We start from the raw sequence: 56821 nt of genomic DNA, 5'->3' as shown, positions 1-56821 counted from the left end.
GCCTCGCGGCGGGCGCGGGCCCGGCGCTTCCCCTCGTGCATGGCCTGCACCCGGGCCACCGGGATGGTCCGGCCCTCGGCGACCAGGTCAGCGGGGAGCGGTTGCGGGGCCGGCATCAGCGCGGCCCACGGGTCGCCGTCGGCGAGCAGTGCGGGCGCGGTCCGAATGGTGAAATCGGCGGGCGTCACAGCGGTCAGGTCGGCCCAGTCGACCGGGAACGAGACCGGCATCCCCGGGCGCAGCCGGGGGCTGTACGCGGCGGCCACTGTCGCCCCGCCCGCCCGGGTGGCGTCCACGAAGACCCGGCCACCCCGGTCCTCCTTGATGTAGGCCGTGGTGGCCAGCGCCGGGTCGAGACGCTCGGCGCGGACGGCGAGCGCACGGGTGGCGGCTGCCAACTCCTCGGCAGTGGGTTCGTCGGTCACCGGGACGAAGACGTGCACGCCCTTGGCGCCGCTGGTCTTGACGGCGCCGGCCAGGCCGGCATCGGCGAGCGCCTGACGAACCAGCAGGGCGGCGTCGACCGCCGCGCGGAACCCGTCGCCGTCCGGCGGGTCCAGGTCGAGGATCAGGTGGGTCGGGCGGTGCAGGTCCGCCACGGTGGCCAGCGTCGGGTGGTACTCCACCGCCCGCTGGTTGGCGAACCAGAGCAGGGTGCGGCGGTCGTCGCAGAGGGCGTACGAGATCTCCCGGTGCGACGCCTCCGCCCAGACCGGCGCCCGGCGGACCCAGTCCGGGGTGTAGCGGGGCAGGTTCTTCTGCATGAACGGCGGTTGGCCGGGGCGGACCCTGATCACCGACAGCGGCCGGCCCCGCAACTGCGGGAGGATTCGGTCCCGGACCGCGTCGAGGTAGTCGACCAGGTCACGCTTCGTCGCGTCGTCGCGGTCGGACAGCGGCTGGTCCAGGTTGGTCAGGGCCACGCCGTCCCGGGTCTCGTCAGCCTTGCTCACCCGACCACCCTCCCGGCCTCGCTGCCGTCGGTCAACTGGACGCGGCGCTTCGGTACGGATCGGTTCCGGCGCCCACCCCCGCCGATTCCGACGGGTCGGCCGCCGACGACGCCGCGGCCGGGCGTCGGGGCACTGTGGTCAGCGCCACCAGCCACGCGGCGACCACGAGACCGGCGGCCACTGCGAACGCGGTCCGGTAGCCGCCGGCGAGCGCTGCGGTCTCGGCCCAGCCGGCGGCACGCAGCCCGTCGCTGCGGGTGGCGGCCAGGGTGGCCAGTGCGGCCAGGCCAACCGCTCCGCCGACCTGTTGGGTGGTGTTGGCCAGGCCGGAGGCGAGCCCGGCGTCGGTGTCGGTAGCGCCGGCCATCGCCAGTGTGGTGACCGCCGGCAGGGTCAGGCCGCCGGCCACCCCGAAGATCAACATCGCCGGGAGTACGTCGACGACGTAGCCGCCGTCGGCGGGCAGCCGGGCGAGCAGGAGGAAGCCGACGGTCGCCAGGCCGAGCCCGACCAGCAGGACCATCCGGGCACCGAAGCGGGCGATCAGCCGACCGGCCAGGCCGAGCGAGACCACGGCGATCACGACCGGGGTGGGCAGGAAGGCCCAGCCGGTCGCGGCGGCGTCCAACCCCAGCACCAGTTGCAGCTCCACGGCGAGCAGGAACTGGAACCCGAAGTACGCGCAGACCATGAGGAACTGCACGGCGTTCGCCGCCACCAGACCCGGGACGCGCAGCACCCGGGGCGGCACCAGCGGGGCCGCCGCCACCCGTTGGCGCAGCGCGAACCCGCCGAGCAGCAGCGCCGCGAGGGCCACCGCGCCGAGCGTCCGAGGGCTGGTCCAGCCGTGCTCTCCCGTTCCGACGATGCCCAACACGGCGGCCATCAGACCGGCGGTGGCGAGCAGCGCGCCGGGCAGGTCCAGGCCGGCGCGCAGACCGATCCCTCGTTCGGCCGGCAGCCGGCGGAGAGCCGCGATGAGGATGGCCGCCCCGATCGGCACGTTGACCAGGAAGATCGTCCGCCACCCGGCGGCCTGGGTGAGCACCCCTCCGGCGACAGTGCCGACCGAGGCACCGGCCGCGCCGGTGAAGCTGAAGACGGCGATGGCGCGGGCCCGTTCGGCCGCTTCGGGATAGAGCCGGACGATCATGCCGAGGCTGACGGCCATGGCCAGCGCGCCGCCGACGCCCTGCCCGAACCGCGCGCCCACCAGCAGGGCCGGCCCGGTGGCGACCGCGCAGGCCAGCGAGGCCACCGTGAACAGCGCGACGCCGGCCAGGAAGACCCTGCGCCGGCCCAGCAGGTCACCGAGCCGGCCGGCGAGCAGCAACAACCCGCCGAACGCGACCAGGTAGGCGTTCACCACCCAGGCCAGGCCGGCGGCACTGAAGCCCAGGTCGCGCTGGATGGCGGGCAGCGCCACCGCGACGACTGTGCCATCCAGGATGATCATCAGGCTGCCGGCGCAGAGCACCAGCAGCGCCGGCCAACGGGATGGGACGACACGCTCCACGAAAACCCCTCCTTGGTGCACGGTTTGTTACCGAGGTCATCGTCTGTGACCATGAACCGGAGCGGAAGGAGGCACTTTGATGTCCCAGAGGAACAGCGATGTGTCCATGCCGGTAGAGGCCGCACTGACCTGCACGGCCGAGAACGTGCCGTTCGCACCGGGTCAGGCCCGGGCGTGCACCGTCCGCCAGGTGCTCGACCGGGTCGGCGGCAAGTGGAGCATCGGCATCCTGGTGGCCGCCTCGCACGGCCCGGTGCGCTTCACCGAGCTGGAGCGGCACATCGAGGGGATCAGCCGCCGGATGCTCACGCTGACGCTGCGCAACCTGGAACGGGACGGCCTGCTGCACCGCACGGTCTACCCGACCGTCCCGCCCAAGGTCGAATACACCGCCACCCCGATGGCGCTGGAGCTCTACGAGTCGCTGGTCGCGCTGACCAGCTGGGCCGAGCGGCACCGCCGGGCCATCGCCGAGGCGCGGACCAGGTACGACGCCCAGCAGACCTGATAAAACCCGCCAGGGGTGTGGTGAACGCCACCGCTTCTGTCTGACCGATCGGTCAGGGTCTGACCGATCGGTCAGGCATGCTGGTCTGCGGGAGGTGGACCGGGCATGGTCAGAGCGGTACCCGACACGCACGGCGAGATCCTCGCCGCGGCGGCGCGGCAGTTCACGGTGACCGGCTACCGGGGCACCTCGTTGCAGGACATCGCCCGGGAGGTCGGCTGCTCCAAGGCCACGGTGCTCTACCACTTCGCCAACAAGGAAGCCCTGCTCGCCGAGCTGATGGCCCCCGCGATCGAGGTGCTTCGCAGCCTCGACGACCAGCTCACCGGCCTGACCGGAGCTGCCGCCCAGGAGGTCGCCGCACAGGGCTTCGTCGACCTCGCGGTCCGGTTCCGGCAGGAGATCGCCGTACTGCGCGGCGAGTTCCCGGAACTGCTGTGCCAGCCGGCCTTCGCGCACATCCAGGAGATCTCCGACCGGCTGCGGGACGCGTTGGCCGGGCACTCCGACCGGCCGGGCGCCCGGATCGCCGCGCTGGTACTGCTCGCCGGCATCTCCGAGGCGTGTGCCGAGTTCGTCGACATCCCCGACGACGAACTGCGCCCTGCCCTGCTCACCCTCGCCCGGCGGGCCGTCGAGCCCGTCGACGCACCCCTGCCCCATCCACCCACGACCGAGGACAAGGACTCCTGATGGCCACCCTGCTCTACCGGCTCGGCCGGGGCGCGTTGCGCCGGCGACGGCTCGTCGTCGCGCTCTGGCTCGTCGTACTCGTCGGCGCCGGCCTGGCCGCGGCGACCCTGCGCGGCCCGACGGCGAGCAACTTCACAATGCCCGGCACCGAGAGCCAGCGCGCTCTCGATCTGCTGGCCGACCAGTTCCCCGCGGCCAGCGGCGCCACCGGCACCATCGCGGTCAAGGCGCCCGCCGACGGCCAACTGGCCACCCCGCAGGGTCAGGCCGTCGTGCAGGAGCTCGTCCAGCAGGCGTCGACACTGCCCGGCGTGGTCGGTGCGGTCAACCCGCTCCAGGTCGGCGCGGTCTCACCCAACGGCCGGTACGCGCTGGTCCAGGTCCAGTTCGCCACCGGCGGGGACGACGTGACCGACGAGCAGCGCACCGCGTACGAGGAGGTTGGCGCAGCCGCCAAGGCGCAGGGCTGGCAGGTCGCCCCCGGCGGTGAGGTGCTCGGCGGCGAGCCGGAAATCGGCTCCACCGAAGCGCTCGGCGTGCTGGTCGCCGCGATCGTCCTGATCATCACGTTCGGTTCCCTGGTCGCCGCCGGCATGACGATGCTCAACGCGCTGATCGGCGTGGGCGCCGGCATGGCCGGACTGTTCGCGTTGAGCGGCGTCGTCCAGCTCACCAGCACCGCGCCGATCCTGGCCCTGATGCTCGGTCTCGCGGTCGGCATCGACTACTCACTCTTCATCACCTCCCGGCACCGGCAGAACCTGCTCGACGGCCTGTCCCCGGAGGAGGCGGTCGGCCGGGCCGTGGGTACCGCCGGCTCGGCAGTGGTCTTCGCCGGCGCCACAGTGGTCATCGCCCTGGCCGGGCTCGCCGTGGTGGACATCCCGTTCCTCACCGTGATGGGTCTCGCCGCCGCCGGCACTGTCACCGTCGCCGTGCTGGTCGCCATCACCCTCCAGCCGGCGTTGCTCGGCTTCGCCGGTCGCCGGGTGCTCCCCCGCCGGCTCCGCTCCGTTCCCACCGACGGCACCGCCGCCGACGAGGACGACTCGGACGTCACCGACCGGCCGGCCGGGACCACCACCGAGGAGCGCAACCGGTTCGGCTTCCGCTGGGCGCGACTGGTCACCCGGTTCCGGGTACCGGTCATCCTGGTCGGCCTGCTCGGCCTGGGGCTGCTCGCGCTGCCCACGCCGGACATGCGGCTGGCACTGCCGGGCGCCGCGACGGCCGCCGTCGGCTCACCAGCCCGGGTGGCGAACGACCTGACCGTCGAGGGCTTCGGAGCGGGCTTCACCGGCCGGCTCGCGGTGGTGGTCGCCGGTGACACGCCACAGGCCACCTCGGCCGCCGTGCCGCAGGTCACCGCCCTGCTCCAGCGCACCGAGAACGTCCTCGCGGTGGCGCCGCCCCAGCTCAGCCCGGACGGCCGGACCGCGCTGCTCGGCGTGGTGCCGAAGACCGGCCCGACCGACGAGGCCACCGAGACCCTGGTGCACGACATCCGTGGCGCGGTCAGCGGGATCCCCGACGCGGACGTGCTGCTCACCGGCGTCACCGCCATCGGCATCGACGTCTCCGAGAAGCTCTCCGACGCGCTACCGATCTACCTGCTGCTGGTGGTCGGGCTCTCGGTGCTGCTGCTGATGCTGGTGTTCCGCTCGCTGCTGGTGCCGATCAAGGCGGCGCTGGGCTTCCTGCTCACCGTCGCCGCAACGTTCGGCATCACTGTGGCCGTCTTCCAGCAGGGACACCTCGCCGACCTCGTCGGCCTGGACACGCCCGGCCCGCTGATCAGCTTCCTGCCGATCCTGCTCATCGGCATCCTGTTCGGGCTCGCCATGGACTACGAGGTGTTCCTGGTGTCCCGGATGCGGGAGGACTTCGTCCACGGTGAGACCGCCCGACAGGCCACCATCAGCGGCATGGGGCACGGCGCACGGGTGGTCACGGCCGCCGCGCTGATCATGATCTCGGTCTTCGGGGGCTTCGTCTTCCTGGAGGACCCGGTGATCAAGTCGATGGGCTTCGCGCTCGCCATCGGTGTCGCCATCGACGCGTTCGTGGTCCGGATGACCATCGTCCCGGCGGTGATGTCACTCCTCGGCGACCGCGCCTGGTGGCTGCCCCGCTGGCTCAACCGCGCCCTGCCCAACGTGGACATCGAAGGCGAGGGCCTGCGCACCCACCTCGAAGACCGCACCCCGACGCACGTCTGACCCACCCCGCCGGACCCGGTCGATCATGGAGTTGTGGTGCCCGTCGTGCCCCGATGAGGGGCCTTCGTCCAGCACCACAACTCCATGATCGACGCAATCGAGCGGCGGTCAGACACCGGCCGGGTAGGTCTCCATCTCGCCGGGGACCGCCGGCACCGGTAGCGGGTGCAGGGCCGTGGTGTCGTCGCACCAGATGAAGGCGTCATAGCGGTCGCCGAGCCGGGTGGGCACGTAGTTGCCCCAGGACTCGAACGACGGGTCGTAGACAACTCCGATCGCCCGGTGGTCAACGGTCTCGGTGACCCAGCCCGGCTGGTCGTCGCCGCCGAAGATCAGCACCGCCCGCTCCGGCATCAGCTCGTGCAACCGCCGCTCGATCGAGCCCTCCCGAGCCGGGGGCACCACCATCGCCTCGGGCGGCGAACCCCAACGGGGTGCGGCGATCACAGTGCCCCGGTAGCTGCCGAAGCCGACCAGGGCCACCGCGTCCTCGCCGTGCCGCTCCCGGGCCAACTGACCAATGTTGACCATCCCGTCCGCGGCCATGTCGGTGGCCCGCGCATCCCCGACGTGCGTGTTGTGCGCCCAGACGATGCCCCGGGCGTCGGGACCGTACCGGTCCAACAGCCGGTCCAGGGTGTCCTGCATGTGGGTGTCGCGGATGTTCCACGAGTCCGGCCCGCCGGCCACCATCGCCCGGTAGTACCGCTCGGCACCGGCCACCACCTCCGCGTTCTGCCAGGCCGAGAAGCGGTCGGGGCCGTCGGAGAGGGCGTGCTCGCGGGTGCGGGCGAGCAACCGGACGACCTCCTCCTCGCAGCGGGCGGAGACGAACCGGCTGGCCGCGCCGTACTCCTCGACCCGCTTGCCGTACGGCTCGAAACATCGGTACGCGTCCTGCGCCGCCTCCAGCGACTTCGGGTCCTCCTCCCCCAGGTAGTCGAAGATCGCCTGCATCGACTCCCAGAGGCTGTACACGTCGAGCCCGTGGAACCCGGCCCGTTGCTCCTCCGGCCGCTCCACGTTCCAGGCCCGCAGCCAGCTCGCGAACCGACCCACCTCGGCATTGGCCCACATCCAGGTCGGCCATCGCTCAAACGCCTCGAGTGCGAGCTGCGGTTCGAGTGCGCCGCCCGGCGCGGCCGTCACCGAACGGTGCACCCGATCGCAGTCGGGCCAGTCACCCTCCACGGCGACGAAGGAGAAACCGCACTCCGCTATCAACCGGCGGGTGAGTTGCTCACGCAACCGGTAGTAGTCGTAACTGCCGTGGGTGGACTCACCGATCATCACCACCCGGGCGTTTCGAACGCGCTCCAGCAACGGGTCGAAATCGCTCGGCGCGCCGAGCCGCTGAACCAGCATGCCAGCGGCTACCCGGCCGCCACTGCGGCAAACCGTGCGCGCTGCGCGGGCCGACACGCCGGCCGCCGGGCCGTCGTGGGCCCCAACCACACCGGTGTACGACCACCGCGAGCGGGTAGCCGGCCGACATGACCGTCACCGGCGTCCAGTTGCAGGAGTACCTGGCCGGGCTCGACTACCCGGTCTCCCGGGAGGACCTGATCCGCTGGGGTCAGGAGAACGGGGCCAGCACGGCAATGCTGCAGATGCTCCAGGCCCTACCACCCGACCAGTTCAACTCCCCCGACGAACTGAACGCCGCCCTCTCCACCCCCACCTAAACCCAACCCAACCCGGCCCCAACCCGGCCCCGGCCCGGCCTCGGTGATCATGAGGTTATTGCCGTCCGCCACGGCGTGTCGCGCCGCTAACTCCATGATCACCGGGTTGACGGGTGAGGGTGGGGTTTAGGGGAGCGGGACGGGGATGGTGCGGGATTCGGTTCGGGCGGTTTCGGCGGCGGCGAGGATGGCGACGACCTCGCGGCCGAAGCGGACGTCGCAGCTGTGGTCCCGGGTGCCGGCCTGCACCTGCTCGACGAGCTGGTCGATGGCGACGCCGAACGCGGTCGCGGCGTCGTTCTCGCCGAACGGGACGTCCTCAATGCCGTTCTCGCCGTAGAACACGAACTCCCTGGCCATCGACTCGGTCGGAGCATCAAGGGAGAGCGAGGCGCTGCTCGTGGCGCCGCCCTCGTGGGTGAGCAGCAGATGTACCATCCCGCTCGGTCCGTCCATCGCCGCCACCTGGGTCACCCGGCCCAGCACCGGCAGGAGGATCGAGAGGGCGTGCGGGGCGATGTCCCAGAGCGCCCCGTGCTCCCGACGCCACAACGAGCCGCCGTACGGGCTGCCGTCCTGGAAGATCGAGGCGAACGCTGTGGTCCGACCGTGCTGCCAGCCCCCGGCGGCGGCGGTGGCGGCGAGGAACGCTGTCACGTTCGGCTGGAAACGCTGGGTGAAGAAGACGACCGAGGCGACCCCGGACTCCTCGGCGGTGGCCACGACCCGGTCGGCCTCGGCCACGCTGAGCGCCAGCGGCTTGTCCAGCAGCAGGTGCCGCCCGGCGCGGGCCGCCCGGACCGCGATGTCGGCCTGGATGTCCGGCGGCAGCGCGACGGCGATCGCCTCGCACTGCTCGATCAGCGCGTCGACGTCGGCGTAGGCGGGCACCCCGTACCGCTCGGCCAGCGCGGAGGCCCGCTCCGGGTTGCGGCCCCACACCCCGACCAACTCGGCATCGGGATGCGCGTGCAGCGCCTTCCCGTGCGTCTCGATCGCCCAGTGACCGGTGCCGAACAAGCCGAACCGCAGCACGTGTACCTCCGCTGTTTCCCCGCACCGCGGCAACGCCACGGACGTGATCCACGCTAGTCGCCCCGGCGGCCATGACGGCGGCGGGTTCGACCAATCGAAGCAGCCCACCTTCGTTTCCGGGTCGTTTGTCGAGCTACCCGTCGGACTGGCGGCACCGCCTGCGCCGCTCTCGGTAGCCTCAGGTCCGATTGCCGCCAGACACACCAGGTGCGGCCAGGCAGTCTCGACGACATGCCGAGCACGGATCCAGCGATCACCAGCGGTGTCGTGACGTTTGAACACTGGTACGACTTCACCGAGGGCGGCCCCGTGCACCGCGCGCTGCTGCCGTTCCCGTCCACGGCGTCCGCCCCGTTCGAGGTCGCTCGCTGGTCGGTGGCCCCGAACACCTCCAACGACCTCGACGTCCACCGGTCTCGTGAGGTGTGGATCATCGTGGCCGGGACCGGCACCTTGACGTTTGCCGACCGGACGGGCGTCCTGCGGGCCGGCGACGTCGCGGCGTTCGACAGCAGGGTGCCGCACCAGATTCGGAACGACGGACCGGACCCGCTCCTCGCCATCTCCGTCTACTGGCTGCAAGCAGACGACTGACGCCCACCCGAGAAGCGTGGGCACCGGGGCTGCGGACCCCTCGACGGGCGCGCGTCACACGCGGAGAGGCAGGGCACCCCTTTACTACGACGGTTAGTAGGCTGTGCCGGTGACCGAGGCAACGACCGGGTGGTGCCGGTGACCAGCGTGGGCGCCGATTCGCCGGTGGACGGGATCGTCGCGACAGTGCCCATCGTGCTGTCGCTGCTCGTGGCGCTGTGGGCGCTGGTGGCGGCGGTACGCCACCGGCCACCGGACCGGGTGCAGTTCGTCGGTCTGGCCGTACTCGAAGTGGCGTTGTTGGTGTTGAGTGTGCTGGCGCTCGTCGCGGTCGGTGGCGGGGATCGGCCCGGCGAACCCGGCGCCTTCTTCGGCTACCTGGTCACGCTGGTGTGCCTGCCGCCGCTGGCCTGGGTGCTGGCCCGGATGGAACCGACCCGCTGGGGTTCGGCGATCGTGTGCGCGGTCTGCCTGGTGGCCCCGGTGGTGGTGGTCAGGTTGCAGCAGACCTGGGAGGTGCTCGGTGGTTGAGACAGGACCGGCTCGGCAGCGCACGAACTCCGGCCCGGGTCGGCTGCTGATCGCTGTCTACCTGCTCTTCGCCATCGCGGCGACGAGTCGGGCGGGTTTGCAGATCGCCACCAAGTTCGACGAGGCGCCGGTGGCGTACCTGCTGTCCGGGGTGGCCGCGCTCATCTACATCGTGGCGGCGGTGGGGTTGGCCCGCGCCGGGCACACCGGCCGTCGGGTCGCACTGGTGTGCTGCTCGGTGGAGCTGGTCGGGGTGGTAGCGGTCGGCGTCCTGAGCCTTGTCGACAAGGATCTTTTCCCGGACGAGACGGTCTGGTCGCAGTTCGGCAGCGGGTACGGCTACATCCCGCTGGTGCTGCCGGTGCTCGGCCTGATCTGGCTCTGGCGCACCCGCCGCGCACCCGCCTGACCCGGCGAGGAGACCCGGCGACGAGGGCGCCGGCTCACCTGCCGGAACGCCCTCGTCGTGAGGTACCTGTCAGTCCCGCGGGCCGCCCGCGACGTAGATGACCTGACCGGAGACGAAGCCCGCGCCCTCGCTCGCCAGGAACGAGATGGTGTGCGCGACGTCCTCCGGCCGGCCCGGGCGACGGACCGGGATCTCGGCGGCGGCGTGCTTCTGGAAGTCGTCGAAGTCGACCTTCATGCGGGCGGCGGTGGCCGCCGTCATGTCGGTGACGATGAAGCCGGGTGCGACAGCGTTCACTGTCACCCCGAACGGCCCCAGCTCGATGGCGAGCGTCTTGGTGAAGCCCTGTAGACCGGCCTTGGCCGCGGCGTAGTTCGCCTGGCCCCGGTTGCCCAGCGCGGAGGTGCTGGAGAGGTTGACGATCCGCCCCCACTTCCGGTCCACCATGTGCTTCTGGGCGGCCTGGCTGAACAGGAACGCGCCGCGCAGGTGCACCCCCATCACCGTGTCCCAGTCGGCGTTGGTCATCTTGAACAGCAGGTTGTCGCGGAGCACACCCGCGTTGTTGACCAGCACGGTGGGCGCGCCCAACTCGGCGGCGATCCTGCTCACCGCCGCCTCGACCTGGTCCCGGTCGGACACGTCGGCGCCCACCCCGAGCGCCCGGCCACCGGCCCCGGCGATGGCGTCCACCGTCTCCTTGGTGGCCGCCTCCTCGATGTCGACCACGGCGACGGCCATTCCGTCGGCGGCCAGCCGTCGGGCGGTGGCCGCGCCGATGCCGCGTGCGGCTCCGGTGACGATGGCGACGCGGGACTCCTCCGACATGATTACCTCCCGGTAACTTGGGGTCGATCGGAGGAGCTTAACCTCAACAGGCCGACCCTCGGCATAGGCGAATCCACCGGTATCCGTGGCCGGAGACCTTCACGGCGCCGAGCTTGCCCAACTCTCCGTAGCCGCGGTCGGCCAGCACGTCGATCGGCAGGTCGGCCTCCGGCTCGAGGCTGCTGAGGTCCACCTCGACGTCCTCGGTGCTGAGGTTGTGCACGAAGACCATCGTCCCCGTCGGCCCGTCGGCCCGGTGCGCGAGCACTCCGGCCGGCATCGCCACGTCGATGTGGGTCGTCGAGCCGGAGCCGATCTCCGGAGCCTCCCGCAGCGTACGGATCATGCGCTCGAACCAGGCGAGCAGCGACTTGGCGTCGCCGCGCTGGGCGGTGACGTTGACGTTCTGGTAGCCGAACTCACCCTTGTCGATCACCGGGCGGACCAGCTTCTCCGGGTCCGCCGTGGAGAAGCCGGCGTTCGGCTTGTACGACCACTGCATCGGGGTACGGATCGCGTCCCGACCCCGCAGCGACAGGTCCTCGCCCATCCCGATCTCCTCGCCGTAGCGCAGTACCGGCGTGCCGCGCATCGAGAACTGGAGGGCGTACGCCAGCTCGATGTGCCGCCGGTCGTTGCCGAGCATCGGGGCGAGCCGGCGACGGATGCCCCGGTCGTAGATGCGCATGTTCTCGTCCGGGCCGAACTTCGCGTACACCTGGTTGCGCTGTTCGGTCGTCAGCCGGGACAGGTCGATCTCGTCGTGGTTGCGCAGGAAGGTGGCCCACTGCCCCCCGACCGGCAGCTTCGGGGTGTCGCGGAGCGCCTCGATCAGCGACTCCGGGTCCTCGCGGGCCAGGGCGAGCATGAGTCGACCGTTGAGCATGAAGTCGAAGAGCATGTGGATCCGGTTGCCGGAACCGCTGGCGTCGCCGAAGAACGTCGGTAGCTGGTCCGGCTCGACGTTCGCCTCGGCCAGCAGGACGGCGTCGCCGCGGCGCCACTGGACGTGCTGGCGCATCTCGGTGAGGAACTCGAAGTCCTTCGGGGAGTTCGGGTTGCCCGGTTCGGTCAGCTCGATGATGAACGGCACAGCGTCCATCCGGAAGCCGGAGACACCGAGCTGGAGCCAGAACGACATGATCTTCTTGATCTCGTCCCGGACCTGCGGGTTGGCGAAGTTGAGGTCCGGCTGGAACTTGTAGAACCGGTGGTAGAACCACGCCTTGGCGGTCCGGTCGTAGCTCCAGGTCTCGTCCTGCTCGCCGGGGAAGACCATGCCCTGGTGCCGGTCGTCCGGCTCGGTGTCGGACCAGACGAACCAGTCCCGGTAGGGCGAGTCCGGCGAGGAGCGGGCGGACTGGAACCACGGGTGCTCGTCGGAGGTGTGGTTGACCACCAGGTCGATGATCACGCGGATGCCCCGGTTCTGCGCCTGGTGCAGCAGCTCGGCGAAGTCGCCCAGCGTGCCGAAGCGCGGGTCCACGTTGTAGAAGTCGGTGGCGTCGTAGCCGTCGTCGCGGTTGGGCGACGGGTGGATCGGGTGCAGCCACAGGCAGGTCACCCCGAGCCGGGCCAGGTAGTCCAGCCTCCCGATCAGCCCACGGATGTCACCGACCCCGTCGCCGTCCGAGTCGGCGTACGTGTCGATGTCGAGGCAGTAGACGACAGCTTCGGAATACCAACGGTCACCCATGCCGAAGGAACATCTCCGTTCGATCACCGCGGCAAACCCGTCCGGCGGGCGGCAGGCGCGGGGCGGCGTTGGTTACCGTGCCGTCATGGAGAACGACCTCGTACCGCCGAGCGAACTGTTGGACTGGTCCCGGGGCAGCTGGCTGCACCCGCCGGTACGCGTCGAGGAGGGCTCGGCCGGCGAGCTGATCGTCGAGCCGGCGGCGGACAGCGACTTCTGGCGGCGGACCAGCTACGGCTTCGTGCACGACAACGGCCCGGCCCTGCTGGCGCCGCTGCCGGTGGGCGCCGCCATGGAGGTGAGCTTCCGGCTCGACTTCTCGGCGCAGTTCGACCAGGCCGGCGCGTTCGTCCGCGTCGACGAACGCACCTGGACCAAGGCCGGTGTGGAGATCAGCGACGGCGAGGCGCAGCTCGGCGCGGTGGTGACCCGGGAGTTCTCCGACTGGTCCGTGGGGCCGGTGCCGGAATGGGCGGGCCGGGAGGTGACCGTCCGGGTCAGCCGGGCCGGCGACGCACTGACCATCCGTGCCCGGGTCGACGACGAGCCGTGGCAACTGGTCCGGCTCGCCCCGCTGGACCCGACGGCCGAGGCCGTGGCGGGGCCGTTCTGCTGCGCGCCGTCCCGCGCCGGTCTCAGCGTGGTCTTCACCGGCTGGAGGCAGGGACCGGCGGACACCGCACTGCACCCGGAGCACTGAGCGCAGGTGTAGTGCGGGCCCCGCTGGGTATGACCCTCCGATCCCCGACAGCCGACCGGAAGGACGACCCATGGCGTACGCCCAAGCTGGCGACCCGTCCGAGTTCACCGGGTTGACCGGCTGGGTGGCCTCGGTGATCGAGGCGATGGGCCCGGTCGGCGTGGCGCTGCTGGTGGCGTTGGAGAGCATCGTTCCGCCCATTCCCAGTGAGATCGTGCTGGCGCTCGCCGGCTTCCTGGCGCACGAGGGCAAGTTCAACGTCTTCGTCGTGGTGCTGGCCGCGACCGTCGGCTCGCTGGTCGGCGCGTTGGTGCTCTACTGGCTGGGCGCGGCGCTCGGCGAGGAACGGCTCAAACGCTGGCTGGACCACATTCCGCTGGTGGACCGCGACGACCTGGAGAAGGCGGACAAGTGGTTCGAGCGGCACGGTCGGTGGGCGGTGCTGATCGGCCGGGTGGTGCCGGTGGTCCGCAGCCTGGTCTCCGTGCCGGCCGGGGCCAACCGGATGCCGCTGGGTGAGTTCATCCTGCTCACCACCATCGGCAGCGGAGTGTGGAACGGTCTCATCGTCGGGGCTGGCTACGCCCTCGGCAGCCAGTGGCAGGACGTGGCCCGCTACAGCGACTGGTTCAACTACGCGATTGTCGCGATCTTCGTCGTCATGGCGGCCATCTGGGTGTTTCGTAAGGTCCGCCGGCGTCGCGAGCGCGACGACCGGCGGTCGGTGACCGCCGGTCGCTGATCCGCATTACCGCCCACCGCCGGCGTCCTGACCGGACGCCGGCGAGCGCGGTCAGGGCAGGGTGTCCAGGTGCGGGCCCACAGTGCTGGCGAAGCCGTTGCCGTTGCTGACGTCCCAGTTCACCGACCAGGTCATCGCGCCCCGGATGCCGGGGTAGGTGCGCGGCGGGCGGAAGCTGCCGCAGTTGGTGCCCCGGGCCAGGCAGTCCAGGGCGGCGTTGACCACGCTGGGCGCGACGATGCCGCCGCCGGCCGCCCCCGCTCCGGCGGGCAGGCCGAGGCCGACCTGGTCGGGGCGGAGCCCGGCCTCCAACTGGATGCAGGCCAACGCGACGATGAAGTTCACGGTGCCCTGGCCGTACGCGGCGTTCTGGTCGCAGCCGAGCATCGCGCCGGAGTTGTAGTACTGGGTGTTGACGACGGTGAGGATGTCCTTGATGTCGAGCGCCAGCTTGAAGTAGCCGCCGGCCGGGTTCTGCATGTCGATGGTCTGCGGAGCCATCGCGATGATCAGCCCCGATCCGACAGCGTTCCGCAGCGCGCGCAGCGCCTGCGCCATGTACGTCGGGTTGAGCCCGTTCTCCAGGTCGATGTCGATCCCGTCGAAGCCGTACCGGGCGATCAGCGCGGCGGCCGTGTCGGCGAACGCGGCGGCCGAGGCGGCGTTGTTCACTGTGACCCGGCCGGTCTCGCCACCCACGGAGAGGATCACCCGCTTGCCCCGGCTGTGCAGGGTGCGGACGTCGGCGGTGAAGTCCGCGTCGGTGTAGCCGCCGAGCGCGGCGGCCAGTCCGGGGTCGATGCCGAAGGTGAGCGCGCCGGGGGTCGCGGTGGCCTCGGCGAAGGCGACCGCCACCAGGTCGTACTCGGCGGGGACGTCGCGTAGCCGCAGCTCGACGGCGGGGTTGTCGAAGTTGTGCCAGTACCCGGTGAGCAGGTGTTTCGGCAGCCCTCCGGTGGGCGGGTCGGTGGGTGGCGGCGTGGTGGGGGGCGGCGTCGTGGGTGGCGGCGTCGTGGGCGGCGGCGTCGTGGGCGGCGGCGTGGTGGGCGGGGTGCCGCCGCCGCAGGACGCGCCGTTGAGCTGGCAGCCGCTCGGCGAGCCGGAGCCGCTGGCCAGGAAGCCGAAGGAGACCGATGCGCCCGGGGCGATGGTGCCGTTCCAGGACCGGTTGGTGAAGGTGTGCCGCTGGCCGGACGAGCTGAGCAACGCGTCCCAGTAGCTGCCGAGGGTGGTGCCGGACGGCAGGTCGAAGGCGAGGCTCCAGCCGTTGATGGTCGAGCTGCCGCCGTTGGTGATTGTGTACTTCCCCTCCCAGCCGGAGCCCCACTCGGCGGTCTTGACGAAGCTGGCGGTGGCCCCGGCGGCGTACGCGGGCAGCGCCACCCAGGCCGCGCCGAGTGTCGCCGCGAGGGCGGCGACGAGGGACAGGACAAGGGATCTGGACCGTTTCATGAGACCCTCCGGGCCCGGACTGGCATCTATGGACGTCAACGTTGCTGCCAATTATTAAGACAGTTAACTGTTTCTGTCCAGGGGGCGCGACGGGGCCGCCTGTGGGCGGCGCAGCACCGCCTGCTCAAGGGCCGACCACACGCTCGTGGTCACCAGATAGATCACCGCGGCGAGCGGCAGCACCAGCGCCACCAGCACTGTCGTGAACGGCAGCAGGGGCAGCAGCCGGCCGAGCGTGGCCGCCCCCGGGCCCTCGGTCGGCGTACCGGCCACAGTGCCAACCGCCGCTGACGCTCGACGGGCCCGCCGCGACGACCACCAGGCCACCGCCAGCAACACCACCAGCAGCACGCCGAACAGCGGTCCGGCCGCGCCGGCCAGCCCGTCGCTGAGATGGTGACCCAGTGGCACGCCGGCCAACCGCTCGTCCAGCAGCCCGGTGCCGCCCTCACTGGTGCTGAACAACCGGTACAGCACCAGCAGGAACGGCGCCTGGATGAGCAGCGGCAGGCAGCCGGCGATCGGGTTCGCGCCGGCCTCGCGGTACAACGTGAACACCTCGCGCTGAAGCGTCGCCGGGTCGTCCGCGTACCGCTGCTGAAGGTCACGCACCTGCGGGGCGAGCGCCGCGCGGCGCCGCTCGCCGCGGACCTGCGCGACGGTGAGCGGCGAGATCAGCAGTCGGACGGCGACGGTGAAGAGCACGATGGCGGCGGCGGTCGCTCCACCGCCGGCCAGTGGTGCGAGCAGTTCGGTGAGCCAGGACAGCGCGCTGCCGGCAGCGGCGACAGCGTCGTGCAGTGGTGCGAAGGCAAGCATGGGAACCCCTCGGTCCGATTCCGGTGAGGCCCTCCCCCTGGCGGTATCCGCTCGACAAGGGGGGCCGGTGACGGCGGGATCGGCCGCGCGGCGGCGAGGCGCTACGCGGCCGAGGGGTGCCCCGGGGCACGGGGACGAGGACGACCGGCCGCATCCGGGTCGATCTGGCGGGGCGTTCGGCGACTTCGGGAGCGGGCCCGCAGGCCGGCCCACCGCGGCCCGGCACCAGGCGCGCCCGCCCGGTCGTGCACGCGGGCCGCCAGCACCACGGCGAGCAGCACCAGGGCGGTCAACGCGGCACCGGCGAGCAGGTCGGCCGGTCGGCCCGCGAGCACTGTGAGCTGGGCGAACGTGGACATCCACGCGACCCCGACATAGCCCAACAGCACCGGCACGGGCCCAGCATAGGACCCGCTGTCACGTCACCCGGCCGAATCCGGCTGCCCGCAGTGAAGACGACGCACCGCCGCCACGTTTCCCGGCATCGCCACGTTGGGTAACCAACGGCGGACCAACGCGGACGGACCGCGAACGGTAGGAACGGACGGGTGATGTCGATGACCGGTCAGGTGGCGGAGGCGCCCAGCGACATTGCTGCGGCGACCGGGTTGCTCACCGTGGGTGTCGAGGAGGAGTTCCTGCTCGTCGACCCGCACACCGGGGCCGCGGTTCCGGCCGTGGACCTGGTCATGGAGCAGGTGCCGGCCGAACTTCGCGGGCAGGTGGAGCGAGAGTTCCAGACCAGTCAGATCGAGATCGGCAGCCCGCCCGGCCTGGAGCTCTCGTCGATCCGGCACTCCCTCGGCGTTCTGCGTCGGGCGCTCTCCGACGCCGCCGAGCGGGCCGGCGTACGCCTGCTCGCCATCGGCACCGGCCCGGTGGACGGCCCGGTGCCACCGGTGGTGGACAAGCCCCGCTTCGACCTGATGATCGAGCGGTTCCGGCTGCTCGTCCCCGGCCCCGGCAACAACGGTATGCACGTTCACGTGGGGGTGCCCGACCCGGACACCGGCGTGCAGGTGCTCAACCACGTACGGCCGTGGCTGCCGATGCTGCACGCTGTGACCACCAACTCGCCGTTCTCCCGGGGCGAGGACACCGGCTACGCCAGTTGGCGTTCGGTGGAGTGGGAGCGCTGGCCGTCGGTGGCGCCGACGCCGTTCCTGGAGTCGCACGAGCACTACCAGCGGCTGATCCGTCAGTTGATCTCCAGCGGGGTGATGCTCGACGAGGGAATGCTCTACTGGTACGCCCGCCTGTCGGCGAAGTACCCGACGGTGGAGCTGCGGATCGGCGACGTCTGCCCGTCGGTGGACGACGCGGTGCTGGTCGCCGGGCTGGTCCGGGCACTGGTGGCCACCGCCATGGCGGATGTCGAGGCCGGCCGGCCGGCGTTGCAGACCGACCACCACCTGCTGGTCGGCGCGCACTGGCGAGCCGCCCATGACGGCCTGGAAGGCGAGGCCGTCGACGTCACAAACGGTGAGCTGCGCCCCGCCTGGGAGCTGTTGGACCGGCTCGTGGAGCGGCTGCGGCCGGCGCTGGAGCAGCACGGCGACTGGGCCGAGGTGACCGACCTGCTGGGTGGGTTGCGCCGGCACGGCAGCGGCGCGGCACGGCAGCGCGCGGTGTTCGAGCGCACCGGCCGACTCACCGACGTGGTGCAGGACGTCGCACGGCAGACCCGCGGCTGATCACCGCGTGACAGGATGGACCCGTGGCGCAACGGCTGATCGTCATCGGCGGGGACGCCGCCGGAATGTCGGCGGCGTCCCAGGCCCGACGCCGCCGTGACCGTGGCGACCTGGAGATCGTGGTCTTCGAGCGGGGCCACTTCACCTCCTACTCGGCGTGCGGCATCCCGTACTGGATCAGTGGCCTGGTGCCCGGTCCCGAGGCGTTGATCGCCCGGACCCCGGAGACGTTCCGCACCGAGTACGCGATGGACGTCCGGATGCGCCACGAGGTCACGGCCATCGACCTGGAACGCCGCGAGGTGGTGGCCCGGGACCTCAAGGGCGGCGGCGAGGTCCGCGAGCGCTTCGACGACCTGATGTACGCCACCGGCGCGGTACCGGTGAAGCCACCGTGGGCGGTCACCGACGCGGGCGGCGTGTTCGGCATGCAGACCCTCGACGACGGTGCGGCGCTGCGCGACTGGCTGGACGCCGACCCGCAGCCCCGGCGGGCCGTGGTGGTCGGCGGCGGGTACATCGGCGTCGAGATCGCCGAGGCCCTCATCCAGCGCGGCCTCTCGGTGACCCTGGTGGAGGCGGGCGAGCAGCCCATGTCGACGGTCGACAGCGACATGGGCGAGCTGGTCGCCGAGGCGATGCGCGGCCTCGGCATCACGATCCGCGGCGGCCTGCCGGTGATCGGCCTTGAAGAGCGGGACGGCCGGGTGTCCGCCGTGGTCACCGCCGAGGGGCCGATCCCGACCGACGTCGTGGTCATGGGTCTGGGCGTACGCCCCAACACCGCGCTCGCGGAGGCGGCCGGGCTGCCCCTCGGGCCGACCGGCGCGATCCGGGTGGACCGCCGGATGCGGGTGCCCGGGCACCCAGGGGTCTGGGCGGCCGGTGACTGCGTGGAGACCCTGCACCGGGTCAGCGGGATGCCGGTGCACGTGCCGCTCGGCACGCACGCCAACAAGCAGGGCCGGGTCGCCGGGATCAACATCGGCGGTGGGTACGCCACCTTCACTGGCGTGATCGGCACGGCGGTGACCAAGGTCTGCGACCTGGAGGTGGGTCGGACGGGTCTGCGCGAGCGCGACGCCACGGCTGCCGGCTTCGAGTTCGTGTCGGTGATCGCCGAGTCGACCAACCGGGCCGGCTACTACCCGGGTGCCCGGCCGATGACCGTCAAGCTGATCGCCGAGCGCCCCAGCGGTCGGCTGCTCGGCGCGCAGATCGTCGGTTGGTCCGAGGCGGCCAAACGGATCGACTCGCTGGCCGTGGCGCTGTGGAACGGCATGACGGTGGACGATATGACGCAGCTGGACCTGGGCTACGCTCCGCCGTACGCGCCGGTCTGGGATCCGGTGCTCATCGCCGCCCGAAAAGCGGTCGACGCGCTCGCCGCCCTCGACCGCTGACCCGCGCCCGCCGTGGAGGACCACCCCGTGACCCAGACCCCGACCCGGCCGACCGTGCGTCGGCGTCCCACGATGGTCGACGTGGCCCGGCGGGCCGACGTCAGCCTGAAGACGGTCTCCCGGGTCGTCAACGACGAGCCGGTGGGTCAGGAGCTGGTCGGCCGGGTGCTGGCCGCTATCGCCGAGCTGGGCTTCCGGCGTAACGACATCGCTCGTAACCTGCGCTCCCGGCAGCTCAACGCCACAGTCGGGCTGCTGATCGAGGAGATCGCCAACCCGTTCTACGCGACCATCGCCAGCGTCGCCGCCGAGATCGCCGCCGCCCACGGCACCATGCTGATCACCGCGTCGTCGGAGGAGGACCCGGAGCGGGAACGCGCCCTGCTCCAGGACTTCACCCAGCGCCGGGTCGACGGCCTGCTGGTGGTGCCGGCGGGCCTGGACCACTCGTTCCTGCGTCGCGAGGTCGAGCTGGGCATGCCTGTGGTGTTCCTGGACCGGCCGCCGCAGGGGCTGCAAGCCGACGCCGTGCTGTTGGACAACCGAGGTGGCAGCCACGCCGGGGTGAGCGCGCTGCTCGACGAGGGACACCGACGGGTGGGGCTCCTGCTCGGCGCGCCGAGTGTGCCCACCATGCGGGAGCGGCTGGCGGGGGCGCGGGCGGCACTGGACGCCGCCGGGGTCGAGCCGGACGAGACGCTGATCCGTGAGCGGCTCATCGCTCCCGAGGAGGCCGGGCGGGCGGTCGCCGCGCTGCTCGACCTCCCGGAGCCGCCCACCGCGTTTTTCTGCGCCAACAACCGGCTCACCGTCGGCGCGCTCCAGGAACTGCACCGGCGCGGCAGTGACGCCGCGCTGGTCGGCTTCGACGACTTCGAGCTGGCCCACCTGATGCCCCGACCGCTGACCGTCGTCGCGTACGACACGAGGGAGCTGGCGAGGGTCGCCACCGAACGACTGTTCCAACGAATAGCCGGCGACGACACCCCACCCTCAACCACTGTCCTCCCGACCAGGCTCCTCCCACGCGGCCTGACCTGAGCCCCCGCCCGCCCCCCGCCCGCCCGGCGGGGTCGATCATGGAGTCGTGGTGCCTCACGTATGCCGCGAAGTGCGCTCGAACGCCCACCACAAGTCCATGATCGACCGGGCGAGGGGGTCCTAGCTTGCGGCGGGGAGGAGGGCGTCCACCTCGGCGCGGGTCGGTGGGTCGGCGCCTCGGCGGCCGCAGGTCAGCGCGGCCACAGTGGCGGCCTGCCGGAGCACCTCCGCCCACTGCTGCGGGGTCACCGCGGCGAGCCGGTCGGCCGGTCGGTCACCGAGCGCGTCGAGGTCGGCCAGCGCGGCCAACAGGCCACCGGTGAACGAGTCGCCGGCACCGACGGTGTCGACAACTGTGGTGCGGACCGCCGGCTCCTCGTGCAGCGAGCCGTCCGGCGCGAGCAGCCAGGCGCCGTCCCCGCCCCGGGTCACCACGGCGCAGGACACGCCGGCCGTACTCCATTCGGTCATCACGTCGGCCACCGAACGGTCCGGGTAGAGCCAGGCCAGGTCCTCGTCGCTGGCCTTGACCAGGTGCGCGAGGCGAATCTGCCGGCGTACCCTCTCCTGCTCCGCCGCCCGGTCGGTGACGATGCTCGGCCGCAGGTTGAGGTCGATGGAAACGGTGAGCCCGTCGCGCTGGCGTTCCCGGGCGAGCAGGCCCTCCAGCGCGTCCGCGCCGGGTGCCAACGCGAGCGCGAGGGAACCGGTGTGCAGCGCGATCGCCGGTGACCCGGCCAGCTCGGGCAACTCCTGGGGCGTCCACTGCCAGTCGGCCGCGCCGGCCAGCCGGAACTCGTAGCTGGCCTGCCCGGCGGCGTTCAGGGTGGCCACCGCCACCGACGTGGGCTCCTCGGCGCGTACCGCCCACTCCAGGTCCACCCCGTTGGTGCTCAAATGCTCGACGAGTTGCCGACCGTACTCGTCGCCCGCGAGCCGGGCCAGCAGCCGTACCGGCTGGTCGAGCCGGGCCAGGGTGACCGCGACGTTCGCCGGGGAGCCACCCGGGACGGCCCGCTGCCCCTCGGCGGTGACGACCAGGTCGATCAAAGCCTCACCCGCGACGACGATCACGCGGTCACCTCCCCCGGAGCGAGCGGGCCGGGGCCGCCGAGCCCGTCGGCCGCGCGGGACAGCAGTACCGCCTGGTAGGCGTGGTAGACGTCTGGTCGGCCGTGCCAGACCGTGTCGGCGGGCAGGTTCTGCGCGTCCAACTCGTGCCGCCATCCGGTCTGGTCGATGAGGCTGCGACGGGCGTACGCCCAGAAGACCCGGTACCAGTCGAGGTAGACCGCGTCCCCGGTGCGGCGGTGCAGGGTGATCGCCGCGCCGATGGCCTCGGCGAGAACCCAGTGCATCCGGGAGCGCACCACCGGGCGGTCGTCCCAGTCGATCGTGTAGACGAAGCCGTCGGCGCCGTCGACCGCCCAGCCGCGGCGCACGGCGGCGGCGAACAGAGCGCGGGCGTCGGCGAGCAGCCAGCGGGGTGGCTGCGGCAGCACCGCCTCCAACTCGAGCAGCAGCCGGGCCCACTCCAGCCAGTGCCCGATCGTGGAGCCGTACGGCCGGAACGGGTCGGCGGGCTGGTCCCGGTTGTAGTCGGGCAGCGGCGACCAGTCGGTGGTGAAGTGCTCGGGCAGCCGCCAGTCGTGCCGGGCCGCCTCACCGTGCACGAGGTGGGTGGCGATCCGCAGGGCACGGTCGGCCCAGCTCGCGTCGCCGGTCCCGGCGGCAGCGGCGAGGAACGCCTCGACCATGTGCATGCTGCTGTTGGCGCCCCGGTAGTCCTCGGTGATCGTCCAGTCCCGGTTCCACGATTCGCGGACCGCGCCGGCCTCGTCGTCCCAGAACCGGTCCCGCACGATGTCCAGCACGTCGGCGAGCAACCGGTCCGCGCCGGGCCGGCCGGCGCGTGCGGCGCCGGAGGCGGCGAGCAGGACGAACGCGTGGTCGTAGCCGGCCTTGCGGTCGTTGACGGGCACTCCCTGCTGGTCCACCGCGCCGAACCAGCCGCCGTACCGGTCGTCGCGCAGCAGCGTGCTGAGCGCGGCGATCCCGTGGTCGACCAGGGCGGCGGCGTCCGGGTCGCCGTTGCGGTGGGCGAGGGCGGCTACGTGGGTCATTCGGCAGGTGATCCAGGTGTGGATCGGTTCGCCGCGGTCCGGGGTGCGGTCGTCGGTGAGCCACCAGAAGCCGCCCTCGGGCCGGACCGAGCGGCGGGCGGTGTCGAGCAGCGTCCGGGTCTGGTCGACGAGGAACTCGTCCAGATCGGGCAGGTCTGGCGACCCCGCCGGAGTGGGGGTCGTTGCGGCGTCGAATCGGGGCACGTCGGTCATTTCAGCTGGTCACCGTCGGGTAGGAAAGGGACATACGGCCAGGATCGGCGGACGGACCGGGTCCGCGCCGCAAAACCGCCAACGGTACGCCACGAATCGACTGGAAAGGGTCGACACGCGACGGGAGGATTTCGCCCCCATTTGCCCGTTGACATCGTTGTCACCGCTCAACCCTGCTCTGGCAGCCGGCCGACTGTCAATTCCGGCTGCGTCACACCGCCCCGGGACAGCGCCGATCAGTAGTAGTCGTCGATCGGCTGCCGTGCCTCATCGAACAGCGCCGGCCCCTCGTAGCGGACCGGGGGCAGCGGCGGGGTGGCCGGCTTGACCTCCTCGAACTGCTCGGTGGACAGCGCGTACACCACCCGCCCGAGGCCGGATCGGTCGATCGCCGTCGCGCACATCGCGCACGGCTGGCAACTGGTGAACATGGTGGTGCCGGCGGCCACCTCGGGGGAGAGTTCCCGAGCCGCCCAGCGGGCCAGCTTCAACTCCGGATGGGCGCTGATGTCCGCGTCGGAGACCACGGTGTTGTGGTCCTCGATCAGGACGACGCCGGCCGCGTCGACAAGCAACGAGCCGAACGGGCGTTCGCCGGAAGCCCCCGCCCGCCTGGCGATTTCCACGGCGTGGCGGAGAAACTTCTCGTCGTCGGGGGTCATCGGTCCTCCTGGGTTGCGTGATGTGCGGCCACGGCGGCAAGGGTCCGCCAGGCGCGTTCGGGCTGGCGGATCTCGGTCAGGTCGCCGTTGAACGGGTCCAGCACCACCGTCTCCGTGCCGAGCGCACGAAGCTGGTCGAGGTCGGCGACGATCTGATCGATGGTGCCGACACCGGCGAGCCGGTCCGGGTCGGTGATCGGTTCTCGGGTCTCCTGGAGCGCGATCCGCGGCACCAACGCGGGCACCGGGCGACCCATCTCGTCGGCGATGGCCGTCAACCGTCCGACCGCCTCGGCCAGCCGTCCCGGCGTGACGCGCAGCGGGTGCCAGGCGTCACCGAGCAGTACCGCACGGCGCATGCCGGCTACGCTGTTGCCACCGACCCAGATCGGGATCGCGTCCGTGTCGTAGTCCTCGGTGTCCTGCCAGGCCGCACGCATGGTCCGCAGGTACTCGTCGGTCAGCGCGCCGCGCTGCCGGAACGGCACCCCGAGCGCCTCGAACTCCTGCCGGGCCCAGCCGACGCCGACACCGAGGACGAGCCGGCCGCCGCTGAGCCGGTTGAGGTTCGCCGCCATCCGGGCGGTGAGCAGCGGGTGTCGGTACGGCACGATGAGAACCGTGGTACCCAGCCGGACCCGGCTGGTCACCCCGGCCAGCCAGGACAGCGTGGTGAACGGCTCGTAGAACGGCGCCGGATACTGCTCGGCCACGTCCGGGGTCACCGCGATGTGATCGGAGACCATCAACAGGTCGAAGCCGAGACCCTCGACTGTCTGCGCCCACCGCCGCAGCACCTCGGGGTCGGTTCCGGGGGCGAAGTTCGGTACGTTCACGCCAATCTGCACCCGTCCACGCTAGTCATTACGGACCCAACGGGGGAACGCCATAATCCCTGCCTACGCTGCCATCTGCCGATGATTCACCGGTAGATTGGCCCGATGGCCGAGAATCTTGACAATCTCGATTGGTCGATCCTTACCGAGTTGCAGGGCGACGGCCGCTTGCCGATCACCGAGCTCAGCCGCCGGGTCAAATTGAGTGCGTCGGCCACCACCGAACGGGTGAGACGGCTGGAGGCGACCGGCGTCATCAGCGGCTACCGCGCCGAGGTCGACCTGGCCAAGGCGGGCTTCGCGGTGCTGGCGGTGGTCAGGCTGAAATACCCCGGCAGTCGGCACGAACCGCTACGCCGACTGCTGGATCGGCGGTTGGAGATCCTGGAGTGCCTGCGCACCACAGGGGACGACTGTTACGTGCTGAAGGTGGCAGCCACGTCGATGGCACACCTCGAACAGATCATCGACGATCTCGCCGGGTTCGGCAGCACGACCACGAACGTGGTCTACAGCGCCACACTGCCCTATCGCGGCCCGCGTCTGACGCCGCTCCGGTCGTGACGGGACGGTGGGGTGGCCCGATGGATCTACCCGAAGGGCTCGACTGGGTACGCGGAACCCCCGCCGGCCGCACCTGGCTTGCCGCACTCCCGACGTGGCTGACCGAGTGCGCCGAGCGGTGGTCGCTGCGGGTCGGTCCGCCCTTCCGGCAGGCGTACGCCTCACTGGCGCTCCCCGCCGACCTGCCCGACGGCACGGCGGTGGTGCTGAAGCTCCAGTACCCCGACGAGGAGAGCCGGCACGAGGCCGACGCGTTGGCCCACTGGGACGGCGACGCGGCGATCCGTCTGCTCGCCCACGATCCCGGGCGACGCGCCCTGCTGCTCGAACGCTGCCAGCCCGGCACTCCCCTGCACGACTTTCCGCTGGACCAGGCGCTGGACGCGGTGATCGGGCTACTCCCCCGGCTCTGGCGGCCAGCCGGCGCGCCCTTCACCCCGCTGGCGCAGGAGGCCGCAGGTTGGATCGACCGGATGCCTCGAGCCTGGGAACGGGCCGGCCGACCGTACGAACGGCGGCTGCTGGACGCGGCGCTCGACCTGCTCACCGGCCTGGCGTCCAGCCAGGGTGAGCAGGTGCTGGTCAACCAGGACCTGCACGCCGGCAACATCCTCGCCGCCGACGCGCACGCCGGCGACCGAGGGCCGTGGCTGGCCATCGACCCGAAACCGCTGACCGGGGAGCGGGAGTTCTCGGTAGTGCCGATGGTGCGCGGCCCGGAGTTGGGCCACTCACCGACCGCCGTACGGCACCGGTTGGACCGACTCAGCACCGAACTGGGGCTGGACCGGGAACGGGTGAGGGGTTGGACGGTCGGGCACACGCTGGCCTGGAGCGTCGCCGACGAATTCGTCTTCTCCGAGAAGATCGATGTGGTCCGTTGGCTGCTCGACGCCACCTGAGCTCGGGCTGACCAGCTCCGCGATCTTGCACTTTCTGTCCCGACCTCAGGTGCATATCCACCCATGTCGACATCAGAATCTGCAAGATCGGCGCAGGGTGGGGGCGGGGGCGGGGCGCGGGGTGGGCAGGGGGGTTTAGGGGGTTTGGCAGGTACGGCACCAGTAGAGGTTGCGGCCGGCCAGCTCGCCTCGACTGACCTCGGTGCCGCAGACGTGGCAGGGCGCTCCCGGGCGGCGGTAGACGTACACCTCGCCACCGTGCCGGTCCACCCGCGCCGGCCGGCCCATCGCCTCCGGCAGGTGCGTGTCGCGGACCGTGTCGATCCGGCCCTGCTCGACCGCGAGCCGCATCAGCCCGACCAGGTCCGCCCAGAGCGCGTCCCAGCCGGTCCTGCTCAACTGTCGGCCGGGCATCGTGGGCGAAAGCCCCGCCCGGAACAGCGCCTCGGTCACGAAGATCAAGCCGGTGCCGGCCACCACCGACTGGTCCAGCAGCAGCGCGGCGAGAGGGGTGGGGCTGCGGGCGATCCGGGCGTACGCCCGCTCCGGGTCGGCGTCGGCACGCAGCGGATCCGGCCCGAGGCGGTCCCGCAGCGCGGCCACCTCGGGTGGGGTGAGCAGTTCACAGGCCGTGGGCCCGCGCAGGTCGAGCCAGTGCCGGTCGCTGGCCAGTCGCAGCCGCACCTGCCCGACCGGATCCGGCGGCTCCCCCGTCCCGTCGGTGAACTTGCCATACAGCCCGAGGTGTACGTGCAGGATCAGCTCGCCGGCGTAATGATGCAGCAGGTGCTTGCCGTACGCCTCGGTGCCTTCCAGCACCGTCCCGGAGAGCCGGGCGGCACCCTCGGCGAAGCGGCCCTGTGGGCTCGCGGCGTGCAGCTTGTCCCCGGCGAACAACTCGGCGTGCCGGGCCGCCAGGCGATGGATCGTGTGTCCCTCTGGCACAGGTGCCAAGGATAGCCAGCCTCGACCGACCAGACCGCACGCCGATCGACTCGGGCCCGCCGCCGCGTTGATCGACTCGGGCCCCGCCGCGTGCTGATCGACTCGGGTTCAAAGAAACCGGGGCGTCCAGGTCGGCGGGACACCCCGACTTCCAGAAAGCCGAGTCGATCAAGGCCGGGCCGCGCCGGGACCAGGGCCGGTCAAGGCCGGTTTCGGCGGCCGTACCCAGGACTGGTGTCAGGAAACGCCCAGGTGGGTATTTGAGGGGCGACACCGCGTGGGTGCCACCCTTTCCGTCGGCCACCACGCATTCATCAGGAGGTGTGTAGTGGTCAGGATTCCTTCGCTGTCCCGCCGGTCCGAGCCGGCACCGACGCGGGACGAGAACCTCGACGGCCGCGTGGACGGCCGCGACAACCCGGTCACCGATACCGGTCAGTCCGACGACAGCGCCGGTCGCCCGGTGGTCACCGACCGGGACGCCGACCAGACGACGTACCGCAGCGCCGGCGCGACCGGCGGCCAGACCAGCGAGGCCGAGCGGCGAGCCAACGAGCGGGCGGCGGTGGCTCGAGCCGCCACCGCGCGACCGGCGGACACCGAGCCCCGGGGCACCGCTCGCCCGGTCGCGCCCGAGCCCGTGAACGGCACGGCCCGCCCCGTCGCGCCCGAGCCCCTGAACGGCACGACCCGCCCGGTCACGCCCGAGCCCCGCACCGGCACCGCCCAGGTGGAGACCGAGTCCCGGCCCGCCGTCGCCCCGACCGTGGCGCGCACCGCCGAGCGGGACGCCGACGTCGACAGCACCACCCGTCAGCCCGACACCACCGAGCGGGTCACCACCGACCGGCCGGTCGACCCGACCCCGGGCATGAGCACGCCCGAGCCGCCGGTGACCCGTGGCCCGAAGCCGCGGGCCAGCCTGCTCGCCACCCTCGGCCTGATCGTGTCGGTCGTCGCCGCGATGTTCGTGCTGACCGGGACCCTGGCCGGGTACGGCATCGGGCTCGGCGCCTTCGGTGCCGTGCTGGCGGTGCTCGGCCTGATGGCCACCCGTCGTCGGCACGTCGCCGGCAAGACCGACGCGCTCTTCGGCGTGCTGATCGGGCTGGCCGCGGTCGTGATCGGGGTGCTCGCGATGACCGGCCAGTTCGACTGGCCGACCACCGACGGCGACTGGGTGTCGCGCTTCCGGGAGTGGCTTGACTCACAGTTTGTGGACCGCTTCTAGCGGGCACTGTTCCGCTCGCCGGTGATGCACCGGCGAGCAGCCGGCGGTTCGCCGGCAGCCCGATCAGTCCGGTGGTTCACCGGCCGGGCGACACCCTTTCAGGGGCGGCGGTTCGCCGCCCCTGAAGTGTTTCCGGGGCCGGCCCGACGACGAGGCCGCCGGTCAGCAAAGGCCGCGCGAGAGGCCTGCGGCAGGTGGCCCGGAACACGAATGCCGGCCCAGGCAGCCTCTGACGCAACGATTCGCAGTCGGAGAGCTCTCAGACGCAACGAATACTCGGTCTGCGCAACTCTCAGTGGTGGATCCTGCCGCTGACGCCGCATACCGTTGAGCAACGGCGCCAGCCCGTGGGCCACGGTGGCCGGGCGCGCCCGACCCCTGGGAGCAGGACAATGACGATGGACGCCACCAGCCAGCGCCTGTTGATGTGCCGGCCGACGTACTTCGCCGTCGATTACGCGATCAACCCCTGGATGGACCCGAGCGCGCCGGTCGACGCCGCGCTGGCCGTCCGGCAGTGGGAGCAGCTGCGCCAGACGTACCTTGACCTGGGCCACACCGTCGAGGAGATTACTCCGGTGCCCGCCCTGCCCGACATGGTCTTCGCCGCCAACGGCGGCACCGTGATCGACGGCAAGGCGATGGCCGTGCAGTTCCGGGACCCGCAGCGCGCCGACGAGGCGCCGGCGTACCGGGCCTGGTTCGAGGCCGCCGGCTTCGAGATGTACGACCCGAAGCACGTCAACGAGGGCGAGGGCGACGTCCTGCTTGCCGGTGACCACCTGCTGGCCGGCACCGGCTTCCGCACGGCACACGCCGCGCACGCCCAGTTGCAGGAGGTCTTCGGCTACCCGGTGATCACCATGCAACTGGTCGACCCGCGCTTCTACCACCTGGACACCGCGTTGACAGTGCTCGACGAGCGGACCGTGGCGTACCTGCCGGAGGCGTTCTCCCCGGGCAGCCAGGCCGTGCTGCGCCGGCTCTTCCCCGACGCGGTGCACGCCACGATGGCCGACGCCGAGGTGCTGGGGTTGAACGCGGTCAGCGACGGGCGGCACGTGGTGCTGCCCGCGCAGGCCACCGACCTGGCCGCCAAGCTGCGCGACCGGGGCTACGAGACCATCGGGGTCGACCTGTCCGAGCTACGTAAGGCCGGCGGCGGACCGAAGTGCTGCACGCTGCGACTCCGTCAGGGAAAGGCAAGCAAGTGATAGTGGATGACAAGCTGCGTACGCCGGGAGCGGTCCGGGACGCCGAGCGCTGGACTGCGCACAACTACCACCCGTTGCCGGTGGTGATCTCGTCCGCCGAGGGCGCCTGGCTCACCGATGTGGACGGCCGCCGCTACCTGGACTGCCTGGCCGGCTACTCCGCGCTGAACTTCGGTCACCGGCACCCGCAGCTGATCGCCGCCGCGCACGCCCAACTGGACCGGCTCACGCTGACCAGCCGGGCGTTCATCCACGACCAGTTCGCCGACTTCTGCCGGGAGCTGGCCGAGCTGTGCGGCAAGGACCTCGTCCTGCCGATGAACACCGGCGCCGAGGCGGTGGAGACCGGGATCAAGGTGGCCCGCAAGTGGGGCTACCAGGTCAAGGGCGTGGCCGCCGGGCAGGCCAACATCGTTGTCGCCGAGGGCAACTTCCACGGGCGTACCACCACCATCGTGAGCTTCTCCACCGACGAGGACGCCCGTGCCGACTTCGGGCCGTACACCCCGGGGTTTACTGTCGTGCCGTACGGCGACCTGGACGCGCTGACCGCCGCGATCGACGAGAACACAGTGGCCGTGCTGCTGGAGCCGATCCAGGGTGAGCAGGGCGTGGTGGTGCCGCCGGAGGGCTACCTGCCGGGCGTACGCCAGGTCTGCACCGAACGCAACGTGCTGTTCATCGCCGACGAGATCCAGTCGGGTCTGGGGCGTACCGGCGCGACCTTCGCCTGTGACCACGAGGGCGTCGTGCCGGACATGTACCTGCTCGGCAAGGCGCTCGGCGGCGGCATCGTGCCGGTCTCCGCGGTGGCCGCGAACGCCGACGTGCTCGGCGTGCTCAAGCCCGGCCAGCACGGCTCCACCTTCGGCGGCAACCCGCTCGCCTGCGCGGTGGCCATCGAGGTGGTCCGGCTGCTGGCGACCGGCGAGTTCCAGCGCCGCTCGGCCGAGCTGGGTGAGCGGCTGCGGGCCGGCCTGGAAGGGCTGGTCGGCAAGGGTCTCGTCGGGGTACGCGTCCGTGGCCTGTGGGCCGGTCTGGACATCGACCCGGCGCTGATGAGCGGTCGGGAGGCGTGCGAGCGGCTGGCCGAGCGTGGAGTGCTCGCCAAGGACACCCACGGCTCCACCATCCGGCTCGCCCCACCGCTGGTGATCACCGAGGAGGAGATCGACCTGGCGGTGACCCAGCTGGCCGAGGTGCTGGCCGGCTGACTCAGGAACCTGGTGAAAGGCGGGCGTCGGGATTCCGGCGCCCGCCTTTCGCGTCAGGGACGGGGTAGGCGCATGGCCATCGTCGGGGCCTCGGCCATCACCGAGGTGGGCGTGAACGGTGCGCCGGTGGGCAACTCCTCGGCCCGACCGATCTGCACCCCCGGGTACAGCTCCACCATGTCGTTCTCGCCCAGCACCCGGGACTGCTGAGGGGCCAGCGGGATCCGGTCCGACTCGGTCATCGAACCGGCCGGGCGGATGCCGGAGCCGTTGGTGCTGACGTCGGTCACGATGACCTCGCCGACCCGCAGCTCGAAGCGCACGTGACCACGGCTGATCCAGCGCCGGGCCTCGTCGTTGAGCCACTGCCCGAGCATGATCCCGCCGTCCTGTTCGGGGGCCCGACCGGCCACGATCGGCTGCTCCTCGCTGAGCACGAACCGCCGTCGGACCAGGCCGCCGACGCGCACCGCGAGCACCTCGGTACGCGGACGCGGGCCGGCGTCACCGAGCCGTACGCCGTGTCGGGGGCAGGTCGGCACGCCGTTGCGCAGCGCGGGCGGCGGCTGCGCGGCGGGGCTGCGGTCGGCACCCCCGGCCAGGTCGGCGAACGCGCCACCCCCACCAGCACCGCCGAACAGCGCGCAGCCCGACTCCGGGCAGCGCCACTGGCGGGCCAGCAGCTTGACGCCGGTCGGCGACCGCTTGCCGGCCACCGGCGAGTGCCCACCACCGACGTGCGCGATGAACACCGGCCCGCCGGCGCCCGGCACCGGCGCGACCACCCGACCGGGCTGCTCGACCAGCCAGGGGAACCGACCGCGCAACCCGTCGAAGCGGACCCGGCTGAGCACCGGCAGACCGAGCAGGTCGGCGACCTCCAACATCCGGTCGCCCGGGTTGTCGAGCACCTCGACGAGCCCGTCGTCGGCCCAGCGGCGGACGACCATCCGCTCGTTGGAGGTGAGGTCGGCGTCGGAGAGCAACGCCCGGTGCACCACCGCGTAGACCTGGACGCTGTCCTCCTCCAGCTCGCGGGAGAGCGCGTCGATGACCATGCCGAGGCGCAGCAGGCTGGCCGGCCGGCCGCCGTCGATATCCTGGTAGCGGATCACCTCGGCCAGGTCGATCACGGCTCGGGCCAGTGACGGGTCGGTGCAGACGCGACCCTCGATGGCGTCCAACACCTTGCTGATCTCAAATCTCATGCCGCGCTCCGGACGATGTCGTCGATCCGCACGGCCAGCTCGATGTCCCGGTGGGTGACCCCACCGGCCGAGTGCGTGACACAGCGGAAGGTCAGGGTCCGCCATCGGATGTCGATGTCGGGATGGTGGTCGAGCTCCTCGGCCACCGTCGCCACCCGGTCCACCACAGCGATGGCCGCCGGGAAACTGCCGAGCTGGGCGGTACGACCGATGCCGGTCGGGTCGCCCGACCAGTCGGGCAACCGGCTCAGCTCTTCTCGCACCGCCTCCGCGGTGAGCAGGTCTGCCATGACCAGACCCTACCGGTGGCGCGTCCGACGAGCCGGACGCGCCACCGACGGAGGAGGGTGCCACTCAGCCCGCTCAGCTCCTGCTGGGCGACCGGTAGGCGGTCACGTACTCCGCGTTGAGAAATTCTGTGAATGATCGCCATGAGGCCATCGGCGCCGGCTCTTCCTCCATGTACAGCACAACGGGAGGATCTGGCAAATCCGCAGATTCTATCCAGTAGACCTGATAACCCTGATGCATGGCGAACACAAGTGCACCGATCGGCAGTTGCATTCCTCCGAGGTTGTCTGCAAAAAATCTATCCGTGGCACCCCGCATGTCAAGAATCCCTGGAAAGAATGCGTCGGTGCCGCGAAGAATGTCACCAGCGCCCCGGCCCATCAGCCGCAGAAACTCCTCGTAGGCCACAGGAAGCTGCTGAACGTTCCATGAATTCCTGAGCTGACCGATCTCATCATCATCCAGACCGGTGACGAGACTTGCATCCACATCCTTGACACGTGCGGCTATTTCGGCAATTGAAAGCATCAGCTTTCTCCGGTGGAAGTATTGACCTTTATGTTCGGGAACATCGATTCGAACTGCCCGATGAGGTTCTCGCAGCTCGTGCAGATAATGCGCTCCGAGTACAGATCCACGCTTCCCTTCGATCCGGGCCTGAGGTTCGCCGCCAGCGTTTCGAAGATGTGTGTCTCCGAGTCAAAGGGCCGAGATCCATAATTGAATTTCCGCGTGGCAGGCATTCCAACCTCACCCGGATTGACATGCTTTCCGCTCGTCGCCTTCATAATATTGTCGGATCCTCCGACCTGCACTCGCGCCACAGCGATGTTCTTGTCCGACTTGACGCCGAGGCCGCCATTCGCATTTGTCCGGTGATCAGCGGCAATCTTGCCGAGATTGCAGTTGTGTACGAGGACCGGGCTGGTGCCGGCGAGCACATAGTACGTGTGGATGTCCTCGACGGTGAGGTTGTAGACCGCGATGCTCTGCGTCCAGTGCCGAGTCCCGACCACTGTCAGGGTCTGGCCGTCCGGCGTTGCCACCTGGTCGCCGACGAGAAGCTGCCCGGCCTCGATCCATCGGCCCTCGTCGGCCACCCAGAACGGGTGTCCGTCGGTCGCCACGATGTCCGCGGTCGACGTCCCGGCGTCACCGTCGACGTCGAGGGTGACGTCCACCAGGTCGCGGTGTCCCTCGCCCCCGATGAGGCTGCGCACCGGCTTGGCCTCGGTCTTGCCGGTCTCCGGGTCGCTCGCCAACACCTCGTCGTCGAGGTCGACGTCCTCGATGGCCTTCGTGCTGCCGTCGGCGAGCAGCACCAGCGTGCCGGCCACGAAGCTGTTGGAGAGACAGTTGGCGGCGGCACCGCCGCGCGAGGCGCGGCTGGCCGTGCCGGCCTTTGCCGCGCTGCCGGCCCGGCCGGCGCCCTTGCCGGCGAACATGTCCACCGCGGCCACGGTCAGATTGCCCGCACACTCGGCACCCGACTTGTCGTCGCCGCAGCCGACGGACTGCTTCACCGAGTCGCAGGCGGCCTTGTCGTTGTTGTAGCCGCAGTCACCGGCCTTGTCGAACTGCTCCCCGGCCGTCTTGGCCTTGCCGCGAAGACTGTCGCAGGCCGCGTCGCTGTCGCCGGAGGAGCAGTCGTCCAACTCGGCGTAGGTGTCCAGCGCGCCCTTCGCGGTGTCCTTCAGGCCACTGGCCACCGTACCGACGTAATCCTTGACGGCGTCCTTCGCCGTGTCGAGCCAGCCGTGACCGTCCAGCTCGACGTTCGAGATCGGGTTGCCGCCGGCGAAGGCGTACCGGTTGCCGGTGTACGGGTCGATCGCCAGCGACAGGTCGTTGAGCGCTCCGTTGTACGAGTCCCGGGTCAGGAACTGGTTGATGCCCGGGTCGTAGTCACGGAAGCCCATGTCGTACTTGCCGGTGGACTGGTCGTAGCGCTTGGACTGGAAGCGGTACGAGTTGTAGGGCACCCGGTCCGGGTTGTCGGGGTTGCTCGCGTCCGGCTTGTCAGCCCCGGTGAACTGGCCACTGTCGTTCTTGCCGTAGGCGGTGTATCCGTACGTCGCCCGCCCGTCGCCCTTGTCGTCGGTGATCTGCTCGATGTCCGAGCCGCCGTCGTACCCGGCGTACGAGTCCTCCTGGCTGTTGTCGGTGTTGGTCTTGACCTGCGACAGCAGCGAACCGCCAGGGCCGCGCTGGTAGGACTTGACCACCTTGGTGCCTTCGAGCTCGGCGGAGATGTCCGAGCTGAGGCCGAGGTACGCGTAGGTGGTGGTCTTGCCGGCGTAGGTCCGCTCGACCTGCCGGTCCAGCGGGTCGTACTTGTAGGTCGTGGTCTTGTTGCCGGGGTTCTTGACGTTCGTGACGACGTGGTCGAAGCCGTCGTACGTGTAGCTCTCCAGCGTGGTGCTGTCGGCGGTCACCGTCTTGAGCCGACCGTACGGGTCGTAGGCGTAGGTCGCGCTCACCACGCCCGTCGTCGCGGACTGCAGCCGGTTCTTCTTGTAGTCGAACGAGGTGGTGAGGCCGCCAACGGTCTGCGTGATGACGTTGCTGTTCGCGTCGTGCACGTAGCTCTCGGTCGTCGCGCCCGACCCGGTCTTGGTCACCGAACGGACCCGGTCCTGCGGGTCGTACGCGTACGTCGTCGTGGTGTCCAGGTAGGACGTCCGGTTGTCCGCGTTCTGCTTGCGGGAGACGTCCTTCGACTTCTGCCCGTTCGCCGCGTACTCGTAGGTGTGCTGGTTGACCAGGGTGCCGCCGGACTTCTTCTCGACCTGGCTCTGCACCGCGCCGTTGAGGAAGTAGCCGTTGGTGACGACGTTCCCGTTGCCCTTGGTCTCGGTGTCGGTCTGCCCCCGCTTGGTGTATGTGTACCGGGTGTACTTCGGCTTCGGGTCGGTCGGCGAGGTCAGGTTCTTGATCTCGGTCGCCAGATCGCGCTGGGGCTCGTAGGTGTACTCGGAGATCTGTGTGTCGTGCGTCCGGCGCTTGAGCAGGCCGTTGGGCTCGTAACCGAAGGTGGTGGTGTTCTTGACGGTGCCGGACTTCTTCTCCTCGACGCTGGCGACCTGGTTAAGGGGGTCGTAGGAGATCGCGTACGTGTCGATGGTGGCGCCGGTGCTGCTGTCCGACATCTTGGTCAGGTTGGCGTTGACGTCGTACTCGTAGCTGAAGTTCTTGCCCGGCGTGCCGGAGCCCGCGCCGTTGTCGGCCTGGGTCTTCTTCTTGCCGTCGGGGTAGTAGGTCCAGAGCTGCTCGCGGGGGGTGCCGCTGGACCCGGTGACGGTACGGGAGGTTTGCGCGCCGACCAGGTCGTACTTGTACGCCGTCTTGATGTTCCAGCCGGCGTCCTCGGAGGTACGCACCCACCCGGTGTCGAAGAAGGTCTGGACCGTGTCGTTGCGGGTGCTCTCCCCCTTTGACGGCGGTGCCGAGATCCGCTCCGGGTTGCCGACCTTGTCGTAGGTGTAGATGGTGCTCGGCGGGGTCTTGAACTCCGAGTCGTCCCGGTCGTACGGCTGCTGGACCTCGCGGACCCGGTTGAGCTTGTCGTAGAGGGTGACGGTGGTGAAGTCGTCGGGGTCGTCGGTGGTGTCCACGCCCCTCGGGCTGACTTGGGTCGTCCGGTTGCCCACCTCGTCATAGCCGCTTCGGGTGGTGCGGTAGGTGATCGTGCCGTTGACCGAGACGTAGGGCGCCTTCTGCGCGATCACCGCGGAACGCTCGTCGTAGTCGATCAGGGTCTTGTTGCCGTCCTGATCGGTCGACGACGTCGTGTTGCCGTCCCTGTCGTACGTGACCGAGGTGGTGTAGCCCTTCGCGTCCACCGTGCTGATCACCCGGTGGTTGGCGTCGTAGTTGTACTTGGCCGTGTAGTCGGTCGAGTCGGACGTGGCCATCTTCCGCTGGTCGACCACGTTGATGACGTTGCCGACCAGGTCGTAGTCGACGTGCAGCCGGCCGTTCGCGGCGTCGGTGACGTCGGTCGCCTGGTTCAGCTCGTCGTAGACGTAGACGGTGGCGAAGTCGTTCGGGTCCGTCGTGGTCAGCATTCCCCGCGGTTCGGTGACCTTCGTGAGGTTGCCGACCGGGTCGTACTCGTACTTGGTCGTCGGCGCGTCGGAGGTGGAGGTGTCCTTGGCGGTCACGACAGTGGCGGTCCGGTCGAGCGGGTCGTACGTCGCGGTGGTCACCGCGCCCGTGGCGGTGGTCTGCTGGGTGACGTTGTCGTTCTTGTCGTAGACCGGCGACGGGGTGGTGGCGTACACGCCCGCAGCGCTGTCGACCGGCACCTTGGTGGTGGTCGGCCGGCCGAGGATGTCGTAGCCGTACGTCGACGTGTGCTGGTTCGCGTCGGTCACAGTGGTGACGGAACCGATCGCGGAGTACGTGTAGCTGGTGTCGTTCAGCAGCGCGTCGGTGATCGTCTTCGGGTATCCGTTGGCGTCGAAGCTCGCGTACTTGGTGACACCGTCGTTCGCATCGGTCGCGGTCAACATCCGCCCGTACGAGTCGTACGAGTACAGCGTGGTGTAGTCACCCTCGGCCGCGGTCGCGGTGCCCTTGGGGTCGGTGACCGAGGTGACGTTGCCGACCCCGTCGTAGCCGAACTGCCAGTGCCGGCCCTCGGCCGAGTACTTGTCGGTGAGTTCGGCGGTGTGCCCGCTCAGGCCGAACCGGTAGTCCAGCCGGATGCCAGGGGTGTTGTTCTTGACCGCCTCCGCGTCCCTGACCTCGAGGGGCAGGCCGGTGAACTGGTCGTAGCGCCAGGTCGAGACCGCGTTCTTGGCGTCCTCGAGCCGGACCACGTTGTTGTCAGCGTCCCAGCCCAGCAGAGTCACCTGGGCCTTGGCGTTGGAGATCCGGGTACTGCGGCCGTACCCGTCGATCGTCGTCTCGGTCGCCCTGCCCTTGGGGTCGGTCACGGTGGTGACCACGCCCGCACTCGTCTCACCGTCCGGGTCCTGGTACTCGAACAGCGTCGACCTGTTCATCCGGTCGATCATCGAGTTGACCTTGCCCTGCTGGAACGCGTCGCCGGGGTCGTTGTAGGCGACCTTCGTGTTCGAGTTGCGCGGGTCGGTGACCTTGGTCAGTCGGGCGTTCTGCGCGCCCTGTGACTCGTCGTAGGCGTACCCGAATGTCTTGGCTTCTCCCGTGCCAGCGCCGTCGGTGACCTCTCGCAGCAGACCGGTGTCGCTGTAGACGAACGACATCGTCCGACCGCTCACGTCGGTGATCGTCTTCAGCTGGCCAATGATCCGCGAGTTCTGGAGGTTGGTCAGGGTCTGCCGGACACCGCCGACGAAGGCGGTGTAGCCGTCGCCCGGCTCGTAGTACTCCAGCGTCAATGTCTGCCGGTTGTCCGGATCGGTCAGGTAGCGCAGCACCGCGGTGTTGCGGTAGCCGACCTGCTTACGCTCGTACGTGAAGCGCAACTGGTTGCCGTTACGGTCCCGAACGGCCATCTGGTAGCCCTGCTCGTCGAAGACGAACTGGCTGCGGTCCGGGCGGGTCATCGTCCAGGCCTCGGCGGTGTCACCGCTGCCGGTGCGTTGCAGGAAGAGGTGGACGCCCGACGGCTGGATGTACCGCCAGTCGGCAGGATTGCCGCTGCCGTGCTTGTCGAGGTTGAACAGGTGGGTGGTGCCGTCGCCATCGGTCATCGCGACCTGTTGCGGCCACGTCGCGTCGCCACCCCGGAACTCGAGCGGCGAGCCGAGCCGGACCGCGCTGGAGGTGGACAACGACCAGCCGAGGCCAGCCGACGAGGTGGAGGTGTCCTGGCTGTTGTAGGTCATTCGGACGAACGTGGTGACGCCGCGGCTCGGGTTGTTGATCGGGTTGTAGCCGACCAGCGCGTTACCGGAGAACTGGTTGACCAGAAGGGTGGCGCCAGCTCCCGTGCCACCGCCCGCGTACTGGTAGAACTTCTCCAGCCCGAGCTGGTCGGAGGTGGGGTCCTCCACCGCGACCGACTGGTCCAGCGGATCGATCTGGGCGACCTCCGACAGCCACTTCCCGCTGTTCTTGTTACGCAGTTCCCACTTCAGCACGTACGGTTCGCGGCGGTCACCGTCACTGCCGGAGTTCGGAGCCTTGACCGTGGCGTTGATGGTGACGACACCACCGGGTGCCTGCGCCGACGGCAGGGGCGTCTCGATCGGGTTGCCCGCGTTGGGGGCGTCCGGCCCGTCCTGAAGCGCCCAGTGGTACGACAGCACCCAGTCCGACGGCGACCACACCGACGACGTGGTGTTGGTGACGGTGACCGGCACCAGATACTGGTCGCCCGGAATCATCCGGCTCGGCGTGTTCGGCGCGTGATAGGTGCTGGCGCTGTTCGGCGCGGTGTAGATGACCCGCAGCCGGGGGCGCAGCGACGGCTCGGCCGCCTCGGCGGAGAGGAAGAGCGACCGCTGTTCCGCGCCGGCCTCGTCGGCCAGCCGGATCTGCACACCCTTGTTGCTGCTCGGATTGTCCACCCAGCGCTGCACCAGCGGCCCGGCCTCCCAGTTGGTCCAGCCCGGGTCACCGTTGACCGAGCCGACCGACGACTGCACAGTCGACTCGGCGTCGCCGCCGGGCGTGGACCAGGCGATCCCGGTCTGGGCGCTCTTCCACGTCGAGGTGGTCTCGCTGAAGTCACGGGTCAGCCCGCGCAGCTGGAACTGCTGTTGGCCGACGCCCGTCCCGTCGGCGTACCAGCCCCACAGGCCGACCTGCGCGTTGACGACCTTTGCCTGGGCGGGCAGCCCGGTGACGTTGGGGAACTTCATCACCACCCGGCTGGTGCCGTAGATCGGGCCCTTGTTGCCGACCTGGAGTTCGCCGCCGGCATCCAGCTTGTCCCAGTTGCTGTCTGGTTTGAGGCTGGTCAGCGTGTTGTCGTCCGCGCCGGTGAAGAACCTGATCACCTGGCCGGCCTTGGGCAGCCGCACCATCTGGGTCTGCGCCGGGATGACGGTTCCGTCGCGCAACCGCACGGCGACCATGTAGAAGTAGGCGTCGCCGAACTGGCTCGCCGAGTTCGCCGGCGTGGGCGTGGCGTGGGTGTCCGAGTACGTGGTGCGGCCCGGTCGGATCGGGGCGACCAGGGTGGACGCGTTCGGCATGAAGTTCTGCGTCTTGCTGGAGTGCACCTGGTACTCGACCAGGTCGTCATCGGGCGACGACGAGGGGTCGGTGTAGGACGACCAGGACAGGTCCGCGCCGGTGGCCCGGACGGTGGTCACCGCGTTCAGCGCGACTCCGGGCTTGCCCCAGGTGAGCAGCAGCTTCGGGCCGTGGTCGTCCTCGCCACCGTAGGAGAAGTCGCCGGACTCGTACCGCGGGCCGCCGTTCTTGTTCGACTCGTCCTTGCCCTTGACCATGAAGCCGTAGTTGCTTGCGGGGTTGTCCAGCCAGCCCTGCACCGTCGAGCGGACGCTGTAGCTGTGCCAGGCGTTGGTCTGGTGCAGCGGCTTGGTCACCTCGGCCCGCTTGACCAGCCGGACCGCGTCGGCCACGACCTTCTTGTTGGCCACGTCGCCGAGCACCACCTTGTGCGTGGTGCCCGCCTTGAACCCGTAGGTGCCGATCGACACCCAGTTCTGATTGCCGGAACCGGTGGTCTGGTTGACCGTCTTGACCACCGAGCCGCCGTCGTAGAAAACGGTGTAGGGCGCGTTCGTGGCACGGTCGGATCCCGGCACGTAGTGCACGTACACCTCGTACTGACCATCCTCGGTCAGCCGTGGCACCCAGGTGAACGTCTGCCCGGTGGACGCGTCGGCGTTGTACCGGTACGCGCCGTTGTTCGCCTGACTGCGGTCGGTGGCCGTGGCGCCGACCCACTCACCACTGGCCGACACCTTGGCGCCGTCCGCCTCGTCCACCTGCTCGCGGTTCTCCCCGACCTCGGCGAACTTGGTGTTCATGGTGCCCCACGTCGCGGTGGTCTCGTTCCACGCCGCGGTCACCCGACGCGCCTCGAACGCCATCGACGCCTCGTCGGCGCCCCCGTGGACCTGATCGAAGTACATCTGCAGCTGCGCCGAGTCCAGCACTGTGTTGGCCGGCACCTTCGACAGGTCGAACTTGGTCAGGGCGCGGAACGTACCCCCCGTGGAGGCGCCGGCGGACAGCTTCCAGGTGCTGTCGAAGTTCTCCGTCGGACCACCGGACGCGATCATCACGTCCTGGGCCTGACTCAACGTCGGCTGCACCTTGATCGTCGGGTCGATCACCACTGGGTACTTGCGGGCCGGGTCGCGCAGCCACGCGTCATCCGCCGCGACCGTCACCACCGTGCGGCCACCCTGCTGGCTGACCCGTTGGCTGACCTTGTAGCTCATCGCCTTGCCGACCACCGAGGTCGCGTCGTCGGCGCTGTCGTACATGTACGGCCGAGGCATCGTGAACAACGCCGGACCCTGCCGGTCCGTTGCGAAGAACGACAGCGAGCCGTCCGCCTCCGGCACCACCCGAACCGAATCCGTGTCCAGCGTGAACGTGTACGTCGCCGGCCCGCTCGGCGCGGCGGCCAGCACGATCTGCTCCTTGACCGCCGACGGTGTCACCTCGTAGACCAGGTCGGCGCCGCCGACCGCGCCCGGGTAGGTGACCCGGGTGCCCTTCGCGGTCGGGCGCAGGGCCCGCGCGCTGCCGGCGAGCCCGAGGGTCAACCCGTAACCCCCCATCGAGTACGAGAGCACCCGGTCGCTGCGGTCGCCGAACCTGCCCACGAACGTGTTCCGGGTGGCGGCATACGGATAACCCGCCCGGTCACCGGCGGACACTGTCGATTGGATGTCCTGCCAGCGACCCTTGCCGTCGCGGTAGTGGACCGGCTCACGACTGGCTTCCGCCTGCATCCGACCGTCGGCCAACAGGTAGACCTTGGTGCTCGCGGTGCGGCGGTCGACCAGTTCCCGAACCCGGCGCGCCGGCGGTATCGCCTCGGCAGTCACCGGCCGGGCCACCGAGGGCAGGACCTTCGCCGGACCCGGCGGGGTCGGCGGCACCTCGCGGCCAAGCGGCGTTGGCGGACGCAACACAGTCCCCGGCCGGGGTGCCGGTTTGGGGTCAGCCGCCGGGCGCCCGTACGCGGGACTGCCCGAAACCACCAGCAGGACACCGACCAGTACCGCAATTAGGCGGCGTCCATTACCGACAATGCTCATGTGATTTCCTTCACGCGATGCCGACGACGAAAGACACGATTTGCCCCCGGCACAGCTCGCGCCGGTGGAACTGCCGCGAAGGAAAAATCGGCGCGCGGAAACAGCGCCGGACACCGCGACGAGGCTCAGAGAATGAGTCGGATCAGCGCCCCCGTGGGTGCCGCAGTGAACCTAGCAAGCTTAGATTGACCATGGCAACTATTGACCCATGACAATTTTCTGCCGAGGCGGGAGCAATGGCGGTGGAATACGAATATTGGGAACAACCGGATCTACCGGATGCTTCCCGCCCGGAGCGGAGATGTCGGGTCAGAAACGCGACGATGGGGCGGCATCATCAGATGCCGCCCCATCGATCAGTCCTCGCAACAGCCGCGCAGCGGCCAATTCCGTTCAGCCGCGCAGCGGCCGCCCCACCTCGTGCAGGTGACCGAGCGCCTGCCGGTACGACTCGACCAGTCCGGTCTCGGCGTACGGGATGCCCTGCTCGACGCAGAAGGCGTGCACGATCGGCTGGGCCCGGCGCAGGTTGGCGCGGGGCATGTTCGGGAAGAGGTGGTGCTCGATCTGGTAGTTGAGACCGCCGAGCGTGGTGTCCACCAGTACGCTGCCGCGCACGTTGCGGGAGGTCAGCACCTGCTTACGCAGGAAGTCCAGCTCGTCCTCGGCGGTCGGCATCGGCATGCCCTTGTGGTTCGGCGCGAACGCGCAGCCCATGTAGAGGCCCCACAGCGCCTGGTGCACGACGGCGAAGAGCAGCGCCTTGACCGGGGACATGACCGCCAACAGCAGCGCCACGTAAGCGGCGGTGTGCGCGACGAGCAACGCCGCCTCGGCCGCCCGGTGCCGCATCGGGACGGTGTACTTGCCGTTCTCCCGACCGACGATCGCCCGGATGCTCGCCACGTGCAGGTTCAGGCCCTCGAGCAGGAGCATCGGGAAGAAGAAGTACGCCTGCCGCTGAGCCATCCAACGGCCGAACCCCCGGGTCTCCAACGCCTGCTCGGGCGTCCACACCAGGGCGCCCGCGCCGACGTCCGGGTCCTCGTCCTCGTGGTTCGGGTTGGCGTGGTGCCGGTTGTGCTTGTCGACCCACCAGCCGTAGCTGAGCCCCACCGCCGCGTTGCCGGCGAGCAGCCCCACCAACTCGCTGGGGCCACGCCGACGGAACATCTGGCGGTGCCCTGCGTCGTGACCGAGGAACGCGACCTGGGTGGTGGCCACCGCCATCAAAGCCGCGAGCGGAAGCTGCCACCAGGAGTCGCCGAGCAGGAACACTGCCACCCAGCCGGCCACGAAGGCACCGAAGGTGAACGCGATGCGGGTGACATACCAGCCGGGACGCCGCTCCAGCAGGCCCGCCTGGCTGATCCGTCGGGACAACTGTGCGTAGTCACTACCTCGCCGTCGTACCGGCGGTTCCGCCACCGCTCCGAGCGCCATCGCTGCTCCCGTTCCGCTTGCGCCCGTACCAGGATGGTTCGGGCTTAATGTCAAGTCTCCCAATCGCGGTAGCGCTGAGTAACCCCGACAACCCCCGAATCGGGGGTAGGGAGAGCCCTACCCCCGCTGGTGCGGCTCAACCCAGTCGGGCCACCGTGGCGCGCAGTCGGGCCAGGTCACGTCGACGCCGCTCGTAGGTGGCGGCGAGCCCGACCAGCGCCAGCCCGCCGACCCCCAGATAGATCCACCGGGGCAGCAGGTCCCACCCCCGGGCCAGCTCGTGCAGCGCCAACAGCGTCAGCACCCCACCCCCGAGCAGCACCGGCGCCTGCCAGCGGCGGGTCGCGCCGGCCAGCACCGTGCCGGTCGCCGCCGCGCCGAGGAGCAGCCGCCGCCACGGCTGTGGGTCCGCCCCGGCCAGCACCGACACGAGGCTGGGCAGCAACGCCGCGACCAGCCCCGGGCCGAGAGCCGGCCAGCTGGTCAACCCCGGTCGGGTGCGCAGCGCCAGCAGACCCGCACCGACGGCGAGCGCCGCGGCCGGCAGTGTGTACGCCTCCAGCACTGTCACCCCACCGGCGGCCAGCAGCACCCAGGCTCCGAGCAACTCGCTGCCGGCGGCGATCCCGGCGAACGCCCACCGCCGACCGGCCGGTTCGCCCCGGCGCAGCAGCCGCAGCGCCACGGCGACACCCCAGAGCACACAGACGGTGGCGAGGTGCCGTGCCACCCCGACGGTGAGCACCGCCGCCACCAGCGCGACGGCCTGCGCGGTGGCGTCCAGCACCCGTCCCAGCCGGGCCCGCTCCGGGGTGACCGCCGCGGCGGCCAGCACCAACGCGGCCACCGCCAGCAGTGGGTACGCGGCAGCCCGCAACGGCAGCCCACCGGCGAGCGGGGCGGTCACCGCCAACGCGGACGCCGCACCCACGGCGGCGAGACAACCGGCGACCCGTACCGCGAAGCTGCGCGCCCCGACGGTGACCGCGACCGCCGCCACCAGCAGCGCCCCCTCGGCCGCGAGCGTCCCGGCCCGGGTGGCCAGTAGACCGAGCACCCCGGAGGCCACCAGCACCACGCCCACCGGCACGGCGACCGGTGCGAGCTCCGGACGGGCCGCGGCCAGCGCGGTGAACAGCAGCGCGCCCAGGCCGGCGAGCAGGACGGCGGCCGGCAGCACCGGCCACGGCGCGCCGACCGCCATGAGCAGCACCGGCAGCGCCGCCGCGACGAACGGCAGCGCGGGCGGCACCGGCAGGCCGACCCGCCGACCGGCCAGCGCCCCGGCCAGCGCCAGCACGACCAGCGCGAACCCGACCGGGAGCACCGTCGGGTCGGCGCCGATAGTGGGGACCCCCGACCACACCCGGTCCCGGCCGCCGTCGGGCGACACGAGCGCGGTCAGCACCGTCGGCAGGGCCGCCAGGACGGCGACCACCGCCAACGTTCCGCCGGACGCCAGCAACAGCGCCGACCGGGCCGGCTCGCGCTCGTCGGCCGTCGGCCGGTCTCCGAGGGCCGCCCGACCCGAGGCGCTCGCCGACGGCAGCCAGCAGACGCCCAGCGCGGCCAGCGCCGCGTACAGCGCGAGCGGCTCGTCACCCGCGCCGACCAGCGGCGCGAGGCCGGGCACGGCCACCGCCGCGACGGCACCGGTCACCGCGTACCCGATCAGCTCCACCCGGTGACGGCGGGCCGCGAGCGCCGTGACCAACGACAGCCCGGCGGCGGCCAGCGCGAGCCGGGCCTGCCACCAGGACGGCCCGCCCGCGGCGAACACCGCCACCGCGGCGATCCCGGGCAGCGCGAGCTGCCCGACCAGCAGACCCACACCGGCCACCTCCCGGTACGCGCCGGCCCCCCGTCGGACGGCGAGCGCCAGCCCGACCACGGCGAGCACGCCGAGCGCCACCAGGGCACCGGTCGGGGTGGCCAGGGCGACCAGCAGCCCGTGCCCGAGCAGGACGGCACCACCCAGCGCACGGGTGCGCAGGGCGACCGATGGGGTGCTCGGGCGAGCCAGCACGGCGAGCAGCAACGCGACCCCGCCGACCAGGTCGATGGCCACCATCTGAGGCCAGGAGGCCGTCCAGCCGGCGGGCACGGCGAACAGCACCGCCACCGCGCCGGTCGTGCCGAGCACCGTCCGCGTGTTCCGAGGGAGCAGCAGCACCGTCGCGCCGATCGCCAGCGCCACAGCAGGTGCCAGCTGCCAACCCCAGCGCAGGTCCGGCCCCGTCCCAGCCCCGCCCCAGGGCGGCAGCGACCGGCCGACGGCGGCCAGCGCCAGCCCGATGGTGATCAACACGGTGACCTGCGCCGTGCCCGCCGCGACGAACAGCGCACCCGCCCGCGGACCCGTCCGCCAACCGCCGCCACCGTCCAGCGCCGCCCCGGCCGCCGCCGGCAGGAGCCGCACGGCGGCGGCCATGCCCAGCGCCACGGTCGCCGCCGCGAGCAGCAGCAGGGACGGCCGCAGCTCCGCCACCGGACGCAGCAGGGCGGCGGCGAGCACCGGCACCAGCAGCCCGGCCGCGACCGCCCGCAGCGCCCGCCCCCCGACGAACCAGGCCGCGCCGAACCCGGTCAGCGCGACCAGCAACAGCGGCACCCCGGCCAGCAGTGGCGAGCCCCCCGCCCGCCCACTGACCAACGGCACCACCGCGCACGCCGAGGCGCCAACCAGCGCGGCGACGTGACCCGCGCCGGCAAGGACACGGCCGACGAGCTGCGCCGCCCCCTCCCGGCCACGCAGCACGGTCAGCACGGCCAGGTTCAACGACGCCACCCCGAGCAGGACCAACGCCCACCCCGCCGCACCCAGCCCGGCCTCGGCGGCGAGCAGCGGCAACGCCGGCTGGGCGGCCACCAGGGCGGCGAACCACGGCCCCGTCAACCCGCTCCACCGGCCGTACGCCACGGCGACCGCCGCGCTGGCCCCCCCGACCAGCGCGGCGTACCGGCTGCCCGGCCAGCCGGTCACGCCAGCCAGGTCCACCGACCAGGCCGCGTAACCGTCCAGCACCACCAGCAGCAACCCCACCGCGGCGAACGTCTCCGCGGTACCGCGCAGCCCTCGGCGGACCGCCAGCAGCGGTACACCCAGAGCGAGAGCGGTGAACACGGCCAGGATCAACGCCCGCCCCGCGACCCCCACCGCCGCCCAGGCGACCGCTGTGAACACCACCGCCGCGGTCCCCAGCAGGAGTCCACCGAGGACGAAGAGCAGACCCTGGACCGTCCGGGTCGAGGTCTCCGCCGCACCCGGCCGCGAATCCGTCGCGACCCCGGGACCCGGGCCGATTGACGGCGGCGGGCCAGCGAGAGGCGCCGGGTGCGCCACGACCGAGGCCGCCAACCCGGCGCGGACGACCGCCGCCAGTTCGGCCCGCCGCCCGGACACTGTCGACAGCCGTCCGGCCAACTCGGTGTACGTGCGGCGAGCCCGCTCCACCTGCGGCTCAAGCTCGGCGACCTCCCGGCTCAGCCGAACCACCTCAGCGGCGATCGGGTCGGGGGCGCGTCGGCAGCCGGAGCAACCGGCGCTCAGATCGGCCGGTGCACCGCAGGCGGGGCAGGGGTAACGGGTGTCGTCCACCCGGTCATCATCGACAACCGAGCGGGGTGCGACCCAGAGTGCGCGTACTCAGGATCGGGTGTGCTCGTACACCCAGGTGGCGTAGTCGGGGTTGCCGCTCTCCACCCTGGACACCAGGATCTCCGGCACCTCGTACGGGTGGCTGACCCGGATCTGGTCCAGCAACGCGGTGAGCCGATCCGGTGCGGTCTTGAACTGCACCGACCACTCGGTGCTCGTCTCCATCCCGGACCGCCACCAGTAGGTGCTGTCCACCTGACCACCCACCTGGGCGCAGGCGGCGAGCCTGCCGGCGACGGCCGCAGCCGCCAGCACGTCGGCGACCGAACGCGCATCCACCACCGTTGTCACCACGCAGATCTCGTCCACGCCCGCACCCTACGCGGACATCTACCGATTAGCGGCGATCCAGGCATCAATCTGTGCCCACCAATCGAAGAGCCAGTCGATGCGTTGCTGCCGTCCGGTCGGTACGTCCTCCGGCGGCACGGACCAGAACCGCATCACGATCCGCTTGTCCATCGGCAGTTCACGCCACACGTCGGCGACGGTGAGCATCCGGTCCAGTCCGGTGTGGGCGACGAAGATGACCCCGGCGTCCGGTGCGGCGTCCAGCGCGGCGAGCATCCCACCGGGCTGCGGGGCTAGCACGTGGCGCATCCGCTCGGCGCGCAGGGCCATCCGTTCCAGGCCGAGGGAGCGCAGCCGGGCGATGGCGCGCAGCCGTCGGCGGGGGGTGAAGTTACCACCCTCGGGGAAGATCACGAACGCGTCGTTGTCGTCCAGGCCGGTGGCGAGGTGTCCGACCTGGCGTACCGTCTCCTCGCCGCGCTCCGGGGTCGGCGCGATGAACCGGTTAGGCAGCCGGTTGAGCAGCACGTCGATCGCCGGATCCCACTGGAGGCTGTCCTTGAGGACGATCCGAGGCTCGCGGTGGAACCAGTTGACCAGCCCGTGAATCAGGATGAACGAGTCGCCGGGCCCGGCGTGCCGGCAGAGCACCAGCTCGGGCCGGCCGGGCAGCGCCGTGTCCGGGTCGGTGCCCACCACGTCGATGCGTAACCGCAGAGTCCAATGTGCCTGCCAGAACAGCACCCGCAGGAACCAGCCGGCCAGCACATAGTGCGCGCGCTGGAAGGCCGGCGACCGGGTCCGCCAGCCGAAGCCGGAGACGACCCAGAGCAGGAAGAGCGCGAGCAGCGCGGCGGCGTCCCAGACCAGGTAGAAGCAGCCGATCCAGAGCAGTCGCAGCGGGCGCAACCGGCCCGGGACCAACGGGGACGCGGCCACGGCGAGCAGCGCCCAGACCGGCAACGTGGTGACCACGAGGAAGGCGAGCAGCACGACCGCGGGGGCGAACAGCAGCCGACGCAGCCACCGGGGAGGCAGCGGCATCACTGCTCCAGGTGGGTGGCGAGGTAGCGACGGGAGGCGGTGTACGCGCGGCTGATCCGCCGTCCCACCGCCGCCATGTCCCGGTACGCCCACGGCGTGTCGTCGCGTGGGTTGAGCCCGCCGGTCGGCAGCACGTGCACCTCCACCCCCTCGGGTAGCGCCGCCATCTCCCGGAAGAAGCGGTGCCGGCGGGAGATCTCGAACGCGACCTGCGCGATCTCCCACGGCCGACGGGGCGGGGTCAGCTCCCGTTCGATCCGACCCACCTGAAGGACGTAGATCCGGCGGGCGCCGACGGCCACGGCCTCGCCGATCGGGATGGAGTTGACGATCCCGCCGTCCACGTAGTGCGCGCCGTCGATCTCCATTGGCGGCAGCAGGCCCGGCACCGAGGCCGACGCCATCACCGCCGGCACCACCGGACCGGTGTCGAACCAGTGCTCGGCGGCCCGCTCGATGTGGGCGGCGCAGCACCGGAACGGCACCCGCAGGTCGGCGAAGGTGGTGTCCACCCCCAGCTCGCTTTCCAACAGGCGGCGCAGCGGCCGGGGTGAGTGCAGGTGGGTGCGGGCGGCGAAGCGGCGCAGCTGCCGGGCCACCGAGTCGCCGTACACCTCGCTGGCCTCCGGTGAGGCCCAGAGCCGGACCAGCCGGTCGGTCACCGCCTCGGACGGGTCGGCGGCGACCAGCGCGCCGTTCACCGCTCCGATCGAGGTGCCGAGCACCATGTCGGGTTGGATGCCGGCGCGGAACAGGGCCCGCAACATGCCTACCTCGACCGCGCCCAGCACTCCCCCGCCGCCGAGCACGAACGCCACCGGTCCCCCCGCCATGTCTCTCATCCTGGCACGGGCCCGCCGCCGACCGGTGAGCCGGCGTCGGCCGGCGGTCAGCGCACGGCACGCACCGTCCGCCGACGGCCGGCGCCGACGGCGTTGACAGGCCGGACGCATTCGCGCAACCTGATACCGCTCCCACCCCTGAGGCAGGTGCGATCCGTGAAGGCAGCGCTGCATCCGGGCCGATTGCTGGCTCGCAGATACCGACTTCTGGACCAGATCGGCGCCGGTGGCATGTCGGTCATCTGGCGTGCCCGGGACGAGGTACTGGACCGGGTGGTCGCGCTGAAGGTGCTCGCCCCGTCACTGGCCGCCGACGCGCGGTTCCGGGGCATGGTGCGCGAGGAGGCACGGGCCGCCGCCCAGCTGGTGCACCCGCACCTGACCTCCGTGCACGACTACGGCGAGACTGTCGACCCGGACGGCTCGATCACCTCGTTCGTGGTCATGGAGCTGCTCAGCGGCGAGGAGTTGAAGCTGCGGCTCACCGAGGGGCCGTTGCCGTGGACCGAGGCGGTGCAGGTGGGCGCCCAGGTAGCGGACGCGCTGGCCGCCGCGCACCGGCTCGGCATCGTGCACCGGGACATCACCCCGGCCAACGTGATGATGACGGGGACGGGCGTCAAGGTGCTCGACTTCGGCATCGCCACCCGGATCGGCGCGCCCGACGAGGACGAGGACGGCGAGACCTTCGGCACCCCGGCGTACGTCGCCCCGGAACGCCTCGACGGCGCGCCGGCCCAACCGTCCACTGACGTCTATTCGCTCGGCGTGCTGCTGCACGAGGCGCTCACCGGCCGGGTCCCGTATCCGGCGGACACCTGGGAGCAGCTCAGCGCCGCGCTGGCCAGTGGTCCGCCGCCGACGCTGGCCGACCTACCGGACCTGCCCGCACCGGTGGCCGAGATCTGCCTGCGCAGCCTCGCCCGGAACCCTGCCGATCGTCCGACCGCCCGGCAGGTCGCCACCGCGCTCCGCGACCACGCGCTGCCCGCCGAGCCTCCGACCGCGACCATCCGGGTGCCCACCCAGCCTCTGCCACCGCAGTCGCCCGCCGTCGCGACGGCGAGCGTCCCGGCGGCGGCGCGGCTGGATGGCGGCACCTCGGACGGCGGGGCCTCCTCCGGCGTGGGCGGGCCGGCGACCGGGTCGGGCTGGTCGCGGCGGCGGCTGGTGTTGCTGCTGGTGCTGGCCGTCGGGGTGACAGTGGCCGGCGTGGCCCTGCTGCCCGAACAGCAGCCGACCCGCCGGGCGCAGCCCTCCGCCGGGCCGGCGACGACACCGTCGACCGACCCGCCCGCTCCCGGGTCGTCCGCGCCGATCACGTCGACCCCGCCGGCCACGGCGCCGTCGACGAAGCCGACCACCGGGGCGCCCACCTCGAACCCGGGCACCCTGACCGCTGTCGCGAACCGGGTCGACGGGTTGATCGGCGCCGGGCTGAGCGCCGGGGAGATCCGCGACGACGTGGCCCTCGACCTGCGCAACGAGCTGCGCAACCTGACCGTGGCTGTCAGCTCCGGCCGCGAAGAGCTGGCGCCGCCGGTGGCCCGGCTGCGCACCAAGGTCGCCGTCCGCCTCGGTGAGGGTGGCATCAGCCCGGCGTACGCCTCTCGGCTCGACGCCGCCATCGCCGAGCTGGGCGCGACCGGGGCCTGACCCGGCGGCACCGGTGGGTCAGCGCACCGGCACCCGGGCCGGTTCACGGACGTCGTGCCGGCCGAGCGCGAAGCGCCGATAGACCTCCGCGTAGCCGCTCGCCATCCGCTCGACCGAGAAGTTCCGCGCGACGTGCGCCACGCAGTCCTCCGGGTCGAGTCGCTCCGCCGCGAGCAACGCCGCGGGCAGCTCCTCCGACCGCTCGACGACGAGCCCGGTCAGCCCCGGCCGAACCAGCTCCGGCACCGCACCCCGGTTGAGGGCGACCACCGGCGTGCCGGTGGCCATCGCCTCCAGCATCACCATGCCGAACGGCTCGTCCCACTGGATTGGCATGATCAGGCAGCGGGCGTCGACAAGCATCCGCAGCGTCGTCGCGCGGTCCGCGTTGAGCACGACTGTCACGTCCTCGTCGACCATCGGCGCGACGACCTGCTCGTAGTAGCGGCGCTCGGCCGGCTCGTTGCACTTGCCGGCCAGCAGCAGGGGCACACCGGCCGCCCGGCACGCCCGGATGGCGGTGTCCGGGCCCTTGTCCGGGCTGAACCGGGCCAGCCACAGCACCGGCCCCGCGCCGGGCGTGTGCTTGCGCGGGAAGCCCCGGATGTCCAGCGCGTTGTGCACTGTGCCGGCCCAGGGCAGGTCCGGGTTCAGCCGGCGCTGGGCGTGCGAGATGGCCACCAGAGCGACGCCCGCGTCGATGTCGCTCAGCACGTCGCCGTACTCCCCGACGGGGTTGCCGTGCACTGTCGCGACCGTCGGCACGGCCCGGCGGCCGGCGACCAGCGGACCGATGGTGGTGTGGTCGTGGATCACGTCGAAGTCGGCAGCGCTGATCAGCCGATTCACCCGGGCCAGGTGGGCCAGCTCGGGCAGTGACTCGCCGAGCCGCTCGTACTGGACCTCGGCGACTGTGGAGACGAACCCGTCGGCCGCCGTGCCGTGGTCACCGCCCGCGCCGAACAGGGTCACCGAGTGCCCCTGCCGGCAGAGCGCGTCCACCAGTGCGGCGACGACCTGTTCGAGGCCGCCGTAGCCGGGTGGCGGTACTGACAACCACGGCGGAACCACCATCGCGATGCGCAGCGACCGCTCCTCGGGGCGGCCCGCAGGCGGGTGGTTCACGGCCACGAGTCCTCCCCGTTGCTCCCCGGTGCGGCGGCACCGCCGGTCGGCGGCGGGTTCCCGGTGGCGGCACAGGTAAACCGGACATGGCGGACGATCACCCGCCCACCAGAAGTTGGTCGTGGACCACCCGCACCCCGGGCGCGGACCATGCCACCCGCTCGACCTGGTCGCGTTCCCACCAGGAACGGACCACCCCGGCGAGGACCAGCGTGTCGCCGTCCACCTCGACGGTCACCCGCTCGCCGCCGAGCGTGCGCACCAGCGCCCGCTGGACGTCCCGCCGCAGCTGCTCGGCGGCCGGTGGCGCCGCGGGTCGTACCTCGATCAGGTTGGTGATCCCCCGTACGCCGTCGAGCCGGCGCACCTCGCCCTCGGCGGCCCGCCGCTGCCACCCGAACTCGACCTCACCGCGCAGCATCAGCCAGCCGTTGGCCACTGTCACGTCCAGCCGTTCGGCGGGCACGAAGCTGTCCCACTCCAGGGCGCGGGTGGCGGCGTTGGCGACCTCGGCGTCGGTACGCCCCGGAGTGCCGGGCAGCCGCACCTCCATCTCGTCGGCCACCGCCCGTACGCCGCGAACCCGCTGTGCGCACCGGGTCGCGGCCCAACCGCGAGCGGCACCGTCCACGAATCCGGTCAGGGTGACCACGCCCTGGTCGACTGTCACCCCGATCTCGTTCGGTTGCAGCCGGACGTCCCAGGCCAGCTCGGCCAGGACGTCGCGTTGGATCCGCTGGTCGTCGCGGACACCCACCACCTCGGTCATGGCACCCCACCCCCGGTTCCGGTCGTCGCCCTCCGAACCTGCCGGGCGGACGGGTGACGGCGGTTCACCCGATCCGGGTGAACCGCCGTCCGGGCGGAAAGAAGCGGCGGGTGACGGAGCCGACCCCCTCGGCCCCGCCACCCGCCGCCGGAGGGAGGAAGCAGGTTCAGATAGCTGGTTAGGACGTCTCGGCGAGCGTCACGGTCTCCGTCTTCTCGACACCGTTGCGCTTGAACTGCACCTCGACCCGGTCGCCGACCTTGCCGGCCTGCACCGCGCCGACCAGGTCGTCCGAGTCGTTGATGGGCTTGTCGCCGAACCGGGTGACGACGTCGCCGCGCTGGAGGCCGGCCTTCTCCGCCGGGCTGCCCGGGGTGACCGACGCGACGAGCGCGCCGCCGCCCTCGGCCTGGTTGACGCCGACGCCGAGCGACGGGTGGCTGACCTTCTCGCCACGCTGGAGCTTGCCCGCGACGTCCTTGGCCTTGTTGCTGGGGATGGCGAACCCGACACCGATGTTGCCGGTGCTCTGCCCGGAGGTCGCGATGGCGGTGTTGACGCCGATCACCTCGCCCCGGGTGTTGACCAGGGCGCCGCCGGAGTTGCCGGGGTTGATCGGGGCGTCCGTCTGGAGCAGGCCAGAGATCGAGCTGACCGCCTGGCTCTGCTGCTGGGTCGGGTCCTGCGGCTGACCCTCGCCGGCCCGGATGGTGCGGTCCCGGGCGCTGAGGATGCCCGAGGTCACCGAACCCTGGAGACCGAGCGGGCTGCCCAGGGCGAGCACCTGGTCACCGACCTGCATGGCGTCGCTGTCGCCGAACTTGGCCGGCTTGAGGTCGCTCACCCCGCTGGCCTTCACCACGGCCAGGTCGGTCTTCGGGTCGGTGCCGATGATCTTCGCGTCGGCGGTCTTGCCGTCGGCGAAGACCACCCGCACGGCGTCGCCGGCGGCGGACGCGACCACGTGGTTGTTGGTCAGCACGTACCCGTCGGCGCTGAGCACCACCCCGGAGCCCTCACCGCTGTCGGTGGTGATCGAGACGACGCTGTCCTGCACCGCCGCGGCGATCTTCGGCAGGTCGGCGCCATTGATCACGGGAGCCGCGGAGTAGGTGCGGGTGATGCCACCGCCGTCGCCGTCGAGGGCGAGCGCGAGCGCCCCACCGGCCACGCCGGAACCGAGCATCAGGGCGAACACCGCGACGCCGGCACCGGCGAACTTGGCGATTCGACCCGGCCGGGGGCCGCTGCCGGGCGGCGCGACCTGCGGGCCCCACGGCGGGACTGGCTGGCCCGGGTGGTGCGGGTGCTGTCCGGGGTGCTGGGCGTGCTGCCCGGGGTGCTGCTGGTGCTGGGCGTACGGCATGCCCGGCTGGCCCCCGCCGGCCCAGCCGGACTGCTGGCCCGGGTACCAGGGTGCACCGGGGTAGTGGCCGGCGGCCGGCTGTGGGTAGCCGGGCTGACCGGGCGCCGGGTGACCGGAGACCGGGTACGGCGGCGCGGACGCAGCGGCGGCCGGGCGCTCGTAGCCGGTCGACGGCTCGTACCCGGTGGGCTGAGCGGCGGCCGGCGGGCCGGCGGGCGGCGCGGTGGAGCCGGCGTACCCGGCGGGCGCGGCGGCCGGGGTGACGGCGGTGGTGTCGGCGTCACCGGTGGTGGAGGCGACCGTCGGCTCACCGCCGGTCGAGACGACCGGTACGGGAGTGGTCGGGGAGTCGGACTGCACGCGCTCGTCGCGCGGCAGCTCGGCGGTGGGGTGCGACGGCTCGGCGTCGGTGGGGGCCGGCCGGCGCTGCGGGTCGGACTCGAACTCGGTCATGGCACTACCTTCTCCCTCCGCACTGCAATCAACCTGGAACCGTCCTGGAAGTTGGCTGAAAGTCACTCGCCCGCTCCATCGATCTGCGGCAGCAGCGGCAGCCGAACCCGGAAGGTGGCCCCACCGCCGGGCGTCTCGGCCACCTGGACCGAGCCGTGGTGGGCGGCGACCAGCGCCGCAACGATGGCCAGGCCGAGGCCGGTGCCGGTGTTGCCGTCGGCCCGACGGGTACGGGCCGCGTCGGCCCGGTAGAACCGCTCGAAGACGCGTTCCGCCTGCTCGGCCGAGAGGCCGGGGCCGGTGTCGGCCACCTCCACGACGGCGAAGCCATCTGGTTCGGCGCGCAGCCGTACCCAAATCTCGGCCTCCGGTGGGGTGTGGGTGAGCGCGTTGGTGACCAGGTTGCCGATCACCTGCCGCAGCCGCGCGTCGTCGGCGGAGACGACGAGCGGGCCCGATTCGGGTTCGATCTCCAGCTCGATCCGCCGGTCCGGTGCCATCGCCCGCGCGGCCTGCACCGCGTCGGAGGCGAGCACCGGCAACTCCACCGGGGTCAGCGAGAGCGGCCGTTCCATGTCCAACCGGGCGAGCAGCAGCAGGTCCTCCACCAGCAGCCCCATCCGGGCGGCCTCGTCCTCGATCCGGCGCAACAGGCCTGCTGTCTGTTCCGGCGCACGGGCGGCACCCTGCCGGTACAGCTCGGCGAAGCCACGGATGGTGGTGAGCGGGGTCCGCAGCTCGTGGGAGGCGTCGGCGACGAACTGCCGCATCCGCTCCTCGGAGCGGATGGCCCGCGCCTCGGACGCCTGAGCGGCGGCGGCGGCGTCCCGGGCGGCGCTCTCCGCCCACCGGGCCGACGTCTCCGACGCGGCTCGGGCGGTGAACGCCGCCTCGATCTGGGTGAGCATCGCGTTCAATGCGCGCGACAGCCGGCCCAGCTCCGAGGTTGGCTCGGCCTGGCCCTCCTCCGGGTCGGGCACCCGGCGGGTCAGGTCACCGCCGGCGATCGCGGCGGCGGTCTGTTCGATCTCGACGAGGGGCTTGAGGCTGGTCCGGACGATCGCCGCGCCCACCGAGGCCAGCATGATCAGCACTGCGCCACCGACCAGGAGGTCTATCCAGACGAGCTGCTTCACTGCCCGGTCCACGTCGGTCAGCGGCTGACCCACGGCCAGCACCGAGCCGTCCGGCTGCGGGGCGTAGTACACCCGCCACCGGGTGTAGCCGTTGTGCGACAGGACGGTCTGCGGCTCGCCCTCCTCCGCCTCGAAACCTGCGCGGCTGGTGGGGAACGCGGGCAGTTGGTCGGGGTCGTAGCTGAGGTCGTCGTATTTGGGCTGGTACACCCGCTGCTCGTCGGCCACGATCACGACGTAGTCGCTGGGCAGCATCGCGCCGACCTCGCCGCTGCGCAGCTTCGGGAGCAGTTGGCCGAGGCCCTGGGCTGTCGACCGGACCTGCCCGTCGACCTGGCCCTCCAGGTAGTTGCGGAGGAAGTACGCGGTCAGCGAGCTGATCACCAGGAGCGCGACGGCGACCAGCGCGAGCACCGAGGTGACCAGCTTCACCCGCAGCGGAACGCTGCGCACCCGTCCCTTCGCCTGCTGGACCGCGTTCACGCCGCCGGCTTGCGCAGGACGTACCCGACGCCGCGAAGAGTGTGGATCAGCCGGGGTTGGGTGGTGTCGACCTTGCGCCGCAGGTACGAGATGTAGGACTCGACGATGTTGTCGTCGCCCCGGAAGTCGTAGTTCCAGACGTGGTCGAGGATCTGCGCCTTGGACAGCACCCGGTTGGCGTTGAGCATCAGGTACCGCAGGAGCTTGAACTCGGTCGGCGAGAGCTGCACCCGCTGGCCGGCCCGGTGCACCTCGTGGGTCTCCTCGTCCAACTCCAGGTCGGCGAAGGTGAGCCGGGACGGTGCCTGCTCGCCGGTAGTGGTGCGGCGCAGCACGGCGCGGATCCGGGCGGTCAGCTCCTCCAGGCTGAACGGCTTCGTGACGTAGTCGTCGCCACCCAGGGTCAGCCCACGGATCTTGTCGTCGGTGGCGTCCCGGGCGGTCAGGAACACCACAGGGGTACGCGTGCCGCCCTCGCGGAGCATCCGGATGACCTCGAAGCCGTCCAGGTCGGGGAGCATCACGTCGAGCACCACCAGGTCGGGCCGGTGGTCCTTGGCGGCGTTGAGCGCCGCGCTTCCACTTGTCGCGGTCGCCACGTCGAAGCCCGCGAACCGCAGGCTCGCGGAGAGCAGTTCGAGGATGTTGGGGTCGTCCTCGACGACAAGCAGTCGCGCCTCGGTCTGGGTAGCGGGCATGCGCCCATCATCGGTGACATCACTGCGCCAGCGCTGGACGCTTCCTGCAAAAAGGCTGTGAGTCCCCGGCCGCCCGGTGACACCGGTCAGCGCAGCAGGCGACGCAGCCCGTCCAGGGCGCCGTCGAGCAGCCGGATCGCGGTGCGCAACTGGGTGTCGCTGAACTGCCGGGCGCGCATCAGCCGGCCCACCTCGGCGGTGAACGCGGCCAGCCGCTTGTCGAGTTCGTCGAGCAGTTCGGCCTGCGGCCCGGCGGTCGGCGCCGCGCGGGGCGGCGGTGTTGGCGCCTCCCACCGGGCCCGTCGGGTCTGCCGGGTGGCCTCGCTCAACTCCCGCTTGAGGTCGCGAGTCGATCCGCGTACCTCGCTGCGGATCTCGCCGGCGAGGCTGGAGAGATCCGCCACGGAGGCCGCGATGTCCGTTTCCAGCGCTGTCAACTCACCGGCCCGCTGGCGCAGCTCCGCCCGGCCGGCGTCGGTGATGTCGTACGTCTTGCGGCCACCGGCCGCGGTGTGGCTGACCAGACCCTCGACCTCCAGCCGTTGCAGGCGGGGGTAGATGGTGCCGGCACTGGGCGCGTACAGCCCGAGGAAGCGGTCCTCCAAAAGGCGGATCAGCTCGTAGCCGTGCTTCGGGCCGTCGTCGAGGAGCTTGAGCAGGTAGAGCCGGAGCCGCCCGTGGCTGAACACGGCGGTCACGGCAGCTCCTCCCCATCGTCGTCGACGGCTCGGGCGAGCAGGGCGATGCTCCCCGAGGT

48 protein-coding genes (2 of these 48 cut by a window edge) are annotated in these 56821 nt (G+C 71.2%); 18 read left to right on the top strand and 30 right to left on the bottom strand.

Translation table 11 applies throughout. From position 1 onward, the window contains the following. Together ACLJOK_RS30950 and ACLJOK_RS30945 are read right to left on the bottom strand one after the other, a co-directional pair. A protein-coding gene (locus tag ACLJOK_RS30950) for a DNA polymerase domain-containing protein (RefSeq protein ID WP_410822028.1) crosses the window boundary here: on the bottom strand, positions 1-953 show its 5' portion. It extends 7 nt beyond the left edge of the window; the window shows 953 of its 960 coding nt (coding positions 1-953); it begins with the start codon at positions 951-953; its stop codon lies off the left edge, out of view. Positions 954-984: 31 nt separating this feature from the next. Further along, a complete protein-coding gene (locus ACLJOK_RS30945) occupies positions 985-2469 on the bottom strand; it encodes an MFS transporter (RefSeq protein ID WP_410822027.1) in 1485 nt (494 codons plus the stop codon). 79 nt (positions 2470-2548) lie between these two features. Between ACLJOK_RS30945 and ACLJOK_RS30940 the strand changes: the two genes are divergently transcribed. From ACLJOK_RS30940 to ACLJOK_RS30930, 3 genes are all read left to right on the top strand, one after another. After that, the gene (locus ACLJOK_RS30940) at positions 2549-2977 is read left to right on the top strand and encodes a winged helix-turn-helix transcriptional regulator (RefSeq protein ID WP_410822026.1); all 429 of its coding nucleotides are present in this window, start codon (positions 2549-2551) and stop codon (positions 2975-2977) included. A gap of 105 nt (positions 2978-3082) precedes the next feature. Then, positions 3083-3670 carry a TetR/AcrR family transcriptional regulator gene (locus ACLJOK_RS30935; RefSeq protein WP_410822025.1) on the top strand — a complete coding sequence of 196 codons (588 nt, stop codon included), beginning with the start codon at positions 3083-3085 and terminating at the stop codon, positions 3668-3670. Beyond that, a complete protein-coding gene (locus ACLJOK_RS30930; RefSeq protein WP_410822024.1) occupies positions 3670-5889 on the top strand; it encodes an MMPL family transporter in 2220 nt (739 codons plus the stop codon). Before ACLJOK_RS30935 ends, ACLJOK_RS30930 begins: the two co-directional genes overlap by 1 nt. A 108-nt stretch (positions 5890-5997) precedes the next feature. Here ACLJOK_RS30930 and ACLJOK_RS30925 read toward each other — a convergent pair whose 3' ends face one another. After that, on the bottom strand, positions 5998-7254 hold the full coding sequence (locus ACLJOK_RS30925) for an erythromycin esterase family protein (protein WP_410822023.1): 1257 nt from the start codon (positions 7252-7254) through the stop codon (positions 5998-6000). A gap of 128 nt (positions 7255-7382) precedes the next feature. Between ACLJOK_RS30925 and ACLJOK_RS30920 the strand changes: the two genes are divergently transcribed. After that, positions 7383-7574, top strand: coding sequence for a DUF2795 domain-containing protein (locus tag ACLJOK_RS30920; protein WP_238670564.1), 192 nt, complete (start codon positions 7383-7385; stop codon positions 7572-7574). A gap of 126 nt (positions 7575-7700) precedes the next feature. On the opposite strand, the gene ACLJOK_RS30915 is transcribed toward ACLJOK_RS30920, so the two are convergent. Then, a complete protein-coding gene (locus ACLJOK_RS30915; protein ID WP_410822022.1) occupies positions 7701-8609 on the bottom strand; it encodes a Gfo/Idh/MocA family protein in 909 nt (302 codons plus the stop codon). A 231-nt stretch (positions 8610-8840) separates the two neighbouring features. Here ACLJOK_RS30915 and ACLJOK_RS30910 point away from each other — a divergent pair, with 231 nt between their 5' ends. The 3 genes from ACLJOK_RS30910 to ACLJOK_RS30900 all read left to right on the top strand — a co-directional run bounded on the left by ACLJOK_RS30910 (position 8841) and on the right by ACLJOK_RS30900 (position 10143). After that, positions 8841-9203, top strand: a complete 363-nt coding sequence (locus tag ACLJOK_RS30910; protein WP_410822021.1) for a cupin domain-containing protein — start codon at positions 8841-8843, stop codon at positions 9201-9203. 138 nt (positions 9204-9341) lie between these two features. Then, positions 9342-9734, top strand: coding sequence for a hypothetical protein (locus tag ACLJOK_RS30905; RefSeq protein ID WP_410822020.1), 393 nt, complete (start codon positions 9342-9344; stop codon positions 9732-9734). Further along, positions 9727-10143 carry a hypothetical protein gene (locus tag ACLJOK_RS30900; protein WP_410822019.1) on the top strand — a complete coding sequence of 139 codons (417 nt, stop codon included), beginning with the start codon at positions 9727-9729 and terminating at the stop codon, positions 10141-10143. The genes ACLJOK_RS30905 and ACLJOK_RS30900 overlap by 8 nt, the downstream gene beginning before the upstream one ends. Before the next feature lie 69 nt (positions 10144-10212). Here ACLJOK_RS30900 and fabG read toward each other — a convergent pair whose 3' ends face one another. Beyond that, positions 10213-10971: a 3-oxoacyl-ACP reductase FabG gene (gene fabG / locus ACLJOK_RS30895; RefSeq protein ID WP_238688508.1), complete on the bottom strand. Its 759-nt coding sequence runs from the start codon at positions 10969-10971 to the stop codon at positions 10213-10215. A gap of 43 nt (positions 10972-11014) precedes the next feature. Then, entirely contained in the window at positions 11015-12667 is a 1653-nt protein-coding gene (locus ACLJOK_RS30890; RefSeq protein WP_410822225.1) for an alpha-amylase family protein, read from the bottom strand. An 85-nt stretch (positions 12668-12752) separates the two neighbouring features. Here ACLJOK_RS30890 and ACLJOK_RS30885 point away from each other — a divergent pair, with 85 nt between their 5' ends. Both ACLJOK_RS30885 and ACLJOK_RS30880 read left to right on the top strand, forming a co-directional pair. Beyond that, a complete protein-coding gene (locus ACLJOK_RS30885; RefSeq protein ID WP_410822018.1) occupies positions 12753-13367 on the top strand; it encodes a DUF1349 domain-containing protein in 615 nt (204 codons plus the stop codon). Positions 13368-13437: 70 nt separating this feature from the next. Further along, entirely contained in the window at positions 13438-14109 is a 672-nt protein-coding gene (locus ACLJOK_RS30880; RefSeq protein WP_410822017.1) for a DedA family protein, read from the top strand. A gap of 51 nt (positions 14110-14160) precedes the next feature. Here ACLJOK_RS30880 and ACLJOK_RS30875 read toward each other — a convergent pair whose 3' ends face one another. The 3 genes from ACLJOK_RS30875 to ACLJOK_RS30865 all read right to left on the bottom strand — a co-directional run bounded on the left by ACLJOK_RS30875 (position 14161) and on the right by ACLJOK_RS30865 (position 16775). Continuing rightward, complete coding sequence (locus tag ACLJOK_RS30875; RefSeq protein ID WP_410822016.1) at positions 14161-15561, bottom strand: chitinase; 1401 nt, start codon at positions 15559-15561, stop codon at positions 14161-14163. A gap of 63 nt (positions 15562-15624) precedes the next feature. Next, positions 15625-16380: a YidC/Oxa1 family membrane protein insertase gene (locus tag ACLJOK_RS30870; RefSeq protein ID WP_410822015.1), complete on the bottom strand. Its 756-nt coding sequence runs from the start codon at positions 16378-16380 to the stop codon at positions 15625-15627. A 101-nt stretch (positions 16381-16481) separates the two neighbouring features. Next, positions 16482-16775: a DUF6412 domain-containing protein gene (locus ACLJOK_RS30865; RefSeq protein ID WP_410822014.1), complete on the bottom strand. Its 294-nt coding sequence runs from the start codon at positions 16773-16775 to the stop codon at positions 16482-16484. Positions 16776-16931: 156 nt separating this feature from the next. On the opposite strand from ACLJOK_RS30865, the gene ACLJOK_RS30860 reads away from it, so the two are divergent. From ACLJOK_RS30860 to ACLJOK_RS30850, 3 genes are all read left to right on the top strand, one after another. Continuing rightward, entirely contained in the window at positions 16932-18074 is a 1143-nt protein-coding gene (locus tag ACLJOK_RS30860; protein WP_410822013.1) for a glutamate--cysteine ligase, read from the top strand. A gap of 23 nt (positions 18075-18097) precedes the next feature. Next, positions 18098-19477, top strand: a complete 1380-nt coding sequence (locus ACLJOK_RS30855) for an FAD-dependent oxidoreductase (protein ID WP_410822012.1) — start codon at positions 18098-18100, stop codon at positions 19475-19477. 72 nt (positions 19478-19549) lie between these two features. Next, on the top strand, positions 19550-20518 hold the full coding sequence (locus ACLJOK_RS30850) for a LacI family DNA-binding transcriptional regulator (RefSeq protein ID WP_410822224.1): 969 nt from the start codon (positions 19550-19552) through the stop codon (positions 20516-20518). A 120-nt stretch (positions 20519-20638) separates the two neighbouring features. On the opposite strand, the gene ACLJOK_RS30845 is transcribed toward ACLJOK_RS30850, so the two are convergent. The 4 genes from ACLJOK_RS30845 to ACLJOK_RS30830 form a co-directional block, all read right to left on the bottom strand. Continuing rightward, a complete protein-coding gene (locus ACLJOK_RS30845) occupies positions 20639-21592 on the bottom strand; it encodes a carbohydrate kinase family protein (protein WP_410822011.1) in 954 nt (317 codons plus the stop codon). Next, positions 21589-22854 (bottom strand): AGE family epimerase/isomerase, encoded by a 1266-nt coding sequence (locus ACLJOK_RS30840; protein WP_410822010.1) that lies wholly within the window; start codon positions 22852-22854, stop codon positions 21589-21591. Before ACLJOK_RS30840 ends, ACLJOK_RS30845 begins: the two co-directional genes overlap by 4 nt. A gap of 236 nt (positions 22855-23090) precedes the next feature. Further along, positions 23091-23516: a nucleoside deaminase gene (locus tag ACLJOK_RS30835; protein ID WP_091405997.1), complete on the bottom strand. Its 426-nt coding sequence runs from the start codon at positions 23514-23516 to the stop codon at positions 23091-23093. Continuing rightward, positions 23513-24364 carry an LLM class flavin-dependent oxidoreductase gene (locus ACLJOK_RS30830; RefSeq protein WP_410822009.1) on the bottom strand — a complete coding sequence of 284 codons (852 nt, stop codon included), beginning with the start codon at positions 24362-24364 and terminating at the stop codon, positions 23513-23515. Before ACLJOK_RS30830 ends, ACLJOK_RS30835 begins: the two co-directional genes overlap by 4 nt. A gap of 93 nt (positions 24365-24457) precedes the next feature. On the opposite strand from ACLJOK_RS30830, the gene ACLJOK_RS30825 reads away from it, so the two are divergent. Then, on the top strand, positions 24458-24916 hold the full coding sequence (locus ACLJOK_RS30825; protein WP_410822008.1) for an Lrp/AsnC family transcriptional regulator: 459 nt from the start codon (positions 24458-24460) through the stop codon (positions 24914-24916). A gap of 20 nt (positions 24917-24936) precedes the next feature. Beyond that, positions 24937-25818, top strand: coding sequence for an aminoglycoside phosphotransferase family protein (locus ACLJOK_RS30820; RefSeq protein ID WP_410822007.1), 882 nt, complete (start codon positions 24937-24939; stop codon positions 25816-25818). 135 nt (positions 25819-25953) lie between these two features. Here the strand turns inward: ACLJOK_RS30820 and ACLJOK_RS30815 are convergent, their stop codons facing one another. Further along, on the bottom strand, positions 25954-26763 hold the full coding sequence (locus ACLJOK_RS30815; RefSeq protein ID WP_410822006.1) for an Fpg/Nei family DNA glycosylase: 810 nt from the start codon (positions 26761-26763) through the stop codon (positions 25954-25956). 328 nt (positions 26764-27091) lie between these two features. Here ACLJOK_RS30815 and ACLJOK_RS30810 point away from each other — a divergent pair, with 328 nt between their 5' ends. The 3 genes from ACLJOK_RS30810 (at position 27092) to rocD (ending at position 30422) form a co-directional block, all read left to right on the top strand. Further along, complete coding sequence (locus tag ACLJOK_RS30810; protein ID WP_410822005.1) at positions 27092-27994, top strand: thrombospondin; 903 nt, start codon at positions 27092-27094, stop codon at positions 27992-27994. Between the two features lie 398 nt (positions 27995-28392). Continuing rightward, entirely contained in the window at positions 28393-29208 is an 816-nt protein-coding gene (ddaH, locus tag ACLJOK_RS30805; protein ID WP_410822223.1) for a dimethylargininase, read from the top strand. Then, the gene (rocD, locus tag ACLJOK_RS30800; RefSeq protein WP_354943239.1) at positions 29208-30422 is read left to right on the top strand and encodes an ornithine--oxo-acid transaminase; all 1215 of its coding nucleotides are present in this window, start codon (positions 29208-29210) and stop codon (positions 30420-30422) included. The genes ddaH and rocD overlap by 1 nt, the downstream gene beginning before the upstream one ends. A 53-nt stretch (positions 30423-30475) precedes the next feature. On the opposite strand, the gene ACLJOK_RS30795 is transcribed toward rocD, so the two are convergent. From ACLJOK_RS30795 to ACLJOK_RS30755, 9 genes are all read right to left on the bottom strand, one after another. Next, positions 30476-31630, bottom strand: coding sequence for an FHA domain-containing protein (locus ACLJOK_RS30795; RefSeq protein WP_410822004.1), 1155 nt, complete (start codon positions 31628-31630; stop codon positions 30476-30478). Next, positions 31627-31920: a 4a-hydroxytetrahydrobiopterin dehydratase gene (locus tag ACLJOK_RS30790; RefSeq protein WP_410822003.1), complete on the bottom strand. Its 294-nt coding sequence runs from the start codon at positions 31918-31920 to the stop codon at positions 31627-31629. Before ACLJOK_RS30790 ends, ACLJOK_RS30795 begins: the two co-directional genes overlap by 4 nt. A 73-nt stretch (positions 31921-31993) precedes the next feature. Next, on the bottom strand, positions 31994-32449 hold the full coding sequence (locus ACLJOK_RS30785) for an SMI1/KNR4 family protein (protein WP_410822002.1): 456 nt from the start codon (positions 32447-32449) through the stop codon (positions 31994-31996). Then, positions 32449-41100, bottom strand: a complete 8652-nt coding sequence (locus ACLJOK_RS30780) for a DNRLRE domain-containing protein (protein WP_410822001.1) — start codon at positions 41098-41100, stop codon at positions 32449-32451. The genes ACLJOK_RS30785 and ACLJOK_RS30780 overlap by 1 nt, the downstream gene beginning before the upstream one ends. A 393-nt stretch (positions 41101-41493) precedes the next feature. After that, positions 41494-42543, bottom strand: coding sequence for a fatty acid desaturase family protein (locus ACLJOK_RS30775; protein WP_410822000.1), 1050 nt, complete (start codon positions 42541-42543; stop codon positions 41494-41496). Positions 42544-42679: 136 nt separating this feature from the next. Continuing rightward, positions 42680-46141, bottom strand: coding sequence for an SCO7613 C-terminal domain-containing membrane protein (locus ACLJOK_RS30770; protein WP_410821999.1), 3462 nt, complete (start codon positions 46139-46141; stop codon positions 42680-42682). A 48-nt stretch (positions 46142-46189) separates the two neighbouring features. Continuing rightward, positions 46190-46510, bottom strand: a complete 321-nt coding sequence (cutA, locus tag ACLJOK_RS30765) for a divalent-cation tolerance protein CutA (protein ID WP_091406014.1) — start codon at positions 46508-46510, stop codon at positions 46190-46192. A gap of 21 nt (positions 46511-46531) precedes the next feature. After that, positions 46532-47536 (bottom strand): 1-acyl-sn-glycerol-3-phosphate acyltransferase, encoded by a 1005-nt coding sequence (locus ACLJOK_RS30760; protein ID WP_410821998.1) that lies wholly within the window; start codon positions 47534-47536, stop codon positions 46532-46534. After that, positions 47536-48369: a patatin-like phospholipase family protein gene (locus tag ACLJOK_RS30755; protein ID WP_410821997.1), complete on the bottom strand. Its 834-nt coding sequence runs from the start codon at positions 48367-48369 to the stop codon at positions 47536-47538. Before ACLJOK_RS30755 ends, ACLJOK_RS30760 begins: the two co-directional genes overlap by 1 nt. 165 nt (positions 48370-48534) lie before the next feature. On the opposite strand from ACLJOK_RS30755, the gene ACLJOK_RS30750 reads away from it, so the two are divergent. Then, complete coding sequence (locus ACLJOK_RS30750) at positions 48535-50034, top strand: protein kinase domain-containing protein (protein WP_410821996.1); 1500 nt, start codon at positions 48535-48537, stop codon at positions 50032-50034. A gap of 18 nt (positions 50035-50052) precedes the next feature. Here ACLJOK_RS30750 and ACLJOK_RS30745 read toward each other — a convergent pair whose 3' ends face one another. The 7 genes from ACLJOK_RS30745 to ACLJOK_RS30715 form a co-directional block, all read right to left on the bottom strand. Continuing rightward, entirely contained in the window at positions 50053-51108 is a 1056-nt protein-coding gene (locus tag ACLJOK_RS30745; RefSeq protein WP_410822222.1) for a glycosyltransferase family 4 protein, read from the bottom strand. Between the two features lie 148 nt (positions 51109-51256). After that, a complete protein-coding gene (locus tag ACLJOK_RS30740) occupies positions 51257-51928 on the bottom strand; it encodes a BON domain-containing protein (protein WP_410821995.1) in 672 nt (223 codons plus the stop codon). 178 nt (positions 51929-52106) lie between these two features. Then, positions 52107-53747 carry a trypsin-like peptidase domain-containing protein gene (locus ACLJOK_RS30735; RefSeq protein WP_410821994.1) on the bottom strand — a complete coding sequence of 547 codons (1641 nt, stop codon included), beginning with the start codon at positions 53745-53747 and terminating at the stop codon, positions 52107-52109. Positions 53748-53809: 62 nt separating this feature from the next. Then, complete coding sequence (locus ACLJOK_RS30730; protein WP_410821993.1) at positions 53810-55366, bottom strand: sensor histidine kinase; 1557 nt, start codon at positions 55364-55366, stop codon at positions 53810-53812. Further along, the gene (locus ACLJOK_RS30725) at positions 55363-56064 is read right to left on the bottom strand and encodes a response regulator transcription factor (protein WP_030336721.1); all 702 of its coding nucleotides are present in this window, start codon (positions 56062-56064) and stop codon (positions 55363-55365) included. Before ACLJOK_RS30725 ends, ACLJOK_RS30730 begins: the two co-directional genes overlap by 4 nt. An 86-nt stretch (positions 56065-56150) precedes the next feature. Beyond that, on the bottom strand, positions 56151-56762 hold the full coding sequence (locus tag ACLJOK_RS30720; protein ID WP_410821992.1) for a PadR family transcriptional regulator: 612 nt from the start codon (positions 56760-56762) through the stop codon (positions 56151-56153). Beyond that, positions 56759-56821, bottom strand: partial view of a DUF4097 family beta strand repeat-containing protein gene (locus tag ACLJOK_RS30715; RefSeq protein WP_410821991.1) — the final stretch only. Its footprint extends 762 nt past the window's final position; the window shows 63 of its 825 coding nt (coding positions 763-825); the start codon falls outside the window, past its right edge — the gene reads right to left on this strand; it ends in the stop codon at positions 56759-56761. The genes ACLJOK_RS30720 and ACLJOK_RS30715 overlap by 4 nt, the downstream gene beginning before the upstream one ends.

This window comes from Micromonospora sp. 050-3, assembly GCF_046549335.1.
GTDB classification, from domain to species: domain Bacteria; phylum Actinomycetota; class Actinomycetes; order Mycobacteriales; family Micromonosporaceae; genus Micromonospora; species Micromonospora trifolii.
This window is presented reverse-complemented; position numbering and strand designations above follow the sequence as displayed.

What these genes read in the sequence shown, in the direction of transcription:
- ACLJOK_RS30940 (WP_410822026.1), top strand. Translation starts at nt 2,549, where the DNA reads ATGTCCCAGAGGAACAGCGATGTGTCCATGCCGGTAGAGGCCGCACTG.
- ACLJOK_RS30935 (WP_410822025.1), top strand. Translation starts at nt 3,083, where the DNA reads ATGGTCAGAGCGGTACCCGACACGCACGGCGAGATCCTCGCCGCGGCG.
- ACLJOK_RS30930 (WP_410822024.1), top strand. Translation starts at nt 3,670, where the DNA reads ATGGCCACCCTGCTCTACCGGCTCGGCCGGGGCGCGTTGCGCCGGCGA.
- ACLJOK_RS30925 (WP_410822023.1), bottom strand. Translation starts at nt 7,254, where the DNA reads ATGCTGGTTCAGCGGCTCGGCGCGCCGAGCGATTTCGACCCGTTGCTG.
- ACLJOK_RS30920 (WP_238670564.1), top strand. Translation starts at nt 7,383, where the DNA reads ATGACCGTCACCGGCGTCCAGTTGCAGGAGTACCTGGCCGGGCTCGAC.
- ACLJOK_RS30910 (WP_410822021.1), top strand. Translation starts at nt 8,841, where the DNA reads ATGCCGAGCACGGATCCAGCGATCACCAGCGGTGTCGTGACGTTTGAA.
- fabG (WP_238688508.1), bottom strand. Translation starts at nt 10,971, where the DNA reads ATGTCGGAGGAGTCCCGCGTCGCCATCGTCACCGGAGCCGCACGCGGC.
- ACLJOK_RS30890 (WP_410822225.1), bottom strand. Translation starts at nt 12,667, where the DNA reads ATGGGTGACCGTTGGTATTCCGAAGCTGTCGTCTACTGCCTCGACATC.
- ACLJOK_RS30885 (WP_410822018.1), top strand. Translation starts at nt 12,753, where the DNA reads ATGGAGAACGACCTCGTACCGCCGAGCGAACTGTTGGACTGGTCCCGG.
- ACLJOK_RS30880 (WP_410822017.1), top strand. Translation starts at nt 13,438, where the DNA reads ATGGCGTACGCCCAAGCTGGCGACCCGTCCGAGTTCACCGGGTTGACC.
- ACLJOK_RS30875 (WP_410822016.1), bottom strand. Translation starts at nt 15,561, where the DNA reads ATGAAACGGTCCAGATCCCTTGTCCTGTCCCTCGTCGCCGCCCTCGCG.
- ACLJOK_RS30870 (WP_410822015.1), bottom strand. Translation starts at nt 16,380, where the DNA reads ATGCTTGCCTTCGCACCACTGCACGACGCTGTCGCCGCTGCCGGCAGC.
- ACLJOK_RS30860 (WP_410822013.1), top strand. Translation starts at nt 16,932, where the DNA reads ATGTCGATGACCGGTCAGGTGGCGGAGGCGCCCAGCGACATTGCTGCG.
- ACLJOK_RS30850 (WP_410822224.1), top strand. Translation starts at nt 19,550, where the DNA reads ATGGTCGACGTGGCCCGGCGGGCCGACGTCAGCCTGAAGACGGTCTCC.
- ACLJOK_RS30840 (WP_410822010.1), bottom strand. Translation starts at nt 22,854, where the DNA reads ATGACCGACGTGCCCCGATTCGACGCCGCAACGACCCCCACTCCGGCG.
- ACLJOK_RS30835 (WP_091405997.1), bottom strand. Translation starts at nt 23,516, where the DNA reads ATGACCCCCGACGACGAGAAGTTTCTCCGCCACGCCGTGGAAATCGCC.
- ACLJOK_RS30825 (WP_410822008.1), top strand. Translation starts at nt 24,458, where the DNA reads ATGGCCGAGAATCTTGACAATCTCGATTGGTCGATCCTTACCGAGTTG.
- ACLJOK_RS30820 (WP_410822007.1), top strand. Translation starts at nt 24,937, where the DNA reads ATGGATCTACCCGAAGGGCTCGACTGGGTACGCGGAACCCCCGCCGGC.
- ddaH (WP_410822223.1), top strand. Translation starts at nt 28,393, where the DNA reads ATGGACGCCACCAGCCAGCGCCTGTTGATGTGCCGGCCGACGTACTTC.
- ACLJOK_RS30795 (WP_410822004.1), bottom strand. Translation starts at nt 31,630, where the DNA reads ATGAGATTTGAGATCAGCAAGGTGTTGGACGCCATCGAGGGTCGCGTC.
- ACLJOK_RS30790 (WP_410822003.1), bottom strand. Translation starts at nt 31,920, where the DNA reads ATGGCAGACCTGCTCACCGCGGAGGCGGTGCGAGAAGAGCTGAGCCGG.
- ACLJOK_RS30785 (WP_410822002.1), bottom strand. Translation starts at nt 32,449, where the DNA reads ATGCTTTCAATTGCCGAAATAGCCGCACGTGTCAAGGATGTGGATGCA.
- ACLJOK_RS30780 (WP_410822001.1), bottom strand. Translation starts at nt 41,100, where the DNA reads ATGAGCATTGTCGGTAATGGACGCCGCCTAATTGCGGTACTGGTCGGT.
- ACLJOK_RS30775 (WP_410822000.1), bottom strand. Translation starts at nt 42,543, where the DNA reads ATGGCGCTCGGAGCGGTGGCGGAACCGCCGGTACGACGGCGAGGTAGT.
- ACLJOK_RS30760 (WP_410821998.1), bottom strand. Translation starts at nt 47,536, where the DNA reads ATGCCGCTGCCTCCCCGGTGGCTGCGTCGGCTGCTGTTCGCCCCCGCG.
- ACLJOK_RS30755 (WP_410821997.1), bottom strand. Translation starts at nt 48,369, where the DNA reads ATGGCGGGGGGACCGGTGGCGTTCGTGCTCGGCGGCGGGGGAGTGCTG.
- ACLJOK_RS30745 (WP_410822222.1), bottom strand. Translation starts at nt 51,108, where the DNA reads ATGGTGGTTCCGCCGTGGTTGTCAGTACCGCCACCCGGCTACGGCGGC.
- ACLJOK_RS30740 (WP_410821995.1), bottom strand. Translation starts at nt 51,928, where the DNA reads ATGACCGAGGTGGTGGGTGTCCGCGACGACCAGCGGATCCAACGCGAC.
- ACLJOK_RS30735 (WP_410821994.1), bottom strand. Translation starts at nt 53,747, where the DNA reads ATGACCGAGTTCGAGTCCGACCCGCAGCGCCGGCCGGCCCCCACCGAC.
- ACLJOK_RS30725 (WP_030336721.1), bottom strand. Translation starts at nt 56,064, where the DNA reads ATGCCCGCTACCCAGACCGAGGCGCGACTGCTTGTCGTCGAGGACGAC.